56 protein-coding genes (2 of these 56 cut by a window edge) are annotated in these 53,988 nt (G+C 69.7%); 22 read left to right on the plus strand and 34 right to left on the minus strand.

Annotated elements, in window-relative coordinates; all coding sequences use genetic code 11:
* The 5 genes from AB6A65_RS02935 to AB6A65_RS02955 all read left to right on the plus strand — a co-directional run.
* Positions 1-835, plus strand: the 3' portion of a protein-coding gene (locus AB6A65_RS02935) for a thymidylate synthase (RefSeq protein WP_371036863.1). It extends 137 nt beyond the left edge of the window; 835 of the gene's 972 nt are visible here — the last part of the coding sequence; the start codon falls outside the window, past its left edge; its stop codon occupies positions 833-835.
* 3 nt (positions 836-838) lie between these two features.
* Positions 839-2,248, plus strand: a complete 1,410-nt coding sequence (locus AB6A65_RS02940) for a hypothetical protein (protein ID WP_371036864.1) — start codon at positions 839-841, stop codon at positions 2,246-2,248.
* Between the two features lie 61 nt (positions 2,249-2,309).
* Positions 2,310-2,738, plus strand: coding sequence for a VOC family protein (locus tag AB6A65_RS02945; RefSeq protein WP_371036865.1), 429 nt, complete (start codon positions 2,310-2,312; stop codon positions 2,736-2,738).
* The gene (locus AB6A65_RS02950) at positions 2,735-3,412 is read left to right on the plus strand and encodes a DUF1194 domain-containing protein (protein WP_371036866.1); all 678 of its coding nucleotides are present in this window, start codon (positions 2,735-2,737) and stop codon (positions 3,410-3,412) included. The genes AB6A65_RS02945 and AB6A65_RS02950 overlap by 4 nt, the downstream gene beginning before the upstream one ends.
* Positions 3,409-4,158, plus strand: coding sequence for a DUF1194 domain-containing protein (locus AB6A65_RS02955; protein ID WP_371036867.1), 750 nt, complete (start codon positions 3,409-3,411; stop codon positions 4,156-4,158). Before AB6A65_RS02950 ends, AB6A65_RS02955 begins: the two co-directional genes overlap by 4 nt.
* Here the strand turns inward: AB6A65_RS02955 and AB6A65_RS02960 are convergent.
* The 3 genes from AB6A65_RS02960 to AB6A65_RS02970 form a co-directional block, all read right to left on the minus strand.
* A complete protein-coding gene (locus tag AB6A65_RS02960; RefSeq protein ID WP_371036868.1) occupies positions 4,152-4,649 on the minus strand; it encodes a MarR family winged helix-turn-helix transcriptional regulator in 498 nt (165 codons plus the stop codon). The genes AB6A65_RS02955 and AB6A65_RS02960 overlap by 7 nt on opposite strands.
* A gap of 93 nt (positions 4,650-4,742) precedes the next feature.
* A complete protein-coding gene (locus AB6A65_RS02965; RefSeq protein WP_371036869.1) occupies positions 4,743-5,006 on the minus strand; it encodes a succinate dehydrogenase assembly factor 2 in 264 nt (87 codons plus the stop codon).
* Positions 5,003-5,413 (minus strand): multiprotein-bridging factor 1 family protein, encoded by a 411-nt coding sequence (locus AB6A65_RS02970; RefSeq protein WP_371036870.1) that lies wholly within the window; start codon positions 5,411-5,413, stop codon positions 5,003-5,005. Before AB6A65_RS02970 ends, AB6A65_RS02965 begins: the two co-directional genes overlap by 4 nt.
* A 91-nt stretch (positions 5,414-5,504) precedes the next feature.
* Between AB6A65_RS02970 and AB6A65_RS02975 the strand changes: the two genes are divergently transcribed.
* The gene (locus AB6A65_RS02975) at positions 5,505-6,707 is read left to right on the plus strand and encodes a pyridoxal phosphate-dependent aminotransferase (protein WP_371036871.1); all 1,203 of its coding nucleotides are present in this window, start codon (positions 5,505-5,507) and stop codon (positions 6,705-6,707) included.
* Positions 6,708-6,714: 7 nt separating this feature from the next.
* The gene (locus AB6A65_RS02980) at positions 6,715-7,119 is read left to right on the plus strand and encodes a hypothetical protein (RefSeq protein WP_371036872.1); all 405 of its coding nucleotides are present in this window, start codon (positions 6,715-6,717) and stop codon (positions 7,117-7,119) included.
* Here AB6A65_RS02980 and AB6A65_RS02985 read toward each other — a convergent pair.
* The 3 genes from AB6A65_RS02985 to AB6A65_RS02995 are packed head-to-tail and all read right to left on the minus strand — an operon-like array spanning position 7,116 to position 10,078.
* Positions 7,116-8,504: an MATE family efflux transporter gene (locus AB6A65_RS02985; protein WP_371036873.1), complete on the minus strand. Its 1,389-nt coding sequence runs from the start codon at positions 8,502-8,504 to the stop codon at positions 7,116-7,118. The two genes, AB6A65_RS02980 and AB6A65_RS02985, sit on opposite strands and share 4 nt — an antisense overlap.
* A 42-nt stretch (positions 8,505-8,546) precedes the next feature.
* Entirely contained in the window at positions 8,547-9,467 is a 921-nt protein-coding gene (locus AB6A65_RS02990) for a nickel/cobalt transporter (protein ID WP_371036874.1), read from the minus strand.
* Complete coding sequence (locus AB6A65_RS02995; protein WP_371036875.1) at positions 9,449-10,078, minus strand: DUF1007 family protein; 630 nt, start codon at positions 10,076-10,078, stop codon at positions 9,449-9,451. The genes AB6A65_RS02990 and AB6A65_RS02995 overlap by 19 nt, the downstream gene beginning before the upstream one ends.
* Positions 10,079-10,469: 391 nt before the next feature.
* On the opposite strand from AB6A65_RS02995, the gene parE reads away from it, so the two are divergent.
* Positions 10,470-12,428 carry a DNA topoisomerase IV subunit B gene (gene parE / locus AB6A65_RS03000; RefSeq protein WP_371036876.1) on the plus strand — a complete coding sequence of 653 codons (1,959 nt, stop codon included), beginning with the start codon at positions 10,470-10,472 and terminating at the stop codon, positions 12,426-12,428.
* A gap of 295 nt (positions 12,429-12,723) precedes the next feature.
* Here parE and AB6A65_RS03005 read toward each other — a convergent pair whose 3' ends face one another.
* Positions 12,724-13,500 carry a glycosyltransferase family 2 protein gene (locus AB6A65_RS03005; protein ID WP_371036877.1) on the minus strand — a complete coding sequence of 259 codons (777 nt, stop codon included), beginning with the start codon at positions 13,498-13,500 and terminating at the stop codon, positions 12,724-12,726.
* A 281-nt stretch (positions 13,501-13,781) separates the two neighbouring features.
* A complete protein-coding gene (locus AB6A65_RS03010; protein WP_371036878.1) occupies positions 13,782-14,981 on the minus strand; it encodes a hypothetical protein in 1,200 nt (399 codons plus the stop codon).
* A gap of 26 nt (positions 14,982-15,007) precedes the next feature.
* Here AB6A65_RS03010 and AB6A65_RS03015 point away from each other — a divergent pair, with 26 nt between their 5' ends.
* Entirely contained in the window at positions 15,008-15,790 is a 783-nt protein-coding gene (locus AB6A65_RS03015; RefSeq protein ID WP_371036879.1) for a glycosyltransferase family 25 protein, read from the plus strand.
* Here AB6A65_RS03015 and AB6A65_RS03020 read toward each other — a convergent pair.
* Positions 15,783-16,769: a polysaccharide pyruvyl transferase family protein gene (locus AB6A65_RS03020; RefSeq protein ID WP_371036880.1), complete on the minus strand. Its 987-nt coding sequence runs from the start codon at positions 16,767-16,769 to the stop codon at positions 15,783-15,785. The genes AB6A65_RS03015 and AB6A65_RS03020 overlap by 8 nt on opposite strands.
* Positions 16,770-17,145: 376 nt before the next feature.
* Between AB6A65_RS03020 and AB6A65_RS03025 the strand changes: the two genes are divergently transcribed.
* Positions 17,146-17,832 carry a hypothetical protein gene (locus AB6A65_RS03025; RefSeq protein WP_371036881.1) on the plus strand — a complete coding sequence of 229 codons (687 nt, stop codon included), beginning with the start codon at positions 17,146-17,148 and terminating at the stop codon, positions 17,830-17,832.
* On the opposite strand, the gene AB6A65_RS03030 is transcribed toward AB6A65_RS03025, so the two are convergent.
* Together AB6A65_RS03030 and AB6A65_RS03035 are read right to left on the minus strand one after the other, a co-directional pair.
* Complete coding sequence (locus tag AB6A65_RS03030; RefSeq protein WP_371036882.1) at positions 17,829-18,242, minus strand: cytochrome c; 414 nt, start codon at positions 18,240-18,242, stop codon at positions 17,829-17,831. The genes AB6A65_RS03025 and AB6A65_RS03030 overlap by 4 nt on opposite strands.
* Before the next feature lie 23 nt (positions 18,243-18,265).
* Positions 18,266-18,691: a cytochrome c gene (locus AB6A65_RS03035; RefSeq protein ID WP_371036883.1), complete on the minus strand. Its 426-nt coding sequence runs from the start codon at positions 18,689-18,691 to the stop codon at positions 18,266-18,268.
* 289 nt (positions 18,692-18,980) lie between these two features.
* Here AB6A65_RS03035 and AB6A65_RS03040 point away from each other — a divergent pair, with 289 nt between their 5' ends.
* A complete protein-coding gene (locus tag AB6A65_RS03040; protein WP_371036884.1) occupies positions 18,981-19,388 on the plus strand; it encodes a PaaI family thioesterase in 408 nt (135 codons plus the stop codon).
* A gap of 26 nt (positions 19,389-19,414) precedes the next feature.
* Here AB6A65_RS03040 and AB6A65_RS03045 read toward each other — a convergent pair whose 3' ends face one another.
* The 3 genes from AB6A65_RS03045 to AB6A65_RS03055 all read right to left on the minus strand — a co-directional run bounded on the left by AB6A65_RS03045 (position 19,415) and on the right by AB6A65_RS03055 (position 21,933).
* The gene (locus tag AB6A65_RS03045; RefSeq protein ID WP_371036885.1) at positions 19,415-20,092 is read right to left on the minus strand and encodes an ABC transporter ATP-binding protein; all 678 of its coding nucleotides are present in this window, start codon (positions 20,090-20,092) and stop codon (positions 19,415-19,417) included.
* Entirely contained in the window at positions 20,085-21,371 is a 1,287-nt protein-coding gene (locus AB6A65_RS03050; RefSeq protein WP_371036886.1) for a lipoprotein-releasing ABC transporter permease subunit, read from the minus strand. The genes AB6A65_RS03045 and AB6A65_RS03050 overlap by 8 nt, the downstream gene beginning before the upstream one ends.
* A 64-nt stretch (positions 21,372-21,435) precedes the next feature.
* Positions 21,436-21,933, minus strand: coding sequence for a lytic transglycosylase domain-containing protein (locus tag AB6A65_RS03055; RefSeq protein WP_371036887.1), 498 nt, complete (start codon positions 21,931-21,933; stop codon positions 21,436-21,438).
* 293 nt (positions 21,934-22,226) lie between these two features.
* On the opposite strand from AB6A65_RS03055, the gene AB6A65_RS03060 reads away from it, so the two are divergent.
* Positions 22,227-23,339, plus strand: a complete 1,113-nt coding sequence (locus AB6A65_RS03060) for a pyridoxal phosphate-dependent aminotransferase (RefSeq protein WP_371036888.1) — start codon at positions 22,227-22,229, stop codon at positions 23,337-23,339.
* 16 nt (positions 23,340-23,355) lie between these two features.
* On the opposite strand, the gene AB6A65_RS03065 is transcribed toward AB6A65_RS03060, so the two are convergent.
* The gene (locus tag AB6A65_RS03065; RefSeq protein ID WP_371036889.1) at positions 23,356-25,113 is read right to left on the minus strand and encodes an ABC transporter ATP-binding protein; all 1,758 of its coding nucleotides are present in this window, start codon (positions 25,111-25,113) and stop codon (positions 23,356-23,358) included.
* Complete coding sequence (locus AB6A65_RS03070) at positions 25,110-25,805, minus strand: tyrosine-protein phosphatase (protein ID WP_371036890.1); 696 nt, start codon at positions 25,803-25,805, stop codon at positions 25,110-25,112. The genes AB6A65_RS03065 and AB6A65_RS03070 overlap by 4 nt, the downstream gene beginning before the upstream one ends.
* Positions 25,806-25,950: 145 nt before the next feature.
* Between AB6A65_RS03070 and AB6A65_RS03075 the strand changes: the two genes are divergently transcribed.
* Positions 25,951-27,225 (plus strand): alanine--glyoxylate aminotransferase family protein, encoded by a 1,275-nt coding sequence (locus AB6A65_RS03075; protein WP_371036891.1) that lies wholly within the window; start codon positions 25,951-25,953, stop codon positions 27,223-27,225.
* On the opposite strand, the gene AB6A65_RS03080 is transcribed toward AB6A65_RS03075, so the two are convergent.
* Entirely contained in the window at positions 27,162-28,109 is a 948-nt protein-coding gene (locus AB6A65_RS03080; protein WP_371036892.1) for a hypothetical protein, read from the minus strand. The genes AB6A65_RS03075 and AB6A65_RS03080 overlap by 64 nt on opposite strands.
* A gap of 98 nt (positions 28,110-28,207) precedes the next feature.
* Positions 28,208-29,338, minus strand: coding sequence for a tRNA guanosine(34) transglycosylase Tgt (tgt, locus tag AB6A65_RS03085; protein WP_371036893.1), 1,131 nt, complete (start codon positions 29,336-29,338; stop codon positions 28,208-28,210).
* Positions 29,339-29,404: 66 nt separating this feature from the next.
* Here tgt and rimK point away from each other — a divergent pair, with 66 nt between their 5' ends.
* Positions 29,405-30,832, plus strand: a complete 1,428-nt coding sequence (gene rimK / locus AB6A65_RS03090) for a 30S ribosomal protein S6--L-glutamate ligase (RefSeq protein ID WP_371036894.1) — start codon at positions 29,405-29,407, stop codon at positions 30,830-30,832.
* 41 nt (positions 30,833-30,873) lie between these two features.
* Here rimK and AB6A65_RS03095 read toward each other — a convergent pair whose 3' ends face one another.
* Positions 30,874-31,314 carry a DUF6525 family protein gene (locus AB6A65_RS03095; RefSeq protein ID WP_371036895.1) on the minus strand — a complete coding sequence of 147 codons (441 nt, stop codon included), beginning with the start codon at positions 31,312-31,314 and terminating at the stop codon, positions 30,874-30,876.
* A gap of 133 nt (positions 31,315-31,447) precedes the next feature.
* Between AB6A65_RS03095 and AB6A65_RS03100 the strand changes: the two genes are divergently transcribed.
* The 4 genes from AB6A65_RS03100 to AB6A65_RS03115 all read left to right on the plus strand — a co-directional run bounded on the left by AB6A65_RS03100 (position 31,448) and on the right by AB6A65_RS03115 (position 34,968).
* Positions 31,448-31,810, plus strand: coding sequence for an SUF system Fe-S cluster assembly protein (locus tag AB6A65_RS03100; RefSeq protein ID WP_371036896.1), 363 nt, complete (start codon positions 31,448-31,450; stop codon positions 31,808-31,810).
* Positions 31,811-31,881: 71 nt separating this feature from the next.
* Positions 31,882-32,259, plus strand: a complete 378-nt coding sequence (locus AB6A65_RS03105; protein ID WP_371036897.1) for a HesB/IscA family protein — start codon at positions 31,882-31,884, stop codon at positions 32,257-32,259.
* Between the two features lie 271 nt (positions 32,260-32,530).
* Positions 32,531-33,280 (plus strand): triose-phosphate isomerase, encoded by a 750-nt coding sequence (gene tpiA, locus AB6A65_RS03110; protein WP_371036898.1) that lies wholly within the window; start codon positions 32,531-32,533, stop codon positions 33,278-33,280.
* Positions 33,277-34,968 carry an ABC transporter permease gene (locus AB6A65_RS03115; protein ID WP_371036899.1) on the plus strand — a complete coding sequence of 564 codons (1,692 nt, stop codon included), beginning with the start codon at positions 33,277-33,279 and terminating at the stop codon, positions 34,966-34,968. Before tpiA ends, AB6A65_RS03115 begins: the two co-directional genes overlap by 4 nt.
* 90 nt (positions 34,969-35,058) lie before the next feature.
* Here the strand turns inward: AB6A65_RS03115 and AB6A65_RS03120 are convergent, their stop codons facing one another.
* Positions 35,059-36,090 (minus strand): Fe(3+) ABC transporter substrate-binding protein, encoded by a 1,032-nt coding sequence (locus AB6A65_RS03120; protein ID WP_371036900.1) that lies wholly within the window; start codon positions 36,088-36,090, stop codon positions 35,059-35,061.
* A gap of 150 nt (positions 36,091-36,240) precedes the next feature.
* On the opposite strand from AB6A65_RS03120, the gene AB6A65_RS03125 reads away from it, so the two are divergent.
* Positions 36,241-37,419, plus strand: a complete 1,179-nt coding sequence (locus tag AB6A65_RS03125; protein ID WP_371036901.1) for a cytochrome P450 — start codon at positions 36,241-36,243, stop codon at positions 37,417-37,419.
* 12 nt (positions 37,420-37,431) lie between these two features.
* On the opposite strand, the gene AB6A65_RS03130 is transcribed toward AB6A65_RS03125, so the two are convergent.
* Complete coding sequence (locus AB6A65_RS03130; RefSeq protein WP_371036902.1) at positions 37,432-37,893, minus strand: Lrp/AsnC family transcriptional regulator; 462 nt, start codon at positions 37,891-37,893, stop codon at positions 37,432-37,434.
* 174 nt (positions 37,894-38,067) lie between these two features.
* Between AB6A65_RS03130 and AB6A65_RS03135 the strand changes: the two genes are divergently transcribed.
* Positions 38,068-38,892, plus strand: coding sequence for a ferredoxin--NADP reductase (locus tag AB6A65_RS03135; RefSeq protein WP_371037238.1), 825 nt, complete (start codon positions 38,068-38,070; stop codon positions 38,890-38,892).
* Positions 38,893-38,929: 37 nt separating this feature from the next.
* Here the strand turns inward: AB6A65_RS03135 and AB6A65_RS03140 are convergent, their stop codons facing one another.
* Entirely contained in the window at positions 38,930-39,631 is a 702-nt protein-coding gene (locus AB6A65_RS03140) for a translation initiation factor 3 (RefSeq protein ID WP_371036903.1), read from the minus strand.
* A gap of 189 nt (positions 39,632-39,820) precedes the next feature.
* On the opposite strand from AB6A65_RS03140, the gene infC reads away from it, so the two are divergent.
* Together infC and AB6A65_RS03150 are read left to right on the plus strand one after the other, a co-directional pair.
* Entirely contained in the window at positions 39,821-40,366 is a 546-nt protein-coding gene (gene infC, locus AB6A65_RS03145) for a translation initiation factor IF-3 (protein WP_371037239.1), read from the plus strand.
* The gene (locus AB6A65_RS03150) at positions 40,363-40,977 is read left to right on the plus strand and encodes a cyclopropane-fatty-acyl-phospholipid synthase family protein (RefSeq protein ID WP_371036904.1); all 615 of its coding nucleotides are present in this window, start codon (positions 40,363-40,365) and stop codon (positions 40,975-40,977) included. Before infC ends, AB6A65_RS03150 begins: the two co-directional genes overlap by 4 nt.
* 79 nt (positions 40,978-41,056) lie before the next feature.
* Here AB6A65_RS03150 and AB6A65_RS03155 read toward each other — a convergent pair whose 3' ends face one another.
* The 12 genes from AB6A65_RS03155 to AB6A65_RS03210 form a co-directional block, all read right to left on the minus strand.
* The gene (locus AB6A65_RS03155; protein ID WP_371036905.1) at positions 41,057-41,821 is read right to left on the minus strand and encodes a dienelactone hydrolase family protein; all 765 of its coding nucleotides are present in this window, start codon (positions 41,819-41,821) and stop codon (positions 41,057-41,059) included.
* A 14-nt stretch (positions 41,822-41,835) separates the two neighbouring features.
* Positions 41,836-42,876 carry a molybdopterin-binding protein gene (locus tag AB6A65_RS03160; protein WP_371036906.1) on the minus strand — a complete coding sequence of 347 codons (1,041 nt, stop codon included), beginning with the start codon at positions 42,874-42,876 and terminating at the stop codon, positions 41,836-41,838.
* Positions 42,873-43,838 carry an XdhC family protein gene (locus tag AB6A65_RS03165; protein ID WP_371036907.1) on the minus strand — a complete coding sequence of 322 codons (966 nt, stop codon included), beginning with the start codon at positions 43,836-43,838 and terminating at the stop codon, positions 42,873-42,875. The genes AB6A65_RS03160 and AB6A65_RS03165 overlap by 4 nt, the downstream gene beginning before the upstream one ends.
* Positions 43,839-43,957: 119 nt before the next feature.
* Positions 43,958-44,557 (minus strand): YeeE/YedE thiosulfate transporter family protein, encoded by a 600-nt coding sequence (locus tag AB6A65_RS03170; RefSeq protein WP_371036908.1) that lies wholly within the window; start codon positions 44,555-44,557, stop codon positions 43,958-43,960.
* A 3-nt stretch (positions 44,558-44,560) separates the two neighbouring features.
* Positions 44,561-45,112, minus strand: a complete 552-nt coding sequence (locus tag AB6A65_RS03175; protein WP_371036909.1) for a YeeE/YedE thiosulfate transporter family protein — start codon at positions 45,110-45,112, stop codon at positions 44,561-44,563.
* A gap of 79 nt (positions 45,113-45,191) precedes the next feature.
* Complete coding sequence (locus AB6A65_RS03180; RefSeq protein WP_371036910.1) at positions 45,192-46,463, minus strand: VWA domain-containing protein; 1,272 nt, start codon at positions 46,461-46,463, stop codon at positions 45,192-45,194.
* A 138-nt stretch (positions 46,464-46,601) separates the two neighbouring features.
* Entirely contained in the window at positions 46,602-47,510 is a 909-nt protein-coding gene (locus AB6A65_RS03185; RefSeq protein WP_371036911.1) for an AAA family ATPase, read from the minus strand.
* A gap of 59 nt (positions 47,511-47,569) precedes the next feature.
* The gene (locus AB6A65_RS03190; protein ID WP_371036912.1) at positions 47,570-48,154 is read right to left on the minus strand and encodes a hypothetical protein; all 585 of its coding nucleotides are present in this window, start codon (positions 48,152-48,154) and stop codon (positions 47,570-47,572) included.
* A gap of 19 nt (positions 48,155-48,173) precedes the next feature.
* On the minus strand, positions 48,174-49,151 hold the full coding sequence (locus tag AB6A65_RS03195; protein WP_371036913.1) for a glycosyltransferase family 2 protein: 978 nt from the start codon (positions 49,149-49,151) through the stop codon (positions 48,174-48,176).
* 94 nt (positions 49,152-49,245) lie between these two features.
* On the minus strand, positions 49,246-51,537 hold the full coding sequence (locus AB6A65_RS03200; protein WP_371036914.1) for a glycosyltransferase family 2 protein: 2,292 nt from the start codon (positions 51,535-51,537) through the stop codon (positions 49,246-49,248).
* Between the two features lie 25 nt (positions 51,538-51,562).
* The gene (locus tag AB6A65_RS03205; RefSeq protein WP_371036915.1) at positions 51,563-52,507 is read right to left on the minus strand and encodes a hypothetical protein; all 945 of its coding nucleotides are present in this window, start codon (positions 52,505-52,507) and stop codon (positions 51,563-51,565) included.
* 13 nt (positions 52,508-52,520) lie between these two features.
* Positions 52,521-53,988: the 3' portion of a hypothetical protein gene (locus AB6A65_RS03210; RefSeq protein WP_371036916.1), read on the minus strand. It continues 137 nt past the right edge of the window; only the last 1,468 of its 1,605 coding nucleotides appear in the window; its start codon lies off the right edge, out of view; its stop codon occupies positions 52,521-52,523.

The following is a 53,988-nucleotide window of genomic DNA, read 5'->3' on the forward strand; positions in this document are numbered from 1 at the left end:
GGAAACACTCGCGGGCGACGTGACGCGGGTGCGCTACGACCCTGCGGACAACACGATCGTCGTCGAGGGGCTTACCCTCGACGCCACGCCGTTCGAGGCCGTCTACAGCCGCGCGCCCGCGCTCGAGGCCAACGTGCCGGGCTATCAGGTCTACACCGCGCAGGACGATGCGCTCGACCGCCACTCCACCGCCTTCGCCGCCCAGTCCAACAACAGCGGCGCGGTTCGCGCCGGGGTCACGGTGACGGGAGGGCCGCGCAACCGGTTCTTCGGCGGAACCTACTATGAACGCGACGGTGGCTTCAGGCCGCCGGCGGGCGGTCTCGTGACCTATACGGGGCGTTACGCGGGGCTCACCAATGTCGGCGGCAGTGGGGAGGATCTCATTCCCGTGCCGGGGGGCACGAACCCGGAACTCATCCCCGACCAGGCCGCCGAGGTGACAGGCGACGTGTTCATGAACGCCGACTTCTCGGACAACTCCATCGAGGGCAGCATCGTCAACCGCAGCCTCGAGGGCACCACCCTTCCGAGCCTCGTTCTGATCAGAACCGACATCGCAGCGAACGGCACCTTCTTCGGCGATGTCGAGTTCGAAGCGTCCGATCCGCTCTCCGGGGACAACCCCGTCGGCAACGATATCGGCGATTACGGCGGCATCATCGGCGGGCCGGACGGGGACGGGCTGGCTGGCAGCATCACCCTCAGCGAGTTCGACGGACTCGGCGACCAGCTGGGTTTCGAGAACGAAGAGGAGTACGGCATCTTCGTGCTCGACCGCTGCGGAACGCCCGGCGCGGCCGACCCGCTGGGCCTCTGCGCAAGCGTGAACTAGACCGTGATCCGGCGCGCCGCGACGCGCTGGCGGGGGGCCGGGCGGGCGCTTCTGGCCGGAGCGCTCGCCGCCCTGCTGTGGTCCCCCGGTCCGGCGCGGGCGGAGGCGGCGGAGCTGTCCATCCCCCTCGCGCGGGGCCTTGCGGAGGCGGCGGTGCGCGCCGGCGACGTCGCGCTTGCCACGCAGATGGCCCGCGCGCTTCTGGACGCCGATCCCGAGGACGATTTCGCGCATTACGTGCTCGCGCACGCCGCGCGGGCGGAGGACCGGCCGCGCGCCGCGCGGCGCGCCGCCGTGCGCGCCTTCCGGTACGCCCAAAGCGACGGGCGCCGCTTCGAGGCCGCGCAGATGGCCGCGCGAGGGGCGCTGGACGCCCGGCAGTTCACCGTGGCGCAGTACTGGCTGCGGCGCGCGACCGACGTGGCGCCGACCGACCAGGCCCGCGATGTCGCCACGCGCGACTTCCGGGCCGTGCGCCGGATGAACCCCTTCAACTTCCAGCTCCGCTTTTCGGTCTCTCCGTCCTCGAACGTCAACAACGGGGCCGAGGACGCGCTCAACGTGATCGACGGCGTGCCGGTGGTGGGACTTCTCAGCCCCGACGCGCTGGCGCTCTCGGGCGTGGAAACCACGGTGGATCTGCGCACGCGCTTCCGCCTGCATGAAACGGCCCGGCAGCGCACGGAACTGACCGGGCGCGCCTATCTCCGCCGCGTCGCGCTTTCGGACGAGGCAAAGCGGAAGGCGCCCATGGCCAGCAACGGCGACTATGCCCTGAACGTGCTGGAGGCGGGCCTGCGGCACGACATGGCGCTCGGTCCCGCGGCGGGGATGCTTCGTCTTTCGGGCGCGCTGGGCGACATGGCCTATGCGGGCGATCCCTACCTCGATTTCGCGCGGCTGACCCTGGCGCATGTGAAGCCCGTGGCGGACAGGGGGCGGCTGCACTACGGGCTCGGACTGGAAGCGCGGCGCTACGACCGGGCGGCCGACCGGCCGGAGCGGATCGCGGACCTCTTCATGGGGTATCGCCACGCCCTCGCTTCGGGCGACAGCCTCGATTTCGGCGTGTCGCTGCGCGCCAACGACGTTGACAGCACCACGCTGCTGTCGCGCGGGATCACCGCGCGGCTCGGCTACGATTTCGGGCGCGCCTTCGGGCCGGTGACGCTCTCGGCGGCGATCGCGGCCAGCTACACCGACTATCCCGACTATCGCGTGGCCACGATCCGCGTGCCCGGAGGGCGGCAGGACGAGAGCCTCGCGGCTACCTTCGACATCGCGTTCCAGGACATCCAGCACGCGGGCTTCCTGCCGGTCGTGAGCCTCAAGGCCGAACGCACGCTGTCCAACGTGAGCCGCTTCGAGACCGATTCCGTCTCGGTGAGCTTCGGGATCCGCTCGGCCTTCTGATCTCGACATCGCGGCGCGCGGGCCTAGAGTGCCGATGGAACCAGGCGACAGGAGGCACCCCATGACCATCCGCTATCTTCACACCATGGTCCGTGTGAAGGACCTCGAGAAATCCATGGCGTTCTACGCGCTTCTGGGCCTGAAGGAGACGCGGCGCTGGGACAACGACCAGGGGCGCTTCACCCTCGTCTTCATGGCGCCGCCTGGGCAGGAGGAGTGCCCAGTGGAGCTGACCTACAACTGGGACGGGGACGAGGGGCTGCCCTCGGACAGCCGGCATTTCGGCCATCTCGCCTACCAGGTGGACGACATCTACGAGATGTGCCGGCACCTGATGGACAACGGCGTGACCATAAACCGCCCGCCGCGGGACGGGCGCATGGCCTTTGTCCGCTCGCCCGACAACATCTCGGTCGAGCTTCTGCAGAAGGGCGACGCGAAGGAGCCGGCGGAGCCCTGGGCCAGCATGGAGAACACGGGGCATTGGTGAGGGCCCTCGCCCTCACCCTCGCCATTGGGGTCTGGACCGGCGCGGCGGCGGCAGAGTGCCGCCTCGCGCTGGCGCTCGCGCTCGACACCTCCTCGTCGGTGGACGCGCGGGAACACCGCCTTCAGCGCGAGGGCCTGGCCGCCGCACTACGTCATCCCGATATCCGCTCGGCCATCCTGTCGGGCGCGCCGGGGCATGTCGCCCTCGCCGTGTACGAGTGGTCGGGGCGCTACCAGCAGGCGCTCATCCAGGGCTGGATACCGCTCGACAGCGACGCAGCCATCGATGCGGCCGCGGCCCGGCTTCTCGGCGCGCCGCGCAGTTACAGCGAGTTTCCCACCGCCATCGGTTACGCCCTGGGCTATGCCGCCGGGCTTTTCGAAAACGGGCCGGACTGCGCGCGCCGGGTGCTGGACGTGTCCGGCGACGGGATCGGCAATGACGGGTTCGGGCCGCGTCACGCCTACCGGCATTTTCCCTTCGCGGGCATCACCGTGAACGGCCTCGCGGTCGGGGGGCACGACCCGCATGTGCTGGACTACTACCTCGACGAGCTGCGCCTCGGCCCCGAGGCCTTCGTGGAACACGCCGAGGATTACAGCGACTTCCAGGTGACGATGACACGGAAGCTGCTGCGGGAAATCGGCACTCTGGCCGTCGGCGCGGCGCGTTGAGACGTGCCGCCTGCGCGATGTTGCTGCTGGCCGGGCTCGCCGTTGCCGCGCGGGCGGAGGCCGCGTGCCGGCAGGCGCTGGCCCTGGGCCTCGACGTCTCGGGATCTGTGGACGCGCGGGAATACCGGCTGCAACTCGACGGCCTGGCCGACGCGCTCGCGGCGCCCGAGATACGCGAGGCGCTTTTCGCGATCCCGGCCGCGCCGGTGGCCGTTGCCGCCTACGAATGGAGCGGCCCCGCCCCGGCGCGGGACATTCTGGGCTGGACCGAGATCGCCGACGAGGCCGCGCTTCTGGCGGTGACGGCTCGGCTGCGCGCGGCCCGGCGCGCCCCGGGCGACGACAGCACCGCGCTCGGCCATGCGATGCGCCACGGGGCCGCGCTTCTTGCCGCGCGGCCGGACTGCTGGCGCCATGTGCTCGACATCTCGGGCGACGGAAAGGCCAACGCGGGGCCCGCGCCACGCTCCGTCCGCAGCAGCTTTCGGGGGATCACGGTCAACGCGCTGGTCGTGGGGGCGGACGCCCGCGATTCCCTCGACCGCAGACAGGTCCAGATCGGGGAATTGTCGAGCTACTTCAACGCGCATGTGATCCACGGGCCCGACGCCTTCGTCGAGACAGCGCTCGGCTATGAGGATTTCGCCCGCGCCATGCGCCGAAAGCTTCTGCGCGAACTGTCGGCCCCGTCGCTGGCCACGCTCGATCCGGCAGGGCCCGGGCACCCCGCGCATCGGTCTCAGTAGATGTAGCGGATCTGGTCCGTCCAGAAACGTTCCAACCGACGCAGCGCGGCGGTGCTTTCCACGAGGCGCGCAGGGTCGACGCCTGTCTCGACCTCCAGCCCCTCGGCATGGCGCGCGAAGAGCGTGGCGACGATCTCGCGGATCTCGCGCCCTTTCGCGGTAAGACGCACACGCACGGCGCGGCGATCGATCTCGCAGCGCTGATGGTGCATGTAGCCGCCATCGACGAGCTTCTTCAGGTTGTAGCTGACATTCGACCCCTGGTAATAGCCCCGGGTCTTCAACTCGCCCGCCGTGACCTCGTTGTCGCCGATGTTGAAGATCAAAAGCGCCTGCACGGCGTTGACCTCCAGCACGCCCAGGCGCTCGAATTCGTCCTTTATGACGTCGAGCAGCAGGCGGTGCAGCCGTTCCACCAGCGACAGCGTTTCGAGATACGGGGTGATGAGGCTCTGCCCGCTGGCGGGCAGCATCGCGGTCTGCATGCTCATGTCGCGCCGGTCTCCGCTTGACTTGCGGGCCGGAGATTGGCGCGGAATACCGAAGAAGAGGTTAAATCCTTGGAATAAATTCTAAAATTCTAGCTAACTCGCCATCCCGAGGCGCGCGCGGATCTCGCCGATCAGGGGCGCGTGCCGCGCCGGAGGCTCCGACTGCCCGGCCACCCAGGCATAGAGGTCCTGGTCGTTCTCCTCGAGCAGCGCCTCGTAGGCATCGAGCGCCGCATCGTCCATGCCCGCGAGCCGCGCCTCGGCGAAGCCCTGCAGGATCAGGTCCATCTCCTTCGGGCCGCGGCGCATCGAGCGCATCGAAAGCCGGCGCCGCCGGGTCTCGGCGGTTTCGGTCATGCGGAGGCCTCTTCCTTGAGGCGCTGGCGAAGCCGCTTCTCAAGCTTGCCGAGGCGCTCGGAGGTGGTGCGCAAGGAGGTCTTGAGCGTGCGAAGCTCGGTAAGAATCTCGGTGATGTCGGGCGAAAGCGCCTCTTCCTCCGCCGGGCTTTCGACGCCCTCCCCCTCGCCGGTGAGAAGCCACATGATCGAGACGTTCAGGATGCCCGCCATCATCGACAGCCGGTTGGCGCGGGGTTCTGACAGGTCCTCTTCCCAGCCGCGCAGCGTTCCGAGCTTCACGCCGAGCCGCTTGGCAAGCTGCGCCTGCGTCATGCCGGCGTTTTCGCGCGCCGCCGCCACGCGGTCGCCGAAGGTGGCCTGATCGGGGCCGTACCAGTCGCCGGAGGCGTCGCTCAAATCGTCCATGGCTCTCTCCCATCCGCTGCGCGATCGCCGCTTGATCGCTTTCGAACCCCAGCCTAAGACATGGGGCACCCCAGTTCAAACCGGTGTGACCATGATCCCGATTTCCGCGACCCTCGAGCGCGTGCAGCCTTCGCCCACCATCGCGGTGACGCAGCGGGCGCGGGATCTCAGGGCCGAGGGGCGCGACGTGATCGGGCTTGGCGCCGGCGAGCCGGACTTTGACACGCCACGGCACATAAAGGATGCCGCAATCGCGGCACTCGAGGCGGGAAAAACGAAATACACCGCGCCGGACGGTATCCCCGAGCTCAAGGAGGCGATCGCGGCCAAGTTCCTGCGCGACAACGGCCTTCGCTACACGCCGGCCGAGATCGGTGTCTCCTCCGGCGGCAAGCAGGTGCTCTTCAACGCGCTGATGGCCACGCTCAATCCCGGCGACGAGGTCATCGTGCCCGCGCCCTACTGGGTGAGCTACCCCGACATGGTCCGCATGGCGGGCGCGGAGCCGGTGATCGTGCCCTGCGGTCTCGACACGGGCTTCAAGCTCTCGCCCGAGGCGCTCGAGGCCGCGATCACGCCCCGGACGCGCTGGGTCATCCTCAATTCGCCCTCGAACCCGACGGGTGCGGGCTACGGCCGCGACGAGTTGCGCGCGCTGAGCGACGTGCTGATGCGCCACCCCCATGTCTGGGTGATGTCGGACGACATCTACGAACACATCGCCCATGACGGGTTCACCTTCTGCACGCCGGCCGAGGTCGAGCCCGGTCTTCGCGACCGGACGCTCACGGTGAACGGCGTCTCGAAAGCCTACGCCATGACCGGCTGGCGCATCGGCTACGCGGGCGGGCCAGAGCCGCTGATCACCGCGATGCGCAAGGTGCAGTCGCAGTCCACATCCTGCCCCTGCTCGATCAGCCAGTGGGCGGCGGTGGCCGCGCTGACCGGACCGCAGGACTACATCGCCGAAAGCTGCGCGGCCTTCCGCCGCCGCCGCGACCTCGTGGTGGAGCGGCTGAACGCGATCCCCGGTATCGACTGCCCCGTGCCCCAAGGCGCCTTCTACGTCTTCCCCTCGATCGCCGGGCTCATCGGGCGGACCTCGGCGGGCGGGCAGCGGATCGACGACGACGAGACCTTCGCCGCCGCTCTGCTCGAGGAGGAGGGCGTGGCGGTCGTGTTCGGCGCGGCCTTCGGCCTCTCGCCCCATTTCCGTGTGAGCTACGCCACATCGGACGACGTGCTGGAGGATGCCTGCGACCGCATCGCGCGCTTCTGCGGCGGCCTGGGCTGAGGCGGCCGTGGCGGACCTGCCCGACTACTACTTCCGGGTGCGCGACAACGGCGCGCTGGTCTTCCGCGTGGACACCGAGAACCGCCACCGCCGCATAGAGATGGACCCGATCGCCGCCGTGAACATCCGCAACGGCGAGATCAGGCCCCAAGGCGACCGCGTCCTTTCGGAGACCGATGTCGAGGTCATCCGCGACTGGATGGCCGAACGCCGCGAGGTCGTCGCCGCGCGCGAGATGGACGACATCTTCCGCGCGGTGGATCACCTCAACCTCACCGCGCACTGGGCGCAGACCAGGGCGACCGACGCCGAACTGGACGAGGTGACGGAGTCGCTTCTCCTGGCGATGCACGACCTGCGCAGCGTGCTGGTGCGGCGCAAGTCCGAGCAGCTGGCACGCGACGACGATTAGGCCGCGCGCCGGCCCGCCCTTCCCTGCCCCGCGCGGAGCCGCGGCACGGAGCCCCACCAGAAGCGCGTCATCAGCAGCACCCCCGCGCAGGCAAGGCCGAGGGTCAGCCCGAGCCAGACTCCCGGGCCGCCCCAGCCCAGCACGAAGCCCATCACCCAGGCGCCGGGAATGCCCACGCCCCAATAGCTGACCGCCGCCATGACCATCGGCACGGCGGTGTCCCGCACCCCGCGCAAAAGCCCGAGCGCCATCACCTGCGCGGCGTCCACGAGCTGAAAGAGCGCCGCGATGGCGAGCAGCGTCGCGCCCAGCGCCATGATCTCGCCGCGGGCGGATTCCGCGGGATCGAGGAAAAGCGCGTAGAGCGGCCCCGGCACCGCCAGGAACAGCACGATCGTCAGGAGCGCCGCCACGAGGCTGAGGCCGAGCACGGCGCGCGCGCCCCGGGCCAGATGCTCCGCGTCGCCGCGCCCGAAGGCGTTGCCGGCACGGATCGTCGCCGCGTTGGACAGCCCCATGTGGATCATGAAGGTGGCGGAGGCGATCTGCAGCGCGATGCCGTGCGCCGCGAGCGGCACCGTCCCGAGCCAGCCCATCATCACCGAGGACACCGAGAAAAGACCGATCTCGGCGAGGTTGGTCACCCCGATCGCTGCACCCATGCGCGCCACCTGCCGGAACACGTCCCAGTCGGGGCGCCAGAGCCGGACGAAAAGACTGTGCTGGGGTAGCGCCGCCGCGGCGTAGGCGGCCGAGAACAGCAGCGCCACCGCGTTCGTCGCCACCGAGGCGATGGCCGCCCCGGGCAGGCCCAGTTCCGGCGCGCCCCAGTTGCCGAAGATGAGCGCGTAGTCGAACAGGGCGTTCGCCACGGCGGCCGCGACGGTGATCCAGAGCACCACCTGCGTGCGCCCGAGCGCGGCGAGATAGGATTTCAGCACCATCACCAGAAGCGCGGGCAGGATGCCGGGCCCGGCGATGCGCAGGTAGTCCTGCGCCGCCGCCGACAGCTCGGGCGTCTGCCCGAGCAGGCGCAGCAGCGGGGCGGAGAACCAGAATATCGGCAGGCAGGCCAGCGCGAAGAGGACGGACAGCCACAGCCCCATGCGCGTGACCCGACGCACGGCCGTCTCGTCCGCCTCGGCCTCGGCCGAGGCCACGAGCGGCATGACCGCCCAGGCGATCCCCGCCCCCATGATCCAGAGCGTGAACCAGAGCGCGGTGGCGAGCACCAGCGCCGCCAGCCCCTCGACCGAGTGCCAGCCCATCATGACCGTGTCGGTCAGGTGGATCGCGAACTGCGCGAGATGCCCGCCGATCAGCGGGAACCCGAGCAGCAGGATGGCGCGGAGGTGCCGGGTATATGACATGGCGGCAGCGGGCATGGCCGCGCTCTAGCGCCGGTCCGCGCCTCCGGCAAGACGGGATCAGATCGCGGCGATAAGAAGCTGCCACGAGATCAGCGCCACCACGGCGCCGGCCCCGATCTCGATGAGCGGAAGCGCGCGCGCCGCGCCGCTGCCGCCGGCGAACTGGGCGAGCGTCCCCTCGCGCATCGTCACCGCCGCGACGGCGACCGCCACCGTCACGCTCGCCGTGCCGAGCGCCATCGCCACCGCCCCCGCGACGCCCTGCCAGACGAGATCCATGCGCCAGGTGAGGATCAGCAGGAAAAGCGCGCCGGTGCAGGGCCGGATCGCCACCGCGGCCACGAGAAGCGCGGCATCGCGGAGGTTCGACACCTCGCCCGCCTCTTCCATGCTGGGGCCGTGGCGGTGCCCGCAGGAGCTGCAGGCGCCCTCCGGCCCGTGGCCCTGGCGATGGTGGCCGTGATCGTCGCCCGGCCGGGCCTGCGGCCGGCGCCAGAGCTTGCGCGCCCCGCGCGCCACCAGCCAGAGGCCGATCAGCCCGATCGCGGCGTAGGACAGCGGCGCCATCCACGCCTCGGCCGCGCCCACCATCTGCTGGCGCGTCCAGCCGAGCGCCCAGACACCCGCATAGACCAGCGCGATCGCCGTGCCCGCCTGCGCTAGGCTCGAGGCCAGCGCGAGGCCCGAAAGGCGCAGGACCGGCACCCGCCGCGCGACCCCGTAGCCCCCGATCAGCAGCTTGCCGTGGCCCGGCCCGGCGGCGTGGAAGAACCCGTAGGCGAAGCAGAGCCCCCAGAGCGTGGCGAGCGCGCCGGGCTCGCCCGCGCGGAGCGCCCGAAGCGCCCCCGCCATGGCGCGCTGCGCCTCCTGCTGGCCCGCGGCCGCCCAGCGCGCGACGTCGTCCGCCCCGCCCCAGAGCCAGAGCCACGCAGCCAGCGCGGCGATGGCAGCCATGGCCGTCAGGAGGACGAGGCGCATGTGATCCGGGCCTTGTCGGCGTAGAGGTGCCCGATCTCGAGCGTCTCGAAGGTAAGCTCGGTGACCTCTCCGACGATCTCGGCGACCCGCGCATCGGCCTCTTCCGGGTCGGCCTCCGTGATGGGCGCCGCGCAGCGTTCCGGCAGGCGCACGCCTACGAGTTCGTAGGCGACGTAGAAGGTCGGGTCGTAGGCCTCGATCACGGTGCCCTCCGCCGGGAAGGGCGTCACGTCGCGCCGGTGGGAGGCCACGATCCGGCCCTCCTCCACCGCGATCCCTGTGGCGGTGGGCAGCCCGATCTCCGCCGTCTCGTCACCGTTGACGAGGTAGAGGTCGCCCTCGAACCAGTCGGGCCATTCCACGAGGTCGAAGCCGCGAAGCGCGTCGAGCTCGGCCTCGGTGAGCACGCCGTCGGCCTCGGGGTCGAGCCCCATGTCCTCGAGGATGAGAAGGGTGAAGAAATCGTCGTAGACCCAGGTGACCTCCACCCCGGTGATCATGCCGGCATCGCCCAGCTCGACCTTCACGGTCGCGTCGACGAAGATGTGGGGATGAGCTCCGAGCGCCCCGGGCAGGCTGGTCACGAGGGCAAGGATGGCTGTGCGGAACATGGGCGGAACCTACGCTGCACGGGCGAGACCGGCAACCGGCGACCAGCCTGCGCCGCGCGGATTTCCGCCAGCGTGCCGGTCCCGGCCGCGCTGCGGTCCGAAGGCCTGCATCGCCCGGCCCCTGCCCCGTGCCGCCGCAGAGCGACGCGCGACCGGCACGGCGCGCGCGGGCACACCCGGGCCGGAAACCCTTGGACCTGTCCGAAAAGGATCGAGTCTCCGAAGGGGGGCGGCATCCCACTGCCGTCCCCGTGGGCGACAGCTGCCGGCACCTGATGAACGCGTGTCCTCGGCAGGACGGCCCCGCCCCCGACGGCGCCCGGAAAGCCGCTTTTCCCGATGCGCCCGGACTGACATACTGTGCGCCAGGCAAGACAAGAGAGCAGCGAGCATGGCAGACGATCTCCTCGACAGCGTGGAGCCCGGCGACTACGACGCTTCCTCTATCGAGGTGCTCGAGGGGTTGGAGCCGGTGCGCAAGCGCCCCGGCATGTATATCGGCGGCACCGACGAGCGGGCGCTGCACCACATGGTGGCCGAGGTCCTCGACAACGCCATGGACGAGGCGGTGGCGGGCCACGCCAACCGCATCGAGATGGAGCTGGCCGAGGACTACACGCTTACCGTGCGCGACAACGGCCGCGGCATCCCGGTTGACCCGCATCCGAAGTTTCCGGGCAAGTCCGCGCTCGAGGTGATCCTGTGCACGCTGCACTCGGGCGGCAAGTTCTCGGGCAAGGCGTATCAGACCTCGGGCGGGCTGCACGGCGTGGGCGCCTCGGTGGTCAATGCGCTGTCGGAGTCCATGGTGGTGCAGGTGGCGCGCAACCGCACGCTGCACGAGCAGCGGTTTTCCCGTGGCGTGCCCCTCGGCCCGGTGGAAGAGGGGGGCGCCGCGCCCAACCGTCGCGGCACCACCGTGAGCTTCCGTGCCGCCCCCGAGATCTTCGGCGCGCATCGGTTCAGGCCGGCGCGGCTTTTCGCCATGGCGCGCTCCAAGGCGTATCTCTTCTCGGGCGTCGAGATCCGTTGGAAATCCGCGGTGGACGACGGCGAGACCCCCGCCGAGGCGACGTTCCACTTTCCCGGCGGGCTTTCCGACTATCTGAAGGAGCGCCTGGCCGGCGCGACCACCTACGCCGAGCGACCTTTCGCGGGGGCTGTCGATTTCGAGGGTCGCTTCGGCACCCCCGGCAAGGTGGAATGGGCGATCAACTGGACGCCCGCGAAGGACGGCTTCGTGCAGAGCTACTGCAACACGGTGCCCACGCCCGAGGGCGGCACGCACGAGCAGGGCTTCTGGGCGGCGATCCTGAAGGGCATCCGGGCCTATGGCGAGCTGGCCAACAACCGCAAGGCCGCGCAGATCACCCGTGAGGATCTGATGGCGGGCGGCTGCGCGCTCGTCTCCTGTTTCATCCGCGAGCCCGAATTCGTGGGCCAGACGAAGGACCGCCTCGCCACGGCCGAGGCCGCGAAGCTGGTGGAAGGCGCGGTCCGCGACCATTTCGACAACTGGCTCGCCGCCGACACCAAAAGCGCGGGCGCGATCCTCGACTTCCTCGTCCTGCGGGCCGAGGAACGGCTGAGGCGCCCGCAGGAGAAGGAGACCGCGCGCAAGACCGCCACGCGCAAGCTGCGCCTGCCCGGCAAGCTGGTGGACTGCACCGCGACGGCCCGCGACGGCACGGAGATCTTCATCGTGGAGGGCGACAGCGCGGGCGGCTCGGCCAAGGCCGCGCGCAACCGCGAGACGCAGGCGCTCCTGCCGCTCCGGGGCAAGATCCTGAACGTGCTGGGCGCGGCGTCCTCGAAGCTCGGCTCGAACGCCGAAATCTCGGACCTCTCCCAGGCGCTGGGCGTGGGGCTCGGCACGAAATTCCGCCTCGACGACCTGCGCTACGACAGGGTCATCATCATGACCGACGCCGACGTGGACGGGGCGCATATCGCCGCGCTCCTGATGACCTTCTTCTTCACCCAGATGCGGCCGATGATCGACGCGGGCCACCTCTATCTCGCCTGCCCGCCGCTCTATCGCCTGACCCAGGGCGCCAAGCGCGTCTACGCCCTCGACGAGGCGGAGCGCGAGGCGTGGTTGCGGCGCGGGCTCGGCGGCAAGGGAAAGATAGAGGTCGCGCGCTTCAAGGGTCTGGGCGAGATGGACGCCAAGGACCTGAAGGAAACGACGATGGACCCGGCCTCGCGCCGGCTCATCCGCGTGACCATCGACGAGGACGAGCCCGGCGAGACGGGCGACCTCGTGGAGCGGCTGATGGGCAAGAAACCGGAACTGCGCTTCCAGTATATCAGCGAGAACGCGAGGTTCGTGGAGGAGTTGGACGTGTGATCGGCGCTTGGCGCGGACCGGAGAAGAAACCCGCAGCCCGGCAGTGGAGAAAGGGTTCACGCCATCATCGGTAGCGCTGCAGCGTCGATGGCGCCGCTGACCTCGAATGACGCGCGTCGGCCCGGCGACGGGGTATCCGGCGCGATCCATGGGTCACGGCCCGGCGGCAGCGCGATGCAGCCTCATGGGCAATTCGAGCATCCCGAATGGCCCGGGCGAGACCGCCACGAGGAGCAAAAAGCGGTCGGCTCGACAGGTCGCCGCAACCCTCACGGAATTTTCCGGCCGGCGGACCCTACTTGGGCCTTGAGCCGGAGCGCAAAAGCTCCCACCAGCGGTATTTGAGAAGGCGCCTCCAGAAAACCCATCTTGGCATCAAATCCCTGTATTTCAGGATAAATGCTCGCTTGCTTCTGATATTCTTGCTGAGGCGAAATCCGTCGTGCTGCCTGGCGAAAACCACAGCTTCCGGCGCAATCGCAATTTTCTCACCCGCACGCAGCATCTCTATCGCCAGCGCGCGATCTTCCGAGATCGCCAGCTCCTCGTCAAAGCCTCCGACAGCAAGAAACAGGTCCTTTTCAATAAGCAGATTGATGCCGCCCGTCCCGGGATTTCGCCAAAGTAGCGCATCGACGGATATCTCGCCTTCCGTCAAATTATGATGTTCGTATACCTGCCCATTTCTGGAGCGCAGAATTCTCCCGTAAACGCAACGCGCCGAGTCCCGCCTGCAGGCATTGAAGGCTTCGAACAGGAAGTTCTCGTCCCACCAGTCATCGTCATCTAGGAAGGCCAGATGCGTACCGGTGGAGAGAGACGCGCCGAGGTTTCGCGCCCTCGAGGGCCCTATACGGGGCTGTTCTCGAAAGAGCTTGATGCCGGACGGAAGGTCGGACCGCGCGACTTCGCGGGTTCCGTTGTCGATGACAAGCACCTCGAGGGGCGGCAAGCTCTGCCTCAGAACCGACGCAATGGCCTCCCGCAGCCAGTCAATCCTCCGGTCGCAGGTCGGTATGACGACCGAAACGCAAGGGTCCGGCGTGGCGCTTTCTTCCGGCTTCGACATCATGTTGCGGCATCACTAACCATAGCGCCGAGACGGGGCCGTGCTAGCTGCGCACGGAGTCGAAGCTTACCGGAAGCGGCGGCTTGGTTCGACACCGTGGGCACGCCCCCGCGAAACTCCTCCTCGGGCCCTGCGTCCTGCCACACCTTGAGTGATGCTGTCCGCGTCCCTTCGACGATCGCCGGCGCAACGCCCGAACCGTGGGCGCTGCCCCCCAGGGACGCATGTCGGCGCAAGACCACGTCTCCCGATCCCCGTGGCTTCTCGGAACGGTCGACTGAAACCTAGCGATACGGCATTTGTCGGACGTAGGACTCGCGAAGCTTCTCGATACGTTGTTGAAGCTGCTGGCGACGGTCGTCTTTCAACCCCGGCGTTGTCGCCCAGTCCATGTAGGTCACGATCGCCATCCTCACATCATAGTCCCTCGGAATACCATCGTCGAGGCCCGGTATTTCCTGCGAGTCACATTCGAAAAGGCCGATATCGGGAATGCCCGCGCAGTGAAGCATGTCCCGCGTGCGAACACATTTGAAACACTTTCCGCAATTCCCGCCGGTCGAGGTGTCGCTCCAGCAGACGGAGAGCTGGCGCACCAGCTCGGGATCCGCGTCATGGATCGCCCGCACCCGCTCGCCCCGGCGGAGCGTGTGTCCGAAAGCCACCAAGGGCAGATCGCCCCGACCGAAGATATCCATCAGGATACTACCGTTGCCCCACGGGTGTTGAAAAACGTCATGGATTGGAGGAGCGTCCAGCGCATATGAAGCCTCGCAAAACTCTTTCCCAATATAATTCAGGCACATCGCCAGCATGAAGGAGTGCTGAAGCTCCCAATGCATCGGCATGTTGCGAAAATCCGTTTCTGCAACGATCAGATCAAGTCCGATAATGTCCGAAATTCGCTCGACACGCGACCGAAGGTCGATGAAACCCGGATGATCGGCCGTCGGGTAATCCGCGCCCGCGACAAGAAGACTATGGCTATATTCTGCCTGTGCCTTCGCGGCGATCGCAGAGGATGTACTATCGACGCCACCGGAGAGGCAAATAACCTTATGATCTTTCCGTCTTGATACCGAACCGGCATAAACGATATTCTCCAAAATCAGTCGCGGCGGCGAAAGCGAAGGAATGCTCCACAGTGTGTAGGCATAGTTCAACGTCTCGACCATTCGCGCGGCTGCCGCGCTCACGGGGGCAGGTACCCGAATGGTGCGATTGGTCCGGGAGGAAATCGCGGCAAGCCCGAAGAGAGCGAAATCCCAGATCTCCGGTGCCTTGCACACCGCGTCCGACCTGATGAAGAAGGACCGGTTGCCAACCTTTACCACGACGCGATCCTTATCCCACGCACAGGTGGCATCGTCTGTTCCATCGGAGGTCTGTCGGGTACGGAACTCCGCCATCTTCGCCCAGCCGGGTGCGGCAGACCGCAGCTTGCGAATCTGTGTCAAACGCCTGCTGAAACCCTTCGTCGACACCGGCAACTCCCATCGGTTTCCGCAAGATGCCTGACGCAGTAGAACAGGGTTTGGAAGAAGGCAACGCCTCCATGGTTTGGCCGATAGTCGTGCTTTCGCTTCCTGGCGAAGAGGTGCGGCGACGCCCGCTGTTGACCGCGCTGGCGCGGTTCGCCCTCGATTATGAGGTCTTTATCGGGGTCGATGGCCGAAATGGTCTGCCGGCATGCTGGGAACGCGACATCGATCGATCCGCCGCAAGGTTTAATATCGGACGCGACCTGACCGATGGTGAATTCGCCTGTGCCCTGTCCCACCGCGAAATCTATCGCAAAATCGAGCGCAAAGGCTGGCAGGGCGCCGTGGTTCTCGAAGACGATGCCATTATCGACCGTCGTTTCGCGGATTTCGTGCGCGGGGAACTGTTCCGGCGAGCGGACTTGATAATGCTCGACCATTCGAAAGCATATGTGCGCGGTAAGGGATTGGACATCATGAAGGGCGTGACGATGCGCCGGCTGGCGCTCCCCTCCTACCTGACGACGGGGTATTCGATTTCCGCAGCCGGCGCACGATCTCTGCTGGCGTCCTCCCGACCGGTGTCTGCCACGGCCGATTGGCCTGGCGATATCGTGTCGCTGGGCGCAATGGCGCTGGAGCCCAGAATTGTCGATCATCCCGACAAGTTTACCGGCACTTCGCACCTGCGCGACGCGCGCGTCAAAATCGTTTCGGACCACGGCGGCAAGCGCGGGTCAGCGAAGAGGCGGCGCGCCACGACCTATTGGAAGCGCTGGCTGATCAAAAGACTTTCATCCAAGATCAGTTGAACTCTTGAACTGCCCTCAATGCCTCGGTGAAGCTCTTTGCCATGAAGGGTGGATGATCGCCGGCCCAGGTGTTGATGTAATTGAAGACCTTCCCGTAATGGTTGTCCAGAACGACGTGTGTTTTTCCCATCAAGCTACACAGGATATGACCATGCAAGCGGTCAGTGACGACGCGATGGCCTTGGGCGAGAAGATCGATCCCACGCCGCAGTTCTTTTTCGGCCTTCAATCGATAGGCTCTCTCCAGCCAGGCCATAAGCGTCCTGCTTGGAAGGGGCGCAGATCGCGCTAACCGCTCGGCAATTTTCCCGGCCCATGGAAGATTGTAGGGTTCTATCCAATCCGTCACGCGAACGCTGTCCCGCGCTGTGGTCTCCTGGCTGCGGCTCGCGTGTCTTTCCTGATCGTCGCGCATCAGGGCCAGAACGGGGACTTCCGGCCTGGTGTCCGTGTGCAATGGCCCGAGGGCAAATGCCATGTCCGGACAAAGATAAACCGGACAGTCGAAATTCTCGCGCGCAAAGTCCAGGCTCGCGGTGTCGCGCACCATCATGGTGAAATCGGGATGCCGTGCGATCGCGCGCCTCGTTTCCTTCAAGGGGAGCGACTCAGAACACGAAAAGTGTATGGACTGAGGCATTTGCACGATCTTGCGATGCTGGAATTCGTCCAGTATGGCAACGCGGTTCTCCCAGAACCCTGGCCACAGGTCTCCGAAATTGCCCCCGCCGAGCAGCAGGAGAGGGCCCTCAGGCATCACCTGGTCGAGGTGAGTGGGAAAAGCCTTGTTTCGCGAAACATATGCCGGGAACGATCCGAGTCGTTTCCGAAGCTTCGCGAGCGTTCCAAGCCATATGGCACTGTCACCGATATTCGAGTGCGCAGGAAAATCCAGCAGGGCGTAGGGGTGCGGCGCGCACCGACCGAGCGCCTCGTCCAGGGTATCGTCGATTCTTGCAGTAATGGAATGAGTATCCATGTTCACCCCGCTCCAGACGCGCCAGGAAACGGCCGGCGGCGCCGGGTGTGCGGTCGTCTCGTAGCTCGGGGCCTTCGATGCACCCTTATCCCGACCCTTTGGTTGAGAGGCGGCCACATGCGACGACGCTCGTGCAGGTGACCGGACATCCCGGAAAGCGACCCTCACGACGTATCACGGATGCATCGCGGCAGAAGTCGGATCGTCATGGAGTCATTCCGAGACTGCGCGCCGTTGCACGGGCCCCACGCGCCCGCGAAAGCCAACCTTGCCCCGCACCGCCGATCGGTGAAGCCGCGCCGCGTCGCCGTGCCAGACCCGGTCGCGCCTTGAGCGAATCCTTGCCGCCCCCTCCCTCTCGGCTAACCTCGCGGCCATGCGCGCCGCCTTCCTTCTCACCCTCCTGCTTCTGACCGCCTGCGGGCGGCCGCTGACGGAGGGCGAGCGGGCGCTGGCGCGGGTCACCCATGGCGACGCGGTCGATCTCGAGCGCATCCGCTTCCATGACGGGGCGCTCGTTGGCTCCTATGTCTGGGAGCGGCCGGCGCGGCCGCGCACCTCCTGCCGTGAGCGGATCTGGCCGCCGGGCCGACCTGGCGAGCGCGTCGAGGTCTCTCCCGGCGCCATCGCGCTTTTCAACCGCGTCTTCTACCGGACGGATCTTTACCGGCCCGACTACGCGCCCGGCTTCCCAGACCGCATCTTCCTCGCCGAGGCGATGCTCTTCGCCCACGAGCTCACCCATGTCTGGCAGTGGCAGAACCGCGCGCGGACGGGCTATCACCCGTTCCTTGTGGTGCGCGAACACAACCGCTCTCCCGATCCCTACCTCTGCGAGTTGGAAGCCGCGGATTTCCTAACCTACGGCTACGAGCAGCAGGGCGCGATCATGGAGCCATACGTCTGTTGCACGGTGCTCGACCCGGCCGCGCCGCGCACCGGGCGGCTGCGCCGGATGCTCGCGCGCGAGATCCCGATCGGCGATCTGGACGCGGCACTCGGCGAGGCGCAGGTGATCGTCCCGTGGGCCGGCGTCACGGCTCGCGGGATCTGCTCGGACTAGCCGTCCGCCTGGACGCTCCGAAGCCAGGCCACGAGATCGGCCACCGCCTCGGAGGTCATGATCGGCTGGCCGGAGGGCGCCTTGAGTCCGACCGACGCACCGCCCTCGAAGAAGTCGCCGTAAACCGGCATCGGGCTGCCATGGGCCACCAGCGGGTCGCGCCCGTCGATGCGCTTGACCACACGCTCCAGCGGGAAGACGCCGCCATTGTCGGCCGAAAGCGCGGTGAGGTCCGTCGGCTTGATCGTGAGAACCCCGCGCATCGGCCCTTCGCCCATCGCGTCGATGCCGTGGCAGCTCGCGCAATGCGTCCGATAGAGGGCCTGCCCCGCCTCGGGGTCCTCGGCCGCGAGGGGCGCGGCCGCGAGGCCAAGCGCGGTGCAAAGGGCGATGCGGGCTTTGCGGTGCATGAAGGTCTCCTTGGGACGTGGGATCATTTCTGGATGCTTTCGAGATGGAACAGGATCGCGGCCAGCGGTCGCGGTACCGGCGACATGATCCCGTCCCCCGTGTCCACCGGCACGGTTTCGTCGCGCAACAGCAACCCGAACTCGGGCATGTCGGGTCCCTGCGCCTTGTTCCCTCGCGTGTAGCCGTCGATGGTGGACAGCACTTCGGCGCGCGGGAAGGTTCCGCCGGACCGCGCCGAGATCGTGGTCAGGTCCGGCGGCGGCGGGGTCAGATCGCCGGCGAGCGGGCCGTCGCCGCGCCCGCCGCTTCCGTGGCAGACCGCGCAATTCTCCGCGAAGAGCGCGGCGCCTTCGGAGGGTTCCGGCATGGCGGTCATCGCCGCGCAGGCGACGAGCCCGGCCGGGGCGAGGACAAGGGCGGCGAGGCGAAGATCACGGAGTGCGGGCATCTGCTTTCCTGGAGGATTTCGAGAGGGACGGTGGACGGGCGTGGCGCGCCGGGGCCTGCGGCGCGGGAGGCGAGATGGCGGGCGCCGCCGGCAGGACGCCGGCCGGCTGCGCGCGGCGCGGTCCGGCAAAACGCGGGCCGGGCTGGATCATGCCTGCTCCTCCTCGTGGTCTTTGGCCGCGCGCGTCGGACGCGACGCCCGGCCCATCATTGAGCCACAGCATAGCGCCGTGACAAGCCCCGTGCGAGAGGCGATGCTCGCACCGTCAGTGAAAGGGAGACGGTGGGCAATGCTGAGCGTGACCGAGGCAGAGGAAATCCTTGCGGAGAATTTCGCGCCGTGGGTGCGGGCGCTCGCGCCCGTGGTGGAAGAGACCGCGCCCGATGGAATTCGGATGCGGATGCCCGTCACGCCCGAGATCGCCCGCGTGGGCGGCATCGTGTCGGGTCAGGCGCTGGCCGCCCTCGCCGACACGGCCATGGTGCTCGCGGCCTGCGCGCAGGCGGGCCGCTTCGTGCCGGTGGCCACGACGAACCTCGACCTGCAGTTCCTGCGGCCGGGCGGCGGCGAGGCGATCCTGTGCGACGCCGAGATCGTGCGCGCGGGCCGGGCGCTCGTCTTCGCGCGCGCCACGCTCACCGCAATGCCCGCCGGCAAGGCGGTGGCGGTCGCCACGGCCACGTTCTACGCGCCGTGACGGCCCTCCGCGCGGTCGCCGCGGGCTCAGCTTATCCGGCCGGCGTCCAGATGAAGCTGGCGGTCCATGCGGGCGGCAAGGGCCAGGTTGTGGGTGGCGATGAGCGCGGCGAGACCGGTCTCGCGCACCAGGTCCATGAGCGCCGCGAACACCCGGTCCGAGGTTTCGGGGTCGAGGTTGCCGGTGGGCTCGTCCGCGAGCAGAAGCCGCGGCGCGTTCGCGAGCGCCCGGCAGAAGGCCACGCGCTGCTGTTCGCCGCCCGAAAGCGCGGCGGGACGGTGATCGGCGCGGGGCGCGACACCCACGCTGTCGAGCAGCCGGCGCGCCCGCGCCTCTGCCGCGCCGCGCGCGATCCCGTCGGCCAGCTGGGGCAGGACCACGTTCTCGAGCGCGGTGAACTCGGGCAGCAGGTGGTGGAACTGGTAGACGAAGCCGACCTCGCGGCGGCGCACCCGGGTGCGGGCCCGGTCGCCCTGCCCGCCCATGTCCTTGCCCCCGATCTCCACCCGGCCGGCGTCGGCCACGTCGAGAAGCCCCGCGATGTGCAGCAGCGTGGACTTTCCCGCCCCCGAGGGCGCGACGAGCGCCACCACCTCGCCGGGCGCGAGCGTGAGCGACGCGCCGCGCAGCACCGCCACCTCGCTTTCGAGGCCCTTGTTGTAGGTCTTCTCGACGCCCTCGAGGCGCAGCGCGGCCTCACTCATAGCGCAGCGCCTCGACCGGGTTCATCCGCGCCGCCCGGCGCGCGGGGAAGATCGTCACGACGAAGCTGAGGCCGAGCGAGAGGGCCACCGCGGACAGCACGTCCGCCGCCTCGAGCCTCGCGGGAAGCTGGTAGATGCCGCGCACCGCCGGGTCCCAGACACCGCCGCCCATCGCGTAGTTCACGAAGGAGAAGATCGGGTCGATGTAGATGGCGAAGAGACAGCCCAGGATCACCCCCGCCACGGTGCCGATGAGCCCGGTGAAGGCGCCGCAGATGAAGAAGACGCGCAGCACCGAGCCTTCGGTCAGGCCCATGGTGCGCAGGATGCCGATGTCGCGGCCCTTGTTCTTCACCAGCATGATCAGCCCCGAGACGATATTCATGGCCGCGATCAGCACGAGGATCGACAGGATCACGAACATCACGTTGTCCTCGACCTCGAGCGCGCGGAGGAAGGAGCCAGAGGCATCCTGCCACGTCCAGACCTGCCCGCTCTCTCCGGCCGCGCGGAGGATGGGCAGCGCGTAGTCGTCCACGCGCTCCGGGTCCGTGACCATCACCTCGATCTCGTCGGCCGCGCCCTCGCGGTTGAAGAAGCTCTGCGCCTCGGCGAAGGGCATGTAGAGGCGCGTGCGGTCGATGTCGTAGCGCCCGGCGGTGAAGATGTAGGTGACCTCGTAGGCCTTGACGCGGGGGCTCGTGCCGAAGGCCGTCTTCACCCCGTCGGGCGAGATGAGCGTGATCCGGTCGCCCGGGCCGAGGCCGAGCTCGCGCGCCACGCCCGAGCCGATGGCCACCCCCTCCCCGAAGCGGCCGATATCGCCGAACGCGGCTTCGGGATCGGCGATCCGCGGCAGCGTGGCGAGGTCCCTCGCGGCGATGCCGTAGACCTCGACGCCGGTATTGCGCCCCGAAGCGCTGGCCATCACCTGCCCCTTCACCAGCGGCGCGGCACGCGTGACGCCGGCAACCTCGGCGATACGCGCCGCCATCGCCTCGTAGTCCGCGATCTCCCTGGTGACGCGACCCGAGGCGTCCACCTGCCCGGCCGAATAGACGGTCACATGCGCGTTGGCGCCGAGGATCGTGTCCACGAACTCCGCCCGGAAGCCCGAGCGCACGGCAAGCGTGGCAATGAGCGCGAAGACGGCGAGCGTGATCCCGACGAGGCTGATCCAGGTCATCACGCTCACGCCGCCCTCGGCGCGCCTCGCGCGCAGGTAGCGCCAGGCGATCATCCATTCGAACGGCGCGAAGGGGGCTGGGGTACGGGCCATAAACTCTCCGGGGGAACGGCTCGCGCGGACACTGGTCCGGACGGCCGGCAGGGTCAAGCCGGCGCTAGCGCAGCCCGGTCTCTTCCAGCAGCCCGAGGCGCTTGGCCTCGTAGTAGTAGCCCCGCGCGTACCACATCACCGCGCGGTCGATGTCCCCGCCCGAGACGAGCCAGGCGCCGCGCAGGTAGCGGCCGGCATATTCGAGATTGGTCTCGGCGTCGAAGAGCCGCTCCGCGGGGCCGGAAAAGCCCATGCTCCGCGCGGTGGCGGGCAGGATCTGCATCAGCCCGTAATAGGGACCTGCCCCGTTGAAGGCGCGCGGGTTGTAGTCGCTTTCGCGCTGGATCACCCGGTGAAGAAGCGCCGGCGGGATGTCGTGGACCTCGGCATAGGTTTCGACCAGCTGGCGCATCTGCGGCGTCTCGCCGGGATAGAGCGACGGCATGGACTGCGCGCTTCGTGTGGCGAGTTCGGCCGTCCTGTCGTCGCCGCCCGCGCCGCAGGCCGCAAGCGGCACGGCAAGCATCAGGGCGAGCGCGGCGCGGCGCGAATGGATGGTCATGGGGTCGTGCCTCCGATCCTGTCCCGACACCGCCCATACCCCGGTTCGCGGCCTGGGCAAAGCCGGGTGCGGACGCATGGGCGGGCCTCCGCCCATCCTGCGGCCCGTGCGAGCCGCGCGGCGCGCCGCGGACCGGCGGGCACCGGGGCCGAACGCCGACGGCCGGCGCGCACGGCTCCGGGGCACCTTCGCGGGGCGCTTCCCGCAAGATTGCGCCCGCACCGGCCCGTTCGCCATGAGCCCGTGGCGTGCCGGCTTGCCCGGCGGCGCGCGGCGCGTCTATGGTCGCGGCCATGACCACGCCCCGCCTGACCCCGCTCGCCGCGTCGCTGCCCTCCACCGTGCCCTTCGTGGGCCCCGAAACCCAGGAGCGCGAGCGCGGCGCCCCGTTCCGCGCCCGGCTCGGCGCGAACGAAAGCGTCTTCGGCCCCTCGCCCGAGGCGGTGGCGGCCATGCGCGCCGCGGCGGCCGAGATCTGGAAATACGGCGACAGCGCAAGCCACGATCTGCGCCACGCGCTTGCTGACCACCACGGCGTGGCCACGGACAACGTGATCGTGGGCGAGGGGATCGACGGGCTTCTGGGCTATCTCGTCCGGCTGACAGTCGCGCAGGGCGACGCTGTGGTCACCTCGGACGGCGCCTACCCCACCTTCAACTACCACGTCGCGGGGCATGGCGGGACGCTTCACAAGGTGCCCTTCCGCGACGACCGGGAAGACCCCGGGGCGCTTCTGGCCCGCGCGGCGGAGGTGGACGCCAAGCTCGTCTACCTGTCCAACCCCGACAATCCGATGGGCAGCTGGCATGGCGCCGACGCGGTGGAGGCGATGATCGAGGCGCTGCCCGAGGGCACGCTCATGGTGCTCGACGAGGCCTATATCGACTACGCGCCCCAGGGCACCGCGGCGCGGGTGGCCGCGGACGATCCGCGGGTGATCCGGATGCGCACCTTTTCCAAGGCCTACGGCATGGCCGGCGCGCGCGTGGGCTACGCGCTGGCCGCCGCCCCGCTCATCTCGGCCTTCGACAAGATCCGGAACCATTTCGGCATGAACCGTGCCGCGCAGGCCGGGGCGCTCGCGGCGCTCCGCGACCAGGGCTGGCTCGCCCATGTCGTCGCAGAGGCCGCGAAGAGCCGCGAGGAGATCGCCCGGATCGCGCAGGCGAACGGCCTCGCGGCCCTGCCCTCGGCCACGAACTTCGTCGCGGTGGACTGCGGCGGCGACGGCGCGCGGGCGCGCGCGGTTCTCGACGGGCTGATCGCGCGGGGCATCTTCGTGCGGATGCCGGGGGTCGCGCCGCTCGACCGCTGCATCCGCATCGGCACCGGCACCGAGGCCGAGATGGCCGCCCTCGCGGAGGCGTTGCCCGGCGCCCTGGCCGAGGCGCGTGAACGCGCATGACCGAAAGGGCCGGGCTTCAGGCGCCCTCGTCGTCGAACTGCATCCGGTAAAGCTCGGAATAGACGCCGCCGCGCGCGATCAGCGCCTCGTGGCTACCCGCGTCGAGCACCCGGCCCTGGTCCATCACCACGATCTTGTCCGCGCTCCGCACCGTGGACAGCCTGTGCGCGATCACGAGGGTGGTGCGCCCGGCGCTCAGGCTCTCGAGCGCGCCCTGGACCGCCTGCTCGGACGCGGTGTCGAGCGCCGAGGTGGCCTCGTCGAGCAGGAGCACCGGCGTGTCGCGCAAAAGCGCCCGCGCGATCGCGACCCGCTGGCGCTGCCCGCCCGAGAGGTTGGAGCCGCGCGGCCCGACCTGCGTGTCCAGACCGGCCGCGAGCCGGGGCAGGAAGCCGCTGACATGCGCGGCGTCGAGCACCGCGGCCAGGCGTTCGTCGGACACGTCCTCGCGCCCCAGCAGGATGTTCTCGCGCAGCGTGTCGTCGAAGAGAAGCGCTTCCTGGCTCACCACCGAAAAGAGGGCGCGCAGCTCCGGCAGCGCCATCCGGTCCACCGGCACCCCGCCGACCGTCACCTCCCCCGACTGCGGATCGACGAGCCGCGTGATGAGGTTGAAGACCGAGGACTTGCCCGCGCCCGACGGGCCCACCAGCGCCGTCGTCTTTCCCGCTTCGGCGGTGAAGGAGCAGCCGCGCAGCGCGGCCGCGTCGCCGAAACTCAGATGCACGTCGCGCAATGCGATCTCGGGCACGCCCTCCGGGGCCGGGACGGGGGTCGCGGGCGCACGCAGCGTCGGTTCCTCGCTCAGCAGCTCGCGGATGCGCTCGATGCTCGCGGCGGCGATCTGCCAGACGCCGCTCAGCTCGCCGAGGCGCCGCACCGGCTCGAAGGCGAGGCCGATCGCGGTGAAGAACGCCATGAAATCGCCCACCGTCTTCTCCCCGGCGACGATCTCGCGCCCGCCGAAGAATAGCACGCCCATGAACCCCACCCCCGCCATCAGGTCGATGAGCCCCGGGATCATGGCCTGGCCCGCCGCCGCACGCGTCTGCAGCCGCACGCGCTCTCGGGTGAGCCGGCCGTAGCTGCCGGACTGGTAATCCTCGAGGCGGTTGAGCTTGATCGGCTGGATGCCGTGGAAGATCTCGTTGAGCCGCGTGGAAAGCCGTGCCGCCACGTCGCGCGCCAGCCGCGCGTTCCGGCGCACGAAGCGCTGCAGCGAGACGGACGGTGCCAGCACCACCGGCGCGCCCAGAAGCGCGACCAGCGTCCAGCGCCAATCCACCGAAAACGCCACGGCCATGAGCGAGATCACCGCCATGGCATCCCGCCCGACGCCGGTGAGGATGGTGCGCCACACACGGCTGATCGCCGCCACGTCGCCCTCCACCCGCTGCATCAGGTAACCGGGCGAATGCACCTGGTGGAACGCGCTGTCGAGGCGCATCAGGTGTCCGACGAGGTCCTTGCGGATTTCCGCCGCCGTCACTTCCGACAGGCGGGTCAGAAGCACCTTCTGGATCACGCTGGCCGAGGCGCGCGTCACGAAAATGCCCAGGAAGGCCAGCGCGACCCAGCCTATGGCCTGCGTCTCGCCGCCCACGAAGACCCGGTCGAACATCGGGCGCATCATCCAGCTCAGCAGGCCGAGCATGCCGCCCTCAAGCGCCATGAACAGCATCGCCACCCCCAGAAGCGGCGCGTGCCGCCTCAGGTAGCTGCGCCAGAGCCAGCGGAAGAGGCCCGGCGCGTGCTCGGCCGCGGTGTCGCTCATGCCAGCTCGGCGGCGGGCCGGCGGGCCGCGAAGGCCGCCCGGATCGCCCTGTCGTCGTATTCGGTGGCGATCCATTCCTCGAACCCGATCGTGCCGCGCGCCAGTCGCGCCTCGTAGATGTCGAGGATGTAGTCCTGCACGCCCGTCTCCGTCGATTTCAGGTGCCAGTAGCGCCAGGAAAGCTGCGCCTTCGCCTCGGCCACGGGCACGCCCCGGAACACCATGAGATAGGTCGCCGCGGCGAAGCCCGCCCGGTCCGCCCCGGACTTGCAGTGGAACAGGAACGGCCCCTCGACCGTGCGCATCGCCTCGATCATGGCCAGAAGGTTCTCGCGCGGGGCGGGCTTGCGCGCCCAGATGCGGTTGCTCACGAGGGCCAGGCCCAGCGCCTCGCAGCTTTCGCGCTCGAACCGGTAGGACGGCTGATCGCTCGGTCCGCGCAGGTTGATGATCGTGCGGATGCCCATGTCGCGGTAGCGGCGCAGGCGGGCGTGATCGGGCTGGTTGGAGCGGTAGACCCCCGGGGCGATTTCGTAGAGGTTGGTCCAGAACACGCGCAGGAAGGCGTGGTCGAAAAGGTGGTAGTGCAGCAGCGCCGCGCGCCGGCCCGCGGGCGTGGACAGGTCGCGCCCGAAGGAGCGGCGCCATTGCCGCTCGCGCTCGTCCACCCATGTCCGGAACCTGTCGATCATGCCGCGCCCTTCGCCGTCCGCCGCGACTTAGTGGCTGCGGCGGAGCGAAGCAAGCACGGCCTCCGCGCGCCGCGCGGCGTTGACGCCGCAGCGCACGCGGCTAATCTCGCGCCGCCGCCATCCGCGGACGATCCCGGAGATGCCCATGACGCTTGCCAACGGCCGCCCCTACCTCGCCATTCCCGGCCCCTCCGTGATGCCCGAGGAGGTGCTGCGCGCCATGCACCGCGGCGCGCCCAACATCTACGAGGGCGCGCTTCCCGACATGGTGGCGGGGCTCGTTCCGGACCTGCGCGCCGTGGCGCGAACCTCCGGGCACGTCGCCATCTACATCGCGAACGGCCACGGCGCCTGGGAGGCGGCGCTCGCCAACACCGTGGCGCCGGGCGCGCGGGTTCTGGTGCCCGCCACGGGCCGCTTCGGCCATGGCTGGGCGGAGATCGCCCAGGGGCTCGGCATCGAGGCCGAGATGATCGACCACGGCAAGCGCGCGCCGGTGGACGTGTCCCGGCTGGCCGAGACGCTCGCCGCCGACCGCGCGCACACCATCAAGGCCGTGCTCGCCACCCATGTGGACACCTCCACCTCGATCCGGAACGACATCGCGGCCCTGCGCGCGGCGATCGACGAGGCCGGGCATCCCGCGCTTCTCATGGCCGACTGCATCGCCTCGCTCGCCTGCGACCGGTTCGAGATGGACACGTGGGGCGTGGACGTGATGGTGGCGGCAAGCCAGAAGGGGCTGATGGTGCCGCCGGGCCTCGGCTTCGTGTTCTTCTCCGACAAGGCCGCCGCGGCCCGCGCCGCGCTGCCACGCGTGAGCCGCTACTGGGACTGGGCGCCGCGTGCGGACCCGCAGATGTTCTACCAGTATTTCGGCGGCACCGCGCCCACGCATCACCTTTACGGGCTGCGCGCGGCGCTCGACATGATCGGCGCGGAGGGGATGGAGGCGATCTGGTCGCGCCACGCGACGCTCGCCCGCGCCGTCTGGGCCGCCTGCGAGCGTTGGGGCGCGGACGGCCCGCTGGAGCTCAACGTGGCGGATCCGGCGCTGCGCAGTCACGCCGTCACCGCGCTGCGGATCGGCGCGCCGCACGGCACGCGGCTGCGCGACTGGGTGGCGCGCGAGGCGGGCGTGACGCTCGGCATCGGCCTCGGCATGGCCGAGCCGGGCAGCGCGGAGTGGCACGGCTTCTTCCGCTTCGGCCACATGGGCCACGTCAACGCGCACATGATCCTCGGTCTTCTGGGCAGCGTGGAGGCGGGAATGCGCGCGCTCGACATCCCGTTCGGCCGGGGCGCGCTGGACGCGGCGGCCGAGGTCGTGGCCGGGGGCTGCCCCGCCCCTTCGGTTCAGCCGGCGAAGACGGCCTCGACCGGACGGCGCGGGGCCTCTGCCGCGTCGCTCGACGGGTAGCCGATGCGCAGCACGGTCTGCGGCGACCCCTCGGGGCGGAGGAGCGCGCGCAGCTTGGTGCGAAGCTCTGGCACCTGCACCGGCTGGTTGAGATAGGACGCCTGCAGGCCGGCCTCGGCGGCGGCGAGCAGCACCCGCTCGAGCGCCTGGCCGGCCGCGAGCCAGTCGGCCTCCTCGTCGCCCCCCGTGCCGAGCACCACGAGCATCGGCGCCGCCTTCGCGAGATCGCCGTCATGCGCACCGACACGTTCGCCGAGATCGACCCTGCGCACCGCGAAGCGCGCGAGCGGCACGGCGATCCCGGGCAGGGACAGCCCGTCGCCCTGCCGGCGGGGATGCATCCAGGCCGCAAGCTCGCGGCGCCAGCGCGGATCGGCCCATTGCGCCGCGTCGCCCTCCTCCACGAGATCGGCCAGCGCGGCGCGCCGCTCCGGCTGCTCCACGGGATCGAGCCAGGCGCCCTCCGCCTCGGCGGCGGCGGCGAGCGCGGCGTGCACTTCCTCGGCCGGGGGGCGCGCGGCGAACGCCTTCCGGAAAGTGCGGCGGCCCTCGATCTGGCGCGCGAGCGCGGCCAGCCTGCCGTCCGCCGCGCCCTCGAGGGACACCACCGCCAGAAGGTCGGGATCGTCGTCCTCGGGCAAAAGGGTCACCCTTGCGCCCAGGCCCTCGGCCGCCGCGGCGGCGCGCAGGTTGAAAAGCGCACAGCCGCAGCTGATCGTCAGTTCGCGGTCCTCGGGATCGTTCACCGGCAAGGCCCGGGTGCGGTCGGCGAGCAACCGAAGGGCCCCGCCTTCGGCCTCGAAGATCCAGGGCTGGGTGTTGTGGCTCGACGGCGCGCGCACGGCGGCGGCGACAAGACGCTCGAGACGGCTGTTGTCGGACATGTCGAAACGCTCCCCTTCCGCTGACCCGGTCGCGGCGAATGGTGCCGAAGGTGCGCGGCGCGCGCATTGACCTTGCGCAAACCGCGCACCGGCCAGCATCAGAGCGGCGGGATGTCGCCCTCGGCCCGGGCGGCGTGAAACCGCGCCTCCCACGCAGCGAAGGCGCCATCGGCGATGGCGTCGCGCATGCCCTGCATGAGGTCCTGGTAGTAGCGCAGGTTGTGCCAGGTCAGCAGCATCGCCGAGAGGATCTCGCCCGCGCGGAAGAGGTGGTGGAGGTAGGCGCGGGAGTAGTCCCGGCAGGCGGGACAGCCGCAGTCCTCGTCGATCGGGCGCGGATCGTCCTGGTGGCGGGCGTTCTTGATGTTCACCACGCCGCGGCGCGTGAACACCTGCCCGGTCCGCCCGGACCGCGTGGGCAGCACGCAGTCCATCATGTCGATCCCGCGCTTCACCGCGCCGACGATGTCGTCGGGCTTGCCCACGCCCATGAGATAGCGCGGCCTGTCCCCGGGCAGCATGGCGGGCGCGTGATCGAGCACGCCGAACATCGCCTCCTGCCCTTCGCCCACGGCGAGGCCGCCCACGGCATAGCCGTCGAAACCGATGGCCCGGAGTGCCTCCGCGCTTTCCTCGCGCAGGTCACGCTCCAGCCCGCCCTGCTGGATACCGAAGAGCGCGTGGCCGGGCCGGTCGCCGAACGCCTCTTTCGACCGCGCCGCCCAGCGCATCGACAGCCGCATCGACTCCGCGATCCGTTCGCGCGAGGCCGGCAGCGCCGGGCATTCGTCGAAGGCCATCACGATGTCGGAGCCCAGAAGCCTCTGGATCTCCATCGACCGCTCGGGGGTGAGTTCGTGGCGCGCACCGTCGATGTGGCTGCGGAAGGTCACGCCGGTCTCGGTCAGCTTGCGCAGCTCCGCGAGGCTCATCACCTGGAAGCCGCCCGAGTCGGTCAGGATCGGGCGATCCCAGTTCATGAAGCGGTGCAGCCCGCCGAGCGCCGCGACGCGCTCCGCCGTGGGCCGCAGCATCAGGTGGTAGGTGTTGCCCAGCAGGATGTCCGCGCCGGTGGCCGCCACGCTTTCGGGCATCATCGCCTTCACGGTGCCCGCGGTTCCCACCGGCATGAAGGCGGGCGTGCGGATGCGCCCGCGCGGCGTCTCGATCTCGCCGAGGCGCGCCGCGCCGTCCGTCGCCTTGAGTCGGAACGCGAAAGCTGTTGTCATCCTGACCTCCCGTCGGCAAAGCGTCCCCGTATCCGACACTTCCGGCCAGATGCCAAGGAGACCCGAATGAACGAGCCGTCCGATCCCGCCACCAACCTGATCCGCTTCGGTTGGGAGGAATGGGTGTCCCTGCCGGACCTCGGCCTGCCGGCGCTGCGCGCCAAGGTCGATACGGGCGCGCGCACCTCGGCGCTCCATGCCTTCGACATCGAGACCTTCGGCCCCGTGTCGAAGCCGCGCGTGCGTTTCACCGTGCACCCGATCCCGGGGCGCGAGGACCTCGTGATCCCCTGTTCGGCCGAGATCGTGGACCGCAGGACGGTGACGTCCTCGAACGGCGAAAGCGAAAGCCGCTTCGTGATCTCCTCCACCCTGCGCGTCGCCGACCAGAGCTGGCGCATCGAGCTGACCCTGACCAACCGCGCGACCATGGCCAGCCGGATGCTTCTCGGGCGCGAGGCGCTCAAGGATCATATCGCCATCGTGGCCACGGACCGCTTCCTTCAGCCCGAACTGAGCTACGACGTCTACCACACGAGCCGGATGCGCGAGCAGGCGCCGAACCGGGCGCTGCGCGTGGCCGTTCTGTCGCGGGAGGACCACTATTCCACCCGCCGCCTCGTGGAGGAGGGCGAGTCGCGCGGCCACTCGGTCGAGGTCATCAACACCACGCGGTGCTACATGGCGATCAACGCGCTGTCGCCCGAGGTGCATTACGACGGGCAGCGCCTGCCGCGCTACGACGTTGTGATCCCCCGTATCGGCGCCTCGATCACGCCCTACGGCACCGCGGTCGTGCGCCAGTTCGAGACGCTCGGCACCTTCTGCATCTACGGCTCGGAAGGGATCGCGGCGAGCCGCGACAAGCTTTACGCGCACCAGCTCATGGCGCGGCACCGCATCGGGATGCCCAACACCGCCTTCGCGGCCAGCCCCAAGGACACCGACAGCCTGATCCGGCTCGTGGGCACGGCGCCCCTCATCGTGAAGCTTCTGGAGTCGACGCAAGGAAAGGGCGTGGTGCTGGCCGAGACGCGCAAGGCCGCGCAATCGGTGATCGACGCCTTCCGGGGGCTCAAGGCCAATTTCCTCGTGCAGGCCTTCGTGAAGGAGGCCGCGGGCGAGGACATCCGCTGCCTCGTCGTGGGTCACAAGGTGGTGGCCTCGATGAAGCGGACGGGCGCGGAGGGGGATTTCCGATCGAACCTGCACCGCGGCGGCTCGGCGATGCGCGTGCGGATCACCAAGACGGAGCGCGAGGCGGCGCTCCGGGCGGCGCGTGCGTTCAACCTCAACCTCGCGGGCGTCGACCTGCTGCGTTCGGAGGATGGGCCCAAGGTGCTCGAGGTGAACTCCTCGCCCGGGCTCGAGGGAATCGAGACCGTGTCCGGCAAGAACGTGGCCGGCCTTCTCTACGACGAGATAGAGCGGCGCGTGCGGCCGACCCCCGTGCGCAAGCGCCGCGCGAGCGCGCGCGACGGCGGCGCCGGCTGAGGCACGGGGCGGGCCGCTGCGCCGCCGCCGCGGCGTGCCGGTCAGGGGCGTCCGGGAGGCGACGCGCGCCGTGCCTTCCGCCGCGCGTCGCCGCGCGGAGACCGGGGTGACGGGCCGCCGGCGCCTCGCGGTGCGTGAAGGTCGAGATAGGGATGCGACGGGCCCCAGACCCGCCGCACGTCCTGGGCGAGGCGTTCGGCCTCGATACGGCTCATCTCGCGCCGGGCCATGACCTCGTCGCCGCCGCAACGCCGCAGCACCCGGCGCCAGATCCGCAGCGCCGAGCGCGGCGACCACGGCATTGCCGCCTCGGCCAGCCACTGGCGCAGCGGCGCGGGCAGGCGGTCGAATTCGGCAAGCGGATCGCGCCCCGATGGTCCGAGCAGGGACGAGCCCGCGGCGTTCGGGCCGGCACGGCGTCGCACGGGCCGAACGAGCGTTCGGGCCAACCTGGTGAGGGCGCGGGCGATACGGCGGCGCATTGGCGGCATCCCTCGTGATGCCGCAAGGATAACCCGGCGCGAACGCCCGGCAAGCCGGACCGCCGCCGCTCCCTTTACGACGGGCCGGCAATTTCCTATATCTTTGGTCGGAATTCATGCCGCGAGGCCAACCATGAACGATGCAGCTCAACCCCTCGAGGGAACGCCCCTCATCCAGCCCTCCTCCACGGATCACCCGCTCTACGATCAGGTGGTAGAGGCATGCCGGGGCGTTTACGACCCCGAGATCCCGGTCAACATCTTCGATCTCGGGCTGATCTACACGATCGACATCGACGAGGAGAGCGCGGTCCGGATCATCATGACGCTCACCGCGCCGGGCTGCCCGGTGGCGGGCGAGATGCCGGGCTGGGTGGCCGATGCGATCGAACCGGTTCCCGGCGTCAAGCAGGTGGATGTCGAGCTGACCTGGGAGCCGCCCTGGGGCATGGACATGATGAGCGACGAAGCGCGGCTCGAACTCGGCTTCATGTAGGCTTTCCGGGACCGGCCATTGAGCGCGGGGCGGTGAAAGCTTAGGTTCAGTGCATAGGCAACGGAGTTCCCATGTTCGGCATTCCCGGAAAATCCCCGGTCACCCTCACACCAGCCGCGGTGTCGCAAATCGTGCGGCTGATGACACGCGACGGGCGGCACGGCCTGCGTATCGGCGTCAAGAAGGGCGGCTGCGCGGGTATGGAATACACGATGGAGTACGTCGACGAGCCCGATCCCCATGACGAGGTGGTCGAGCAGGACGGCGCCCGCGTGCTCATCGCGCCCATGGCGCAGATGTTCCTCTTCGGCACGGAGATCGACTACGAGACGTCGCTTCTGGAGGCCGGCTTCCGCTTCAACAATCCCAACGTGACGGATGCCTGCGGTTGCGGCGAATCGATCAAGTTCAAGGACGCCGAGGAACTGCGGGCCGAGCAGGAACGGTGAACGCACCCGCGACGGCGGCGCATCCCGCCGCGCACCGTGCCATGACGACCCCGGACATGACGCGCCGCGCCGGCGCCGGAATGGGTCCCGCGCCCCTGACCCGCTGACAGTTGCCGCCTTCGTAGGACCGTCGCGCATCCGCGACGCGGGTATCGCCCACGGGCGTCTGCCCCCCGCCCGGCGCGGCACGTCGGCCGCGCGACGCAAGCGGGGTTGACCTCTCCTTGTGCGGGCGAAACATACGATGGGTCAGGAAAAACGAGGGCGGGACATGCGGCGCGGACTGGCGGCGGGGAACTGGAAGATGCACGGAACCGGCGCGGATCTGGCGGAGATCACCGCGCTCGCCGAGGCGTGTCCGTCGCCGGGCTGCGACATCGTGCTCTGCCCGCCCGCCACGCTGCTGGCCCGCGCGGCGGCGCGGGCGGGCAATTCCCTCACGCTTGGCGGGCAGGACTGCCACATCGCGGCCGAGGGGGCGCACACCGGCGACATCTCCGCCGCGATGCTGCGCGACGCCGGCGCGGGCTACGTCATCCTCGGCCACTCCGAACGCCGGTCTGACCACGGCGAAAGCGACGAGACGGTGCGCGCCAAGGCCCGCGCGGCGCATGAGGCCGGGCTCGCCGTGATCCTCTGCGTGGGCGAGCATCTCTCCGAGCGCGAGGCCGCCAACACGCTCGACATCATCGGCGGGCAGCTCGCCGGGTCGATCCCCGACGGCGCCACCGGGCACAATCTCGTCGTGGCCTACGAGCCGGTCTGGGCCATCGGGTCCGGGCGCACACCCTCGCCCGATGAGATCGGCGAGGTGCACGACTTCATCCGCGCCCGCCTCGAACGCCGCTTCGGCGCGGGCGTCGGCCGCTCGGTGCGGCTGATCTACGGCGGCTCGGTGAAACCCGGGAACGCGGCCCGCATCTTCGGGGTGTCCAACGTCGACGGCGCGCTGGTCGGCGGGGCAAGCCTGCGGGCCGAGAGTTTCCGGCCCATCATCGCGGCGCTGGAGGCCGCGGGATGAAACGCGCGCGGCCTCTCGGCTCCTTCGAGCCCGTGCTTTCGGGCGCGGCGCTCGCGGTGGCCGCGCTCTGCGTGCTGCCGATGCTCGCCGTGGCGCTGGCCGCGGTCATGGGCTCCACCGAGACGCTGGCCCATCTCGCCGACACGGTACTGTGGCGCTACACCGCCACCACGCTCCAGCTCGTCGCGGTCGTGAGCGTAGGCACCGCGGCGATCGGCACAGGGGCCGCGTGGCTCGTGACGATGACGCGCTTTCCCGGCGTCCGGCTGCTGGAGGTCATGCTGGCCCTGCCGCTGGCCTTCCCCGCCTACGTGATGGGCTACGCCTACACCGATTTCCTGGACCACCCCGGCGCGGTGCAGACGCTCCTGCGCGAGGTCACCGGCTGGGGCCCGCGCGACTACTGGTTCCCCGAGGTCCGTTCCACCACGGGCGCGGCGATCATGCTGATCCTCGTGCTCTACCCTTATGTCTACCTGCTCGCGCGGGCGGCCTTCCTGCAGCAATCGGCGACCGCGAACCTGGCCGCGCGCGCGCTCGGGCAGGGCCCCTGGGGCGCCTTCTTCAGGGTATCCCTGCCCATGGCGCGGCCGGCCATCGCCGGCGGCGTGCTGCTCGCCGTCATGGAGACCATCGCGGATTTCGGCACCGGCAGCTATTTCGGCGTCCAGACCTTCGCGGTGGGGATCTACCAGAGCTGGTTCTCCATGGCCGACCGCGCGGCGGCGGCGCAGCTCGCGCTTTGCCTTCTGGTCTTCGCGCTCTTCCTCGCCACGCTCGAGCGGGTCAGCCGGGGGGACGCGCGCCACCATGCCGCCGGGCGGCGCTTCGAGCGCCCGCCGCCGGCCGAGCTTCGGGGCGCGGCGCGCTGGGGCGCCCTGGTGTTCTGCACGCTGCCGGTGCTCTTCGGGTTCCTGCTGCCGGTCACGCTGCTCCTCGAGATGGCGGTCGGTTCGGGACAGGACCTGCTCTCGGGGCGCTATCTGGCCTTCCTTCGCAATTCCGTGACCCTCGCCGGCATCGCGGCGGTGCTGACCGTGGCGGCCGCGGTCCTTCTGGGGCTCTTCAACCGCCTTCGCCCCGGAAAGATCTCGGCCGGCGCGTCCAACGTCGCCCGGATCGGCTACGCGGTGCCGGGCGGGGTGATCGCGGTGGGCCTGCTCGTGCCCTTCGCGGCTTTCGACAATGCCATCGACGCCTTCATGGAGGCGCGCTTCGGGATCGACACGGGCCTTCTTTTCACCGGCTCCATCTGGCTGCTCGTGGCCGCCTACATGATCCGGTTCATGGCCGCGGCGCTCAACGCCTATGATGGCGGGCAGGCCACGATCCACCCGCACATGGATGCCGTGGCACGGACGCTGGGCGCGACGCCCGCGGGGCTCGTCCGCCGGGTGCACCTGCCGCTTCTGCGCCCCTCGGTGATGACCGCCCTGCTGATCGTCTTCGTGGACGTGATGAAGGAGCTTCCGGCCACGCTCATCATGCGGCCCTTCAACTTCGACACCCTCGCGGTGCAGGCGCACCGGCTGGCCGCGGACGAACGCCTCTCCGGGGCGGCGGTGCCGTCGCTGGTGATCGTGGCGGTGGGGCTGCTGCCCGTCCTCCTCGTCTGCCGGGCCCTGGGGCGGCGCCGCGAAGACGTGCCGCGCGCGACGCCCGCCCCCGTCGCCGAGGCGGCGGAATGAGCCGTCCGGGCGGCGCACGCTCCCCCGCGCACGCGAAAAGGCCCCGGCGTTTCCACCGGGGCCTTCCGCCGCTTCGTCGCGGGCCGGGAGTTACTTCCAGCCCACCTCGTTGAAGATCCGCTGCGCGGCCGGCACGTTCTTGGCCACCTCGGAGAGGTCCACGTCGTCGGGCTTGAAGAAGCCCAGCTCGGCCACCGACGGGCTCAGCGCCACGCCCGGCACGGCCGGGTATTCGTCATTGCCCGCCGAGAAGTATTCCTGCGCCTGGTCGCTCGCCAGGTATTCGAGGAAGGCGATGGCGTTCTCGCGGTTCGGGGCGTTCGCGGCCACGCCGCCGCCCGACAGGTTCATGTGCGCGCCGATGTCATTCTGGTTGGGAAAGACCCAGCCGATCATGTCGAGGCTGTCCGAAAGGCCGTCAACGTCCTTCCGGATGGCCCGGGCGAAGTAGTAGGTGTTGGACATCGCGATGTCGCACTCGCCCGAGACGATGCCGCGCAGCTGATCGGTGTCGCCCCCCTGCGGATCACGGGCGAAGTTGCCGACCACTGCCCCGGCCCAGTCTTTCGCCGCGTCCTCGCCAAGGTGCTCGATCAGTGCGGCGAGGATCGTCTGCGAGTAGACGTTGGTGCCCGAACGGATGCACACCATGCCCTCGTATTCGGGGTTGGCGAGATCCTGGTAGGTGCGCGGGGGGTTCTCGACCTCGTTCTTGTCGTAGAAGAGGATGCGCGCCCGCTGGCTGAAACCGAACCATTCGTTCCCCGCATCCTGTAGGTATTCCGGGATCCGCGCCTCGAGCACGTCGGACCCGACCGGTTGAAGAAGGCCCATCTCCTTCGCGCGTTCCAGCCGCGAGGTGTCCACCGTCAGCAGCACGTCGGCCGGCGAGTTTTCGCCCTCGGCCTCCATCCGGGCGAGCAACTCGTCGGCATTGCCCTCGATCCGGTTCACGGTGATGCCCGTCATCTCCTCGAACTCGGAATAGAGCCGCTCGTCGGTGTCGTAATGGCGCGAGGAGTAGAGGTTGACTTCGCCGTTGGCGAAAAGCGCGGGCGCCGAGGTGGCGGCGATCAGCGCGGCAAGCGCGCCGGTCAGGGCGGGCTTCGGAAACTTGGTCATGGGATGCTCCCTTCTTGGCGTTCGCGTCGTGATATCCGACACAAATACTCGGATACCGGATGACGCGGACAGGTCAACAGTTTTCCGATCCTTTCTGTCGACTTTCTTGATCCCCTTGCGCTTTGCCTGTCCCATCCGCGATGCAGGGTCATGGACCGTTTCCGCCAATCCCCCACCGATCCCGCCTTCGTTCAGGACCCCTACCCGGCCTATGCCGCCGCGCGCAGGCGCGGGCCGGTCCACTGGTGGGACGAGTACGCGATGCCGGCCGCCTTCGATTTCGCGACGGTGGACGCGGTGCTCCGCGACCGGCGATTCGGCCGCGAGACACCGCGGGAACTGGCGGAGGCGCCGCCCGCGCATCTCGTGCCGTTTTACGCGATCGACGACCACTCCATGCTGGAGCTCGAGCCGCCCCGGCACACGCGGCTGCGAAAACTCGTGCTGCGCGCCTTCACCACCCGGCGGATCGCCGCGCTCGCGCCCGAGATCGAGGCGCTCTGCCATGACCTGATCGACGGTTTCCCCGAGGGCGCGTTCGACCTGCTGCCCGCCTACTGCGAAAGGCTTCCGGTGATCGTCATCGCGCGGCTTCTCGGTGTGCCCGAAGCGATGGCACCCCAGCTTCTCGCCTGGTCGCACGCCATGGTGGCGATGTATCAGGCCCGCCGCGACCGCGCCGCGGAGGAGTCTGCGGCGCAAGCCGCGGGCGAGGTCGCCGATTTCCTGCGCCGCCATGCCGAAGCGCGCCGCGCGCGTCCGGCCGACGACCTCATCTCCCATCTCGTCGCCGCCGAGGACGCGGGCGACACGCTTTCCACCGAAGAGCTGATCGCCACCTGCGTGCTGCTGCTGAACGCCGGGCACGAGGCCACCGTCCACACGCTGGGCAACGGCGTGAAGGCGATCCTCGAGCACGCGGCACAGGACGCGCTCGCGCCCGACCGGGTCGAGGGAACCGTCGAGGAAATCCTGCGATTCGACCCGCCGCTGCACATGTTCACGCGCTGGGCCTACGAGGATGCGGAGATCGCCGGCCACCGTTTCGCCCGGGGCGACCGGATCGCGCTCCTGCTCGGCGCGGCCAACCGCGACCCCGCCCGCTGGCACGCGCCGGAGCGCTTCGACCCCGCGCGCCCCGTCCGGCCCAACGCCGCCTTCGGCGCGGGGCTTCATTTCTGCGTGGGCGCGCCGCTTGCGCGGCTCGAGCTTCGGATCGGGCTGGCCACGCTCTTCGCGCGCTGTCCGAAGCTTCGGCTCGCCGCGCCGCCGCGCTACGCGGATCTCTACCACTTCCACGGGCTGGAGCGGCTTACGGTCCGGCGATGACCGGCCGCGCCGTCAGATCGGCAGCGCGGTCGTGGCCTTGATCTCTTCCATGGACAGCAGCGCGGTGACGTTGTGCACCTTCACCCGGGCGATGAGCGACTGGTAGAACGCGTCGTAGGCGCGCGCATTCCTCACCCTGACCTTCAGGATGTAATCCACGTCGCCCGCAAGGCGGTGCGCCTCCTGCACCTCGGGCCGCTCGCGCAGCGCCTGAAGGAACTCCGCCTGCCACTCCGCCTCGTGCTCGGAGGTGCGGATCAGAACGAAGAAACAGGCCTCGAACCCCAGCGCCTCGGCGTCCAGGACGACGGTCTGCCGGCCCACGACCCCGGCCTCGCGCATCTTGCGGATGCGGTTCCAGACCGGCGTCTTGGACGAGCCGACGGCGCGCGCGATCTCCTCCAGAGACTGCCCGGCATCCTCTTGAAGTTGCCGCAGGATCCTCATGTCAAGCTCGTCGAGCCGTGACGCCATCCCTGATCTCCCCACCGCTCTGGAAATTTTCCCAGTGTTCAACATAGCCGACATCGCCCCGGCCTCCAGCGACGCGTGCGAAAAACTCCGAAGCTGCCGCGACCGGCCGCCGCCATCCCCTTTTCCTGACATGAATCAATGTCTAGACAGGGGTGCAGGTTTAAGCCCTTGGACATGACAGTGACCGACCCCAGCCCCGCGACCCCGGCCCAGACGGGCCCAGCCCCCGCCCTGCCAGATGCGGCCACAGTGACCGACGTGACCCACTGGACGGACCGGTTGTTCTCGTTCCGGGTGGAGCGGCCGAAAAGCCTGCGCTTCCGGTCGGGGGAATTCGTGATGATCGGCCTGCTGAAGGACGACGGCAAGCCGCTCCTGCGCGCCTATTCCATCGCGAGCCCGGCCTGGGCCGACGAGCTCGAGTTCTACTCGATCAAGGTGCAGGACGGGCCGCTCACCTCGCGACTGCAGCACATCCAGCCGGGCGACCAGATCATCCTGCGTCCGAAACCCGTGGGCACGCTCGTGCACGACGCGCTGCTGCCCGGCAAGCGGATCTGGTTCTTTTCCACCGGCACCGGGCTCGCGCCCTTCGCCTCGCTCATCCGCGACCCGCAGACCTACGAGGATTACGACCAGGTCATCCTGACCCATACCTGCCGCGAGGTGGCGGAGCTGGAATACGGGCGCCGGCTGGTCGAGAGCCTCTCGGAGGATCCACTCATCGGCGAGATGGTGGGCGGGAAGCTCGCCTACTACCCCACGACCACGCGCGAGGAGAGCGCGAAGATGGGCCGAATCACCACACTGATGGAAGACGGCACGCTGTTTTCGGATCTTGGCGTGGCGGATTTCGGCCCCGAAACGGATCGCGCGATGGTCTGCGGATCGCTCGGCTTCAACACCGACATGAAGGCGCTGCTGGAACGGGCGGGCCTGCGCGAAGGCGCGAATTCCGAGCCCGCGGAGTATGTCGTCGAGAAAGCCTTCGTCGGTTGAGGCGGCAGGCCCGCGCGGCGGCGGGCCCGCCCTCCGATCAGAGGCCGAGCGCCTCGCGCACGCGCTCGAGCGCGGATTGCAGCAGCTCCGGATCGCCCTGCGCCTCGCGGACCACCAGTTTCAGCGTGGTCTTTTCCATCTCGCCCAGCGACGAATTGTCGATGATCTCTTCCACACGGTCGTAGTCGAAATCCTCGGCGGTCAGCGCGTCCGGCACCTCGCCCTCCTCCGTCGCGGTCTCGGACGCGGTGTCGGCGGCGTCCTCGGCCGCCGGGCCCTCCGGCGTCGTCTCTTCCGTGGCGGTGTCGGCTGCGTCCTCGGCGGCCGCGCTTTCGGCGGTGTCCGCGGCGGTATCTGCAGCTTCCCCGTCCGCTCCGACGGCCTCTTCGACCGCGCCTTCCACGGTTTCCGCGGCATCCTCGGCCGTCTCGGTCGCGGTCTCCACGGCGTCCTCGGCCGCTTCGGTGGCGGTCTGCGCCGTATCCTCGGCGGTCTCGGTCGTGGTCTCCATCGCCTCTCCGGCCGTGTCGGCCGCGCTCTCCGCGGCGTCCTGCACGGCCTCGACGGCAGCGCCCGCGGCCTCCTCGGCCTGCTCGAGAACGGTCCCGGCCTCTTCCGCGGCCTCGGAGGTTGCATCCTCCACGGCCTCGGCCACATCGGACGGCTCCTCGGCCGTCAGGAAGAAGTATCCGCCGATGGCCACGGCCGCGGCGATCAGTATCAGGATCAGGTTTCGCATTGGGGCATCCTCCTTGCGCGACCGCCGCGAACCGGCCGGTCACATCGCATGACATCGTGCGCCGGGACGTCCGGCGCAAGTAAAAGCCTTCCCGAACGGCGTTTTGCAGCCGACTCCACGCTTGAATCGGACCGGAGCCGCGTTTAACTTGCCGCTTCGCAATCCTGTCACCGCCGAAGGAACAAAACCATAGCCCGAAGACCTCATAACGCGCCGCCGACGCGCGACACCGGACCCCGCGTGAACGACCGTATCCGTGCGCCCGAAATCCGCCTGATCGGCGCCGATGGCGAGAATGTCGGCGTGGTGACGCCCAGCAGGGGGCTTGAACTGGCCGAACAGGCCGGTCTCGACCTCGTCGAGATCTCGCCGAACGCCAATCCCCCGGTCTGCAAGATCATGGATTTCGGCAAGTTCAAGTACGAGCAGCAGAAGCGCGAGGCCGAAGCCAAGAAGAAGCAGAAGGTCATCGAGGTCAAGGAAGTCAAGTTCCGGCCCAACACCGACATTCACGACTACGCCGTCAAGATGCGCAACGTGGTCAAGTTCCTGGAAAAAGGGGACAAGGTGAAGGTGACGCTGCGCTTCCGCGGCCGTGAAATGGCGCACCAGAACCTCGGGCGGGAACTCCTCGAACGCGTCGCGGAGGACGTCAAGGAGATCGGCAAGGTCGAGAACATGCCGAAGATGGAGGGCCGGCAGATGATCATGATGATCGGCCCCGTGAGCCGGTGAACGATGGCGCCTCCTCGCGGTGGGAGGCGCGTTTCAGCACGCCCGATTACCTTTTCGGAACCGATCCCGCGGCCTTCCTCCTCGATCATGCCCATCTGCTGACACCGGGCGCCAGCGCGCTTTCCGTCGCCGACGGCGAGGGGCGCAACTCGGTGTTCATGGCCGGCCGCGGGCTGCAAGTGACAGCGATGGAATACGCGCCGTCGGCCATCGCCAAGGCGCGCCGCCTAGCGCGGGACCGGGGCGTGACGGTCGATCTCGTGGAGGCCGACGTGCTTTCCGAAGATTGGGGCGGCCCCTACGACATCGTCTTGGCGATCTTCGTCCAGTTCGCGGGTCCGGAGGATCGCGCGCGGCTCTTCGCGAAGATGCAGGAGGCCACGCGCGCCGACGGCCTGCTGCTGCTGCACGGTTACACGCCCGATCAGGTCGGGCGCGGCACGGGCGGCCCGCCCGACCCCGAGAACATGTACACCGAGGACATGCTCGCACGGGCGTTCGTGGGGTGGGAGATCCTGGAGAACCGCTCCCATGAAAGGGACATCCGCGAGGGCGCGGGCCACGCCGGCCTCTCCGCCCTGATCGATTTCGTCGCCCGGAAACCGCGCTGACGGCCCGCCTTTCCGGGCCGCCTTTTCGCAAGCAATGGGCGTGAAGGCCGCCTTCGCGGCGGACAGCCTTCGACCCTGTTCAGAACCGCGCGTCCAGGAACGCGCCCAGCGCCTCCCAGCTGCCCCGGTCGGCCTCCACGTCGTAGTCGTTCGAGCCCCAGACCGTGAAGGAATGCCGCGCGCCGCCGAAGACGCGCGCCTCGTGCGGCACGCCGGCCTCCTGAAGCTCGTCGAGCAGTGCGGCGAGGTCGGTCATGCCCGACACCGGGTCGGCGGAGCCATGCAGGATCAGGACCGGCGCGTCCTGCCCCGCGTAGCCCTGGCCCTCGGGCGTGCCGAGCCCGCCGTGGAAGCTGACGAAGCCCACCGCGTCGGTCCCCGCCCGCGCCATTTCGAGCGTTCCGGCGCCGCCGAAGCAGTAGCCCATCACGACCACCGCCTCGCTGGCACCGGGCTGCGCGCGCGCGGCCTCGAGCCCTGCGGCGAGACGTTCGCGGAAAGTCTCCCGGTCGCCGTACATCGCCCCAGAGAGGGCGCGGTATTCGTCGACGGACTGCGGGTCCGTGTCCTTGCCGTAGACATCGAGCGCAAAGGCGGCGTAGCCCTCTGCGGCCAGCATCTCGGCGCGGCGCTCCTCGTAGTCGGTCATGCCGTTCCAGTCGTGGATGATGAGAACCGTGCCGCGGGCCTCCTCGAGATCGGTGTTGCGCGCGTAGTAGCCCTCCAGAGTGGTGTCGCCGGCGGTGTACTCCACGTACCGGCCCTCGATCCCGGCATCCGCGGTCCCCGCAGCGGCGCAAAGCGCCGCGGCGGTCAGCAGGCCCGTCATCTTCGTCGCTGTCATGGCATGTCTCCCTGTCATGGTGATGAGTGCGTCGGTTGCCGCGCACCCTCCTTTTCCCTGCGCGCCCGGGCCGCACGCGGCTGCGGACGGGTGGGAATTTCCTTCAGCAGCCCGCCGACGCCCATCCGGGCGATGTCGTCGGCCGTGACCTCGATTCCGCAGGCCACCCGCGCCAGCACCCAGTCCGCGCCATTGAGCGCGGGGCTGCGCGCGCAGCCCGGCAGGCCGATCACCGGACGCCCGCCCTGGCGGCCGAGAAAGAGCAGGTTGCCGGGGTCGACGGGCATGCCGAAGCGGTCCACCCGGCCCCCGGCGGCGCGCACGGCCTCGGGCGCCACGTCCCGCGGATCCGAGGTGGCGGACCCGGTAAGGATCAGCACCAGATCGCCCGGCGCCTCCGCCACCGCGCGGGCGATGGCCCCGGTTTCGTGCGGCACCACGACCGGCGCCTCCATGGCGATCCCCAGCGCGTCGAGACGTCCCTGCACCGCGGGCACGCCCTTCTCGCCCGCGCCTCCGGCGATCTCGCTCACCACCAGCGCGGCGCGCGAGATCGCGGGCCGCGCGAGCCGGATCGCGCCCTGCGCGGCCTCGCAGGCTTCCGCCACGCGCGCACCATCCACGCCGTAGGAAATGATCTTCACCGTCCCGACCATGCCACCCGGCGCCATCTGCTGGAAAGGCGGCACGGTGGCGAGCGTGATCATCGGGTCCACGCGGTTGACGGCCGTGAGCCGCGCCTCGTCCATGGCCACGACCCCCGGGTGATCGGCGATCAGGTTGACCCGTCCGGTGAACGGATCGGTCAGGCGCAGGCCCGCGGCCCCGGGATCGGGCACCAGCGCGCGGGCAAGCGCCAGCGCCGCCTCGTTCTCGGCCATGTCGCCGGGATCGAGCCGCGCCACCGTCACCCGCTCCGCGCCTTCGGCGCGGAGCGCGGCCAGATCCTCTGCGGACAGGACGCGGCCCTTCGCGAGCTTGCCGGACGAAAGGCGCACCGAATGGGCCAGCATGGCCCCCTCGGCCTCGTCGAGCGGCACCGCCCCGAACCTCATGCCCCCTGCCTCAGGCCGCGCGTCATCTCGGCCAGGATCGCGACGGCGATCTCGGCCGGGCCCGCGGCGCCGATGTCGAGGCCGACCGGCGCGTGGACGCGCGCGATCTCATCTTGCGAAAAACCGGCCTCGGCCAGCCGCGCCACGCGCTTGGCATGCGTCCGGGTCGAGCCCAGGGCACCGATGTAGAACACGTCCGAGCGCAGCGCGCGTGCCAGTGCCGGGTCGTCGAGCTTCGGGTCGTGGGTCAGCAGAACGAGCGCGGTGCGCTGGTCGAGGCCGATCGCGTCCACGGCGTCGTCGGGCCAGTCGTGCAGGAGGCGTTCGCCGGGAAAACGCGCCTCCGAGGCGAACGCCTCGCGCGGGTCCACGAGAACGGGATCGTATCCGGCGATACGGGCCATGGGCACCAGGGCCTGCGCGATGTGCACCGCGCCCACCACGACGAGGCGCAGGGGCGGGTTGTGAATGGCGACGAAGGTGCGCGCATCCTCGACGCCGGAGCGATCCATGCGGAAGCGCTCGGCGAAGCCCTCGGTGGTCAGGCGGCGCGTCCCGCCCTCCAGATCGACGACATAGGCGACGGGGCGCCGCGCCGCGCGGTGATCCACGAGTTCGGTGAGCATCGCCTCGGGCAGCACGCGGCCCACGGGCTCGACCAGGACGCGGATCGTCCCGCCGCAGGCGAGGCCGACGGCGAAGGCATCCGCGTCCGAGACGCCGAACTCGAGAAGGCGGGCCTGGCCTTCCTCGATCGCCTCGAGCGCCTCGGCGACCACCGCGCCCTCGACGCAGCCGCCCGAGACCGAGCCCTCGATCGCGCCCTCGCCCGAGACGACGAGCTGCGCGCCGACGCGCCGGGGCGCGCTGCCCCAGGTCTCGACCACGGTGGCGAGCGCCGCGCCGCGCCCCTCGCGATGCCAGGCGAGCGCGGTCTCCGGGATGTGGTCGAAACGGTCCATCGGCATCTCCCGTCACGGGTCCTGTCGTGAAGGTAAGGCCACAGAGCGCAAACGCAAAGGGGCCGCGCCCTGCACGGGCGCGGCCCCTGTCGGTCAGGCCGGTGCCTGCGCGGCGCCGGTCACTCCGCCGGCACGCTCTCTCCGGCCTGCCGGCCCTCGCCCAGAGGGCGGTCGGGCAGCACGAAGGCCACCGCGACGAAGGCGAGGCCGAGCACGATGCCGAGCACGTCGCCCGGCAAGCCGGTCACGCCCGCGTAGCCCGAGCCCGGAACGGTCCCGAGGGTCACCTTGCCCCCGAAGATGTCGTCCAGAAGCCCGTTGGCCTGCCACCACGGGTAGCTCACCATGTAGGCGGCGGCGCCGAGCAGGCCGCCGGCGATAAAGAAGAGCGCGTCCTTGCGCCCTGTCGCCGCGGCGGCGACGCCCGTGCCCGGGCAGAAGCCCGAGGCGGCCCAGCCCGCGCCGAGCAGCACCCCGCCGATGAAGACACCGGCATAGGCGGCCTTCACCGACATGTGGCCGACATCGACGAGGCCCAGCATCTGCCCGCCGAACATCAGCACCGAGCCTGTGCCGATGGCGAGCAGGATGGTCTTCATCAGGTGCAGGTGCTTCAGGCTCAGCATGCGCCAGATCCAGTCGGGGTTGGTGGCCCCGATCCGGTCGAGGGTGAAGCCGAACGCGGCTCCGATCGCGATCGCGAGAATGATGCTTGTCATGGGTCAGGCCTCCCGCTTGTACATCATGAGTGCCACCGGCACGGCGGCGGCGAAGGCGCCGAGGGCGAAGATGTAGCCCGACACGGCGGTCTGCATCATCCCCGACATCATGTGCCCCGACGTGCAGCCCCCCGCGAGGCGCGCGCCGTAGAGCACGACGAAGCCGCCCGCGAAGGCCACGGCGTAGCGCTTCCACGCGCCGTCGCCGAAATTCGCGCGCCAGAGCGCGGGCGCGCTCCGCTCCTCCCGTGGCACCCAGCCCCGCGCCATGGCCGACAGGAAGGCGCCGAGCGCCATGGCAAGGACGAACACGAAGCTGTAGTTCAGCGGGTTGGCCGCGTTCGCCGCGTATTTCCCGCCCGACTTGGCGAGATAGGCGTTGGACGAGGTGTAGCCCTCCGCCGTCTGCTCGATGAGCGACGGGTTGAAGGCGCTGCCGACGATGCCGTCGAGAATCACGAACTGCGTCGAGACCCCGATGGGCTTCACCAGAAGCACCGCGAGGAAGAACACGAAGCCCAGCAGGACCCCGCCCGTTTTCCAGTTGAGTGGCATGACATTTCCCTTTCGCCGGTTGCGAAACACATTCCTTATTTGGAATACGGCTTCGCGCCCGCAAGGGCCTTGATGCAGATCAAGCCGCTCCTGGGGCGAGAGCAGACATGAGCCGCGCCCGCTCTCCGGCATCCTCGGGGGCGCAAAGTGCGGCGGCGAGCTCCTCGAGGGTGGCGATGGAATGGCCCGCGCGCAGGCTGTCCACACGGGGCAGCATGGCGCGGATCCCCTGCGCCTTCGGCGCGAACTCTCCGAAGCGCAGGAGAGGGTTCACCCAGACGAGCCGGCGCGCCGTGAGCCTGAGCCGCTCCATCTCGCGCTCGAGCCGCTCCGGGTCGCCGCGCTCCAGCCCGTCGGTGATCAGCAGCACCACCGCGCCCTGGCCCATCACGCGCCGCGACCAGTCGCGGTTGAAGGCGTGCAGGCAGTCGCCGATGCGCGTGCCGCCCTCCCAGTCCTGCGCCTCCGCCCCCGCGGCGGCGAGCGCGGCGTCCACGTCCCGCGCGCGCAGGTGCCGGGTGATGTTGGTGAGCCGCGTGCCGAAGGTGAAGGCGTGCACCTCCGACCAGCCCGCGCCCTTGCGGTTGGAGACCGCGTGGAGGAAGTGGAGGATCACCCGGCTGTACTGGCTCATGGAACCCGAGATGTCGCAGAGCGCCACGAGGTTCGGCCAGCGGGGCCTCGGCCTTGCGTGGTGAAGGCGCTGCATCTCGCCGCCGGTGCGGATCGCCGCGCGCAGCGTCCTGCGCCGGTCGATGGCGCGGCCGGACGGCGCGCCCACGGCGCGGCGCGAGGGGATCGGGCGGACGGGCAGCGTCAAGCCCGCGAGGATCCGCCGCGCCCTGGCGATCTCGTCGGCGCTCATCTGCTCGAAATCCAGCGTGCGCAGCCGTTCCTCGGCGGACATGGTGAGCGAGGCGTCGATCTCGATCTCGGTCTCGCCCTCCTCCTTTTCCTCGCGCTGCGGCGTCGCCGGCGGCTCGGCGCCGTGAAGGAGCGCCTCGGCGGCGCGCTTCTCGGCGGCCTCGGCCTGCCGCTCCTCGGCGACACCGCGCAAAGCGGGAAGCATCATCGCCATCATGTGCTCCATGAAGCGCGGATCGCGCCAGAACAGCCGGAAGACCTGCGCAAAGACACGCCGCTCCTCTGGACGGGAGACGAAGCACGCCTCGAGCACGTGATAGAAGTCGCGCCGGTCGGTGAAGCCCGCCGCCTCCACCGCGCGGGTCGCATCGGCCACGCGGCCCGTACCCACCCGCAGTCCCGCCTTGCGGAGCGCGCGGGCGAAATGCACGAGGTTCGCCACCAGCCGGGGATGCTCGGGCAGTTCGAGAGGCGCGTGTTCGGGCATCGGCGACCTAGAGGACCGTCCGACGGACCGGGGGCGCTGCCCCCGGACCCCCGGAGTATTTTCCGCCAAGAAGAAGACGGGGGCGGGGCGATCCGGGGCGGCGCCCCCGCGGGCGTGTGCGCCGGGCCGCGGGCGCGCTCATGCCGGCGCCAGTTCCGCGCGGGCTTCGTCGAGGATGCGCCTGGCCTCCGAGCCCTGCAGTTTCGCGATGTCGTCCTGGTATTTCAGGATCGCGCCGAGCGTGTCCGCGATCACCTGCGGCGAGAGCTCGATCATGTCGAGCGCGAGCAGGCATTTCGCCCAGTCGATGCTCTCGGCCACCCCCGGTTTCTTGAAGAGATCCTCGGTCCGCAGGCGCTGGACGAAAGCCACGACCTCGCGCGAGAGCGCCTCGGACGCCTCGGGCACGCGCTCGCCCAGGATCGCCAGCTCGCGGTCGAAATCCGGGTAATCCACCCAGTGGTAGAGGCAGCGGCGCTTGAGCGCGTCGTGCACCTCTCGCGTGCGGTTGGAGGTGATGACCGTGATCGGCGGCGCGGGCGCGCGCACAGTGCCGAGCTCGGGGATGGTGACCTGGAAATCGGAAAGCGCCTCGAGCAGGAAGGCCTCGAAGGGCGCGTCGGTGCGGTCGAGCTCGTCGATGAGCAGGACCGGCGGCCCGCCATCCTGCGGCGACATCGCCTCGAGAAGCGGGCGGCGGATCAGGAACCGTTCGGAGAAGAGCTCGTCGGTGAGCGTCTCGCGGTCGGTTCCCTCCACCGCCTCGGCGGTACGGATCGCGACCATCTGGGCGGGAAAGTTCCATTCGTAGACGGCCGAGGCCGCGTCGAGCCCCTCGTAGCACTGGAGCCGGATGAGCCTGCGGCCCAGCGCGGCGGAGAGCGCCTTGGCGATCTCGGTCTTGCCGACGCCGGCCTCGCCCTCGAGAAAGAGCGGCCGGCCGAGGCGCAGGGACAGGAACACCACCGTCGCCAGCGCGCGCCCGCAGACATAGCCTTCGCCCGCGAGCAGCCGCTCCACGTCGTCGATCGAACCCGGCATCGCCATGGCATGTCCTCCTCGTTGCCCAAGAGGGCACGGGGCGCGGCGCGGGTCAAGCGGCCGGCCTAGTTCGCCTTCGCGAAGGCGCCGGCGATGACGGAGAAGCCCTCGCGCGGCAGCGCACGGGGCTCGACCTCGAAGCGGGCCATGCGGCCCCGCGTCTCCGCGACGTCGAGGAAGCGCTCGATGGCGTGATAGGCGCGCCGGTTCACGTAGTCGTCGAAGAGCAGCGTAAGCGGCCTTGTCGTCAGCAGCATCGTCGTCAGCGCGCAGGCGAGACGGAACCGCCCGTCGATCAGCACGAGATCGGGCTGCACGAAATCCGGGCGTTCCCAGACCGAGACCGGGTAGCGATGGTAGCGGCGAAAGCCCGCGCCGTCGGCGGGCCGGCCCCACTTGCCTGTCGGGCCGATATCCACGTGGTGCAGGCGGACCGTCGCGGGGTATTCACCCGCCTCGAGCACCGCCTGCATGCTCTCTGCCCAGGCCTTGTCGCTTTCGACGGAAAACACGGTCTTGCCCGGCATCCCGGCGGCGAGGATCGTGGAGCCGCCGCTGCCGTATTCGAGGATCACCCGTGCCGCGGCATAGCGTTCGCGCACCCAGTCGGCCACCCGCGGCGGAAAGGTGAGAACCGGCGGCGCGATCATCCCGGCGGACCGTCGCGCCTCAGGCGGCGCGGCGGCGGCGCGCGCCCAGCGCCGAGGTCAGCACGTCGAGTTCCGGATCCATCCGCATCGAGGCGGCCTTGCGCCGGTGCCAGTCGAGTGCGCGGGCGTGGAGTTCGGCGAGGACCGGATCGGCGTGCAGTTCCGTGCGGATCGCTTCCGTCGCGGCGTCGTAGCGCGCGATGCTGGTGTCGGGCGCCTCGTTCAGATCGAAACGGTCCCAGTACTCGACACCGAGCACGTGGTGGGAGTGGTTGGCACGACCGCGCGCCCGCTTGACGAGGAAGCTGTCCATGGAGCGCAGCGCGTAGTGGTTGACCTGGGCGAGATCGAAGACGGGCGGGTTGCCGGTGCGGGTGCCGCCGACATGGTAGCGCGCGCCGCCCGGGAGCACCGCGATCTCCTCTCCGCGGCGATCCTTCGGCATCACCGGCGCGTGAAGGCCCATGCGGCCGAACTTTTCCTGGTTGGTGAAGATCGACTTCACGAACTTGCCGGTGTCGGGCCGCGAAACCGGGTCGTGGGGCAGTTCGGCCATGCGGAACTGGCCCGTCACCGGCGCGTCGGCGATCCGCTCGATCCCGGCGGAGCCGAAAATGCGCCACGGCACAGAGATCACGTCGGCCCCGCCGCCCGAGCCCTCGACCAGCGCCCGCACCGACCCGTCGCCCATGTGGATGTTCAGAAACTCGTCCACGTCGCAGACGAAGACCCAGCGCGCTTCCTGCACCTCCTTGTAGCGGCGCGCCTGACGCAGCGCGCTGCGGTGGATGCCGCCGGTGCGGATCGCGGTCGGATGGTGGCGCACCAGCCCCATCGCCTCGAGCCGTTGCAGGATCTCGACGGTGGTATCGGCGCAGTCGTTGGTGCAGACGACGATCCGGTCGAAGCCCAGCGCACGGTAATGGGCCATCCATTCGAGGATGTAGGGGCCCTCGTTCTTCATGGTCGAGACGACCGTGTAGAGGTCTCTGCTCATGCCATCTGCCCGGGCGGCCCTTCTGTTTTCCGTTCGGCCTGCCGTTAACCAGATTAGCACCCCATAGCTTGCGGAACAACGCCGGAGCGACGCTTCATGTAGAAGTATGGCGTTTCGGCACGGTGAAGAAGAAATCTTCCGGCATCGTCCCGTTCAGCACGGCGTCGGGGATCGCGTCGGGCCCGGCGAGGAAGACGCCCGCGCCGAAATGGCGGTGCAGGCGCGAAAGCCTGCGCAGGCGCGCCCCGGTGAGGGCGGCATAAAGCGCGGCGTAGTCCTCGCGCGTCTTCAGCTCCGCGATCTTGCGGCGATGGCGCGCCACCGAACGGAAATGGGCGTCGCGGATCTCCGGGTCTTCCATCAGGCGCGCGAATTCCGCCTCGGCCATGGGAAGCCGCGCCTGGATCGAGCGATCCTCCTCGGCGTTGTTGTTCATGCGGAACCAGTAGGCGAGGCCCTGGTCGCGATCGACGTGGTTCACCCGGCCCCGCTCGCGCTTGACGAGGAAGCTCTCCGCCGAGCGCACCGCGTAGTGGTTGAGCGTCACGAGATCGTAGCCCACGGTCTCGGCGGTGGAACGCCAGGCGTTGCGCCACTCCGTCTCGGACATGGGACGCCCCGAGCCGTTCACCCAGTCGATCTGGTCGACCAGCTGCGGGCGCAGTCCCTTCGGCCGGTGGACGCCGAGCTTCTTGAAGATGCCGAGATTGCGGAAAAGCGTCTTGAACCCCCAGGCCTGGTGCGGCTTGCGCGTCATCACGGGGGCGCAGCGGGTGAAGCGGCGGGTGATGAACTCGTCGCGGAACCCGGTCACGTCGGCGTTGCCGAAAAGCCGCCAGGTCATGGAGATCAGGTTGGCCCGGGGAACCGCGGCGAAGAGATCCTCGAGACGGCCCCCGCCCACATGGACGTTGATGAACTCGTCGACGTCCATGCAGACGATCCAGCCCGCGCCCCGGACCACGGGCTCGGCCTCCGCGGCGGCCAGGGCGGCGTGCTGGGGCTTCAGCCCGGTGCCGCGGAACGGGTTCTCGCGGTGCTGGACGAGGCCCTTGTGCTGGAGAAGCTCGAGCAGGGTGTCGGTGCCGTCGGTGCAGTCGTTGGTGTAGACGAGGAAATCGTCCACCCCGATGGCGCGGTGATAGGCCAGCCATTCGAGGATGAAGGGCCCCTCGTTCTTCATCGTCGTCACGGCGACCACCCGGTCGCCTTGCGCCTCGGGCGGCGTCGGGTCGATGGCCGGCATCCGCAGGGGGCGGGCGCCGAACTCCTCCGCGATCCCGAGCAGCGCGGGCGCCTCCACGAGGCTGGATTTCGGCACCAGGCGCGAGACCTTGGCCGCCTCCTTGCCCGTCTCTCCGTATCGCACGGCCATGCACCGGTAGAAACCGAGATAGGTCATCGGCACGGCCGCGCCCACGACCCGGATCATGCGCCACACCGCGTCCCGTGGCGCGACGTCCGGCGCGATGCACCAGCGCCGGTGGCGGCTGGTGTCGTCGAAGCGCAGGCAGGTATGATCGCCATGCCCTGCACGGGCGCCCTTGCGCAGGCCCCAAGGATAGGCGCGCCGGCCGCGCAGAAGCACCGTCCCCTGCGGCGCCGCCACGGCCTGGTCGAAAAGCGTGGCCTCCGCCGGGACCGCCGGCGCCCCCTTCAGACGGCCGAGCGCCCCCGGCATCGCCGGCACGAGATCGGTGACGTCGAGCGCGGCCACCGCCCGCGCCCGCGCGAGAAAGCGCCAGCGGACCAGTTCGTGGAAGGATTGCAGGCCGAGCGCGGAACGCCACGGATCGGGCGCGGGCGGCGTCATGCGATCCTTGCCCGGCGCGTCGGGCGCGTGGAAGGGATGCGCCTCGGCGCCGCGCCCCGGCTTGCCGAGCGGGATCGGCGCGCGCAGGAGGACGACCACGAGATCGTCGCACCCGGCCTCCGCCAGCCTTTCGCGCAAGGCTCCGGCGAAGACGGCCGCCTCTTCGGGCGGCGCGCGGTCGAGGATCACCGCGCCGCCGGCCCCGTGCACCCGGCGGTGCCATCCCAGCCAGTCGCCGACGGCGGCGGGCGATTCCCCGTTGCGCTCTCCGAGCAGGCAGTTGCGGCCGGAGAAGAGCGCGGTTTCCGGCGCGACCGGGGACAGCGCGCCCGGGTCCGGGGCGAGGCGGGGAACCGGACCGGGGGCCAGCGTCACGACCTCCGCGCCGCCCAGTGTCCCACGCTCCAGGATCCGCGCGGTGTCCGGCCCGGCAAATTCCAGCGGCGCGGTGCCGGGCGCGGAGAACATGCGGAAGACGTCGCCGCCGGGGCTTTCGGGATCGGGCGCGATGCAATCGAGCAGGTATCCGCCCGGCACGCGCCGCGCGCCCAGTTCGCGTTCCAGGACCGTCATCGCGCTTGCCGTCCTGCCGCCCGCCTCATGCGCTCAGCACCTTCACGCCCGGCATCCGGCGCAGGGCGGCGAGGTCGCGCTCGTAGCTGTCGGCGAGCGTGCGGACGAAAGCCTCGTCCCAGCCGGGCACCGAGATCACCTGGTAAAGCTGCTCGGGCGGCACGAACTTGTCGACATAGGCCTCGAACACGCCGGCGAGGAAGGCGGGATCGAGATTGTCCTTTGCCGCGAGGAACGTCTCGAGGCTTTGCAACGCCTCCGCGGGCAGCAGGTCGGCCAGGCCGTCGCAGAGCCCATCCGTCACGACCATCTCGGGAAGGCCCGCGGCGACATGCATCAGCACCGGCCAGGTGTAGGGCTGCTCCTCGCGGGACCAGACGACGACCGGCACGCCCGGGTTGGCCTCCACGAGGCGGCCGATCACCTCCGCCCAGCTCAGCGCCCGCGGGTCGGCCGAGGCGATCTCGGCGCGCAGCCGGGCCGTGGCGTCGGCCTCCGGGTCGCGGGCGAGCGCCGCGCTCACGAGGGCGAGCGGCTGCGCGACCGCGACCATCAGGGTGCAGGGGATCTCGCCGAACATCGCCCGCCACCAGGTCGGCCTCAGATGCGCGTCGGGCAGAAGCCGCCCATCCCCTAGCAGCCGGTCCGCCCCCCCGAGAAGGGTCGCGTCCGAGAAGAAGCCGTGGCGCGGCTCGTCCGGCAGCCGCAGCCGCTTCCAGATGTCGGACAGTTCCTCGCAGGGCGCCGCCGCGCCCTCCAGCCTTTCGGCGAGCGCCCGGAACTGGCGCCGGTAGTACCGCGGCAGCGGCACGTCGATCCCGAGCGCCTGCAGGAGGGCCGTGTTCCGGCGCAGCGCCGAGAGAAGCGGCCCCTCCACCCCGTCGGCGGCGCCCACGAAAAGCGTCGCGCTGAAGCGCGCCGTCACCTCGCCATCCCCGCTTGCCGCCACCGGCCCTGTCGCGCCGTCCATGCCGCATGTCCCCTCAAAGCCGTTCGCCGTCCGCCCGGGCGGCGGCGAGCATGTCGTCGAGAGCCGGACGCGTGCGCCGGATCTCGTTGTCGATCCTGCGCGTATAGGGCACGTCGCGCAACTCGGGCATCGTGCGCTCCAGCATGAGGTCGTTGACGTGGAACGCGTCGCGGATCGGCGGGGGCAGCGAGATGAAGGCCTCGAGTATCGCCCTGTCCGCGCTCGGCGTGCCGTAGAAGTTCCGGTTCGTGGCGTAGAAAAGCGCGCCCTGCCCGTGGGTCCGGAAATGTTCCAGGCTCGCGAAATCGAGCGCGCGCCGCCGCGCGGGCTCCGGCAGTGTCCCGAGCCAGCCTGCATAGGCGTTCCTGAACCAGGGGTCGGTTTCCGCCCAGTCATGGCCGATCATCAGCATCCGGACGCCGATCGTGGTGCTGTGCGCCCGCCCGCGCGAGCGGTTGAATTCCGCGATGCCCTTTCGACGCCAGAGAACGGCCTTGGACAGGTCCGTGACGTTGCCGCGCAGCACCGTGCCGCCCGGGGGCAGCGCCTGGCGCACCTCGATCTCGGGCTTCTTCTCGCCCGGCCCGCCCGGCAGCAGCCCGAGCGCGATGCGCTGGCGCGCGTTCATCCGCGCGGCGAAACGCTTCGATGTGCGAAGGCCCGTCTCCTCCACAACATCGATCCGGCGCAGCGCGATGCCGGCGCGCGTCGCAAGCTCGCCCGCGATGCGCATGTCCATCATGGTGTTGAAGTTGGTCCGATGCACGAAGGCAAGGTCGATCCGGTCGAGGAACGGGGCGCAGAACGCCAGCAGCAGCCGCGCGTCGGCGCCGCCCGTCAGCGGAAGCATGGCCGGCGTGATCGCCTCCGTCAGGGCGCCCAGAACCTGCCGGTGGCGCAGGACGGCGCGGTCGATCCGCTCTTCCACCGCATCGCGGTCGAGCGGACAGGTGAAATCGGCATCCGGCGCGGGCCAGTGCCGGTGCGCGACGAAACGGCCAAGATCCAGGAAGTGGTTGCACATCAGGCGCTTCGCGTGCCGATCGGGGGTATGCCCGAAGGCGAAGCGCCCGCCCGCGCCGGGCCCGGCGATGTCGAACGCGGGATAGTCCGTGTTCGGCTCGACGGGCCTGTCGAGCGCCATGTAGAGCGTCGCGCCGACCAGGCGCGCGCGCGGCTCGTAGACCGCGCCCAGACAGCCGCTCGGATCGAGATAGAGCCGCGCGAGCGCCGGCGCGACGATGACGAAAGCGTAGCGCCCCCCGCAGGCCGAAAGTGCCTCGGCCAGTCGCGACGGGTCGCGCGCCCGCGCGAGGTGATCCGCGAGAACCGCATCGGTCACGAACCGCCCCGCCCCATCCACCGCCTGCCCCATGAGCGCGACGTGCAGCCCGGCCTCCGGCAGCGCGGCGCGCGCCCCCGGCAGGGCGGGCCCATGGTGGAGGTGCCAGCGGCCGAGCGGAACATGGGAAAAACCGGGC

Source organism: Rhodosalinus sp. FB01 (assembly GCF_041365715.1).
Classification (GTDB): Bacteria; Pseudomonadota; Alphaproteobacteria; order Rhodobacterales; family Rhodobacteraceae; genus Rhodosalinus.

Bases quoted from the DNA above. Each gene is read 5' to 3' on its own strand.
- AB6A65_RS02945 (WP_371036865.1), top strand. From the start codon at position 2,310: ATGACCATCCGCTATCTTCACACCATGGTCCGTGTGAAGGACCTCGAG.
- AB6A65_RS02960 (WP_371036868.1), bottom strand. From the start codon at position 4,649: ATGAGCATGCAGACCGCGATGCTGCCCGCCAGCGGGCAGAGCCTCATC.
- AB6A65_RS02965 (WP_371036869.1), bottom strand. From the start codon at position 5,006: ATGACCGAAACCGCCGAGACCCGGCGGCGCCGGCTTTCGATGCGCTCG.
- AB6A65_RS02970 (WP_371036870.1), bottom strand. From the start codon at position 5,413: ATGGACGATTTGAGCGACGCCTCCGGCGACTGGTACGGCCCCGATCAG.
- AB6A65_RS02975 (WP_371036871.1), top strand. From the start codon at position 5,505: ATGATCCCGATTTCCGCGACCCTCGAGCGCGTGCAGCCTTCGCCCACC.
- AB6A65_RS02985 (WP_371036873.1), bottom strand. From the start codon at position 8,504: ATGCCCGCTGCCGCCATGTCATATACCCGGCACCTCCGCGCCATCCTG.
- AB6A65_RS02990 (WP_371036874.1), bottom strand. From the start codon at position 9,467: ATGCGCCTCGTCCTCCTGACGGCCATGGCTGCCATCGCCGCGCTGGCT.
- AB6A65_RS02995 (WP_371036875.1), bottom strand. From the start codon at position 10,078: ATGTTCCGCACAGCCATCCTTGCCCTCGTGACCAGCCTGCCCGGGGCG.
- parE (WP_371036876.1), top strand. From the start codon at position 10,470: ATGGCAGACGATCTCCTCGACAGCGTGGAGCCCGGCGACTACGACGCT.
- AB6A65_RS03005 (WP_371036877.1), bottom strand. From the start codon at position 13,500: ATGATGTCGAAGCCGGAAGAAAGCGCCACGCCGGACCCTTGCGTTTCG.
- AB6A65_RS03015 (WP_371036879.1), top strand. From the start codon at position 15,008: ATGCCTGACGCAGTAGAACAGGGTTTGGAAGAAGGCAACGCCTCCATG.
- AB6A65_RS03020 (WP_371036880.1), bottom strand. From the start codon at position 16,769: ATGGATACTCATTCCATTACTGCAAGAATCGACGATACCCTGGACGAG.
- AB6A65_RS03025 (WP_371036881.1), top strand. From the start codon at position 17,146: ATGCGCGCCGCCTTCCTTCTCACCCTCCTGCTTCTGACCGCCTGCGGG.
- AB6A65_RS03030 (WP_371036882.1), bottom strand. From the start codon at position 18,242: ATGCACCGCAAAGCCCGCATCGCCCTTTGCACCGCGCTTGGCCTCGCG.
- AB6A65_RS03035 (WP_371036883.1), bottom strand. From the start codon at position 18,691: ATGCCCGCACTCCGTGATCTTCGCCTCGCCGCCCTTGTCCTCGCCCCG.
- AB6A65_RS03040 (WP_371036884.1), top strand. From the start codon at position 18,981: ATGCTGAGCGTGACCGAGGCAGAGGAAATCCTTGCGGAGAATTTCGCG.
- AB6A65_RS03045 (WP_371036885.1), bottom strand. From the start codon at position 20,092: ATGAGTGAGGCCGCGCTGCGCCTCGAGGGCGTCGAGAAGACCTACAAC.
- AB6A65_RS03050 (WP_371036886.1), bottom strand. From the start codon at position 21,371: ATGGCCCGTACCCCAGCCCCCTTCGCGCCGTTCGAATGGATGATCGCC.
- AB6A65_RS03055 (WP_371036887.1), bottom strand. From the start codon at position 21,933: ATGACCATCCATTCGCGCCGCGCCGCGCTCGCCCTGATGCTTGCCGTG.
- AB6A65_RS03060 (WP_371036888.1), top strand. From the start codon at position 22,227: ATGACCACGCCCCGCCTGACCCCGCTCGCCGCGTCGCTGCCCTCCACC.
- AB6A65_RS03065 (WP_371036889.1), bottom strand. From the start codon at position 25,113: ATGAGCGACACCGCGGCCGAGCACGCGCCGGGCCTCTTCCGCTGGCTC.
- AB6A65_RS03070 (WP_371036890.1), bottom strand. From the start codon at position 25,805: ATGATCGACAGGTTCCGGACATGGGTGGACGAGCGCGAGCGGCAATGG.
- AB6A65_RS03075 (WP_371036891.1), top strand. From the start codon at position 25,951: ATGACGCTTGCCAACGGCCGCCCCTACCTCGCCATTCCCGGCCCCTCC.
- AB6A65_RS03080 (WP_371036892.1), bottom strand. From the start codon at position 28,109: ATGTCCGACAACAGCCGTCTCGAGCGTCTTGTCGCCGCCGCCGTGCGC.
- tgt (WP_371036893.1), bottom strand. From the start codon at position 29,338: ATGACAACAGCTTTCGCGTTCCGACTCAAGGCGACGGACGGCGCGGCG.
- rimK (WP_371036894.1), top strand. From the start codon at position 29,405: ATGAACGAGCCGTCCGATCCCGCCACCAACCTGATCCGCTTCGGTTGG.
- AB6A65_RS03095 (WP_371036895.1), bottom strand. From the start codon at position 31,314: ATGCGCCGCCGTATCGCCCGCGCCCTCACCAGGTTGGCCCGAACGCTC.
- AB6A65_RS03100 (WP_371036896.1), top strand. From the start codon at position 31,448: ATGAACGATGCAGCTCAACCCCTCGAGGGAACGCCCCTCATCCAGCCC.
- AB6A65_RS03105 (WP_371036897.1), top strand. From the start codon at position 31,882: ATGTTCGGCATTCCCGGAAAATCCCCGGTCACCCTCACACCAGCCGCG.
- tpiA (WP_371036898.1), top strand. From the start codon at position 32,531: ATGCGGCGCGGACTGGCGGCGGGGAACTGGAAGATGCACGGAACCGGC.
- AB6A65_RS03115 (WP_371036899.1), top strand. From the start codon at position 33,277: ATGAAACGCGCGCGGCCTCTCGGCTCCTTCGAGCCCGTGCTTTCGGGC.
- AB6A65_RS03120 (WP_371036900.1), bottom strand. From the start codon at position 36,090: ATGACCAAGTTTCCGAAGCCCGCCCTGACCGGCGCGCTTGCCGCGCTG.
- AB6A65_RS03125 (WP_371036901.1), top strand. From the start codon at position 36,241: ATGGACCGTTTCCGCCAATCCCCCACCGATCCCGCCTTCGTTCAGGAC.
- AB6A65_RS03130 (WP_371036902.1), bottom strand. From the start codon at position 37,893: ATGGCGTCACGGCTCGACGAGCTTGACATGAGGATCCTGCGGCAACTT.
- AB6A65_RS03135 (WP_371037238.1), top strand. From the start codon at position 38,068: ATGACAGTGACCGACCCCAGCCCCGCGACCCCGGCCCAGACGGGCCCA.
- AB6A65_RS03140 (WP_371036903.1), bottom strand. From the start codon at position 39,631: ATGCGAAACCTGATCCTGATACTGATCGCCGCGGCCGTGGCCATCGGC.
- AB6A65_RS03155 (WP_371036905.1), bottom strand. From the start codon at position 41,821: ATGACAGCGACGAAGATGACGGGCCTGCTGACCGCCGCGGCGCTTTGC.
- AB6A65_RS03160 (WP_371036906.1), bottom strand. From the start codon at position 42,876: ATGAGGTTCGGGGCGGTGCCGCTCGACGAGGCCGAGGGGGCCATGCTG.
- AB6A65_RS03165 (WP_371036907.1), bottom strand. From the start codon at position 43,838: ATGGACCGTTTCGACCACATCCCGGAGACCGCGCTCGCCTGGCATCGC.
- AB6A65_RS03170 (WP_371036908.1), bottom strand. From the start codon at position 44,557: ATGACAAGCATCATTCTCGCGATCGCGATCGGAGCCGCGTTCGGCTTC.
- AB6A65_RS03175 (WP_371036909.1), bottom strand. From the start codon at position 45,112: ATGCCACTCAACTGGAAAACGGGCGGGGTCCTGCTGGGCTTCGTGTTC.
- AB6A65_RS03180 (WP_371036910.1), bottom strand. From the start codon at position 46,463: ATGCCCGAACACGCGCCTCTCGAACTGCCCGAGCATCCCCGGCTGGTG.
- AB6A65_RS03185 (WP_371036911.1), bottom strand. From the start codon at position 47,510: ATGGCGATGCCGGGTTCGATCGACGACGTGGAGCGGCTGCTCGCGGGC.
- AB6A65_RS03190 (WP_371036912.1), bottom strand. From the start codon at position 48,154: ATGATCGCGCCGCCGGTTCTCACCTTTCCGCCGCGGGTGGCCGACTGG.
- AB6A65_RS03195 (WP_371036913.1), bottom strand. From the start codon at position 49,151: ATGAGCAGAGACCTCTACACGGTCGTCTCGACCATGAAGAACGAGGGC.
- AB6A65_RS03200 (WP_371036914.1), bottom strand. From the start codon at position 51,537: ATGACGGTCCTGGAACGCGAACTGGGCGCGCGGCGCGTGCCGGGCGGA.
- AB6A65_RS03205 (WP_371036915.1), bottom strand. From the start codon at position 52,507: ATGGACGGCGCGACAGGGCCGGTGGCGGCAAGCGGGGATGGCGAGGTG.